Annotated in this window: 56 protein-coding genes, 1 pseudogene and 1 riboswitch (1 of these 58 only partly in view); of the genes and pseudogenes, 34 read left to right on the top strand and 23 right to left on the bottom strand. The window is 68.9% G+C overall.

The window, feature by feature from the left end; genetic code table 11:
* Nucleotides 1–91: 91 nt before the first annotated feature.
* Nucleotides 92–1,291 carry an MFS transporter gene (locus K3U96_RS12890; protein WP_220693247.1) on the top strand — a complete coding sequence of 400 codons (1,200 nt, stop codon included), beginning with the start codon at nt 92–94 and terminating at the stop codon, nt 1,289–1,291.
* Here K3U96_RS12890 and K3U96_RS12885 read toward each other — a convergent pair.
* Nucleotides 1,263–1,583, bottom strand: a complete 321-nt coding sequence (locus K3U96_RS12885) for a DMT family transporter (protein WP_220693246.1) — start codon at nt 1,581–1,583, stop codon at nt 1,263–1,265. The genes K3U96_RS12890 and K3U96_RS12885 overlap by 29 nt on opposite strands.
* Nucleotides 1,583–1,924 carry a DMT family transporter gene (locus K3U96_RS12880; protein WP_220693245.1) on the bottom strand — a complete coding sequence of 114 codons (342 nt, stop codon included), beginning with the start codon at nt 1,922–1,924 and terminating at the stop codon, nt 1,583–1,585. The genes K3U96_RS12885 and K3U96_RS12880 overlap by 1 nt, the downstream gene beginning before the upstream one ends.
* A gap of 150 nt (nt 1,925–2,074) precedes the next feature.
* On the opposite strand from K3U96_RS12880, the gene K3U96_RS12875 reads away from it, so the two are divergent.
* From K3U96_RS12875 to K3U96_RS12845, 7 genes and pseudogenes are all read left to right on the top strand, one after another.
* Nucleotides 2,075–3,631: a carboxylesterase/lipase family protein gene (locus K3U96_RS12875; protein WP_220693244.1), complete on the top strand. Its 1,557-nt coding sequence runs from the start codon at nt 2,075–2,077 to the stop codon at nt 3,629–3,631.
* A 75-nt stretch (nt 3,632–3,706) separates the two neighbouring features.
* Nucleotides 3,707–4,597: a sterol desaturase family protein gene (locus K3U96_RS12870; RefSeq protein WP_275085556.1), complete on the top strand. Its 891-nt coding sequence runs from the start codon at nt 3,707–3,709 to the stop codon at nt 4,595–4,597.
* 189 nt (nt 4,598–4,786) lie between these two features.
* Nucleotides 4,787–5,488, top strand: coding sequence for an Rv1815 family serine proteinase (locus K3U96_RS12865; protein ID WP_220693242.1), 702 nt, complete (start codon nt 4,787–4,789; stop codon nt 5,486–5,488).
* 24 nt (nt 5,489–5,512) lie between these two features.
* Nucleotides 5,513–5,713, top strand: a pseudogene (locus tag K3U96_RS12860) (ArsR/SmtB family transcription factor); the annotation flags it as partial.
* Nucleotides 5,710–6,348 carry an SRPBCC family protein gene (locus K3U96_RS12855; RefSeq protein WP_220693241.1) on the top strand — a complete coding sequence of 213 codons (639 nt, stop codon included), beginning with the start codon at nt 5,710–5,712 and terminating at the stop codon, nt 6,346–6,348. The pseudogene K3U96_RS12860 and the gene K3U96_RS12855, both read left to right, overlap by 4 nt.
* Nucleotides 6,349–6,398: 50 nt before the next feature.
* Nucleotides 6,399–6,869, top strand: coding sequence for a VOC family protein (locus K3U96_RS12850; RefSeq protein ID WP_069406904.1), 471 nt, complete (start codon nt 6,399–6,401; stop codon nt 6,867–6,869).
* A complete protein-coding gene (locus K3U96_RS12845) occupies nt 6,866–8,419 on the top strand; it encodes an FAD-binding protein (protein ID WP_220693240.1) in 1,554 nt (517 codons plus the stop codon). The genes K3U96_RS12850 and K3U96_RS12845 overlap by 4 nt, the downstream gene beginning before the upstream one ends.
* Here the strand turns inward: K3U96_RS12845 and K3U96_RS12840 are convergent.
* A complete protein-coding gene (locus K3U96_RS12840) occupies nt 8,416–10,338 on the bottom strand; it encodes an ABC transporter ATP-binding protein/permease (RefSeq protein WP_220693239.1) in 1,923 nt (640 codons plus the stop codon). The two genes, K3U96_RS12845 and K3U96_RS12840, sit on opposite strands and share 4 nt — an antisense overlap.
* Before the next feature lie 103 nt (nt 10,339–10,441).
* On the opposite strand from K3U96_RS12840, the gene K3U96_RS12835 reads away from it, so the two are divergent.
* The 13 genes from K3U96_RS12835 (at nt 10,442) to K3U96_RS12775 (ending at nt 24,565) form a co-directional block, all read left to right on the top strand.
* Nucleotides 10,442–12,079, top strand: coding sequence for an acetolactate synthase (locus K3U96_RS12835; protein WP_220693238.1), 1,638 nt, complete (start codon nt 10,442–10,444; stop codon nt 12,077–12,079).
* 110 nt (nt 12,080–12,189) lie between these two features.
* Nucleotides 12,190–14,526, top strand: coding sequence for an accessory Sec system translocase SecA2 (gene secA2, locus K3U96_RS12830; RefSeq protein ID WP_220693237.1), 2,337 nt, complete (start codon nt 12,190–12,192; stop codon nt 14,524–14,526).
* A 9-nt stretch (nt 14,527–14,535) separates the two neighbouring features.
* Nucleotides 14,536–15,168, top strand: coding sequence for a CDP-alcohol phosphatidyltransferase family protein (locus K3U96_RS12825; RefSeq protein ID WP_220693236.1), 633 nt, complete (start codon nt 14,536–14,538; stop codon nt 15,166–15,168).
* Nucleotides 15,165–16,079 (top strand): DUF881 domain-containing protein, encoded by a 915-nt coding sequence (locus K3U96_RS12820; RefSeq protein ID WP_220693235.1) that lies wholly within the window; start codon nt 15,165–15,167, stop codon nt 16,077–16,079. The genes K3U96_RS12825 and K3U96_RS12820 overlap by 4 nt, the downstream gene beginning before the upstream one ends.
* Nucleotides 16,080–16,085: 6 nt before the next feature.
* Nucleotides 16,086–16,418: a small basic family protein gene (locus K3U96_RS12815; RefSeq protein ID WP_069404734.1), complete on the top strand. Its 333-nt coding sequence runs from the start codon at nt 16,086–16,088 to the stop codon at nt 16,416–16,418.
* A 3-nt stretch (nt 16,419–16,421) separates the two neighbouring features.
* A complete protein-coding gene (locus tag K3U96_RS12810) occupies nt 16,422–17,252 on the top strand; it encodes a DUF881 domain-containing protein (RefSeq protein WP_220693234.1) in 831 nt (276 codons plus the stop codon).
* 34 nt (nt 17,253–17,286) lie between these two features.
* Nucleotides 17,287–17,682 (top strand): glycine cleavage system protein GcvH, encoded by a 396-nt coding sequence (gene gcvH / locus K3U96_RS12805; RefSeq protein WP_220693233.1) that lies wholly within the window; start codon nt 17,287–17,289, stop codon nt 17,680–17,682.
* 154 nt (nt 17,683–17,836) lie between these two features.
* Complete coding sequence (gene garA, locus K3U96_RS12800; protein WP_069404737.1) at nt 17,837–18,316, top strand: glycogen accumulation regulator GarA; 480 nt, start codon at nt 17,837–17,839, stop codon at nt 18,314–18,316.
* Nucleotides 18,317–19,075, top strand: a complete 759-nt coding sequence (gene ftsR, locus K3U96_RS12795; protein ID WP_110917284.1) for a transcriptional regulator FtsR — start codon at nt 18,317–18,319, stop codon at nt 19,073–19,075.
* 48 nt (nt 19,076–19,123) lie between these two features.
* Nucleotides 19,124–19,618, top strand: a complete 495-nt coding sequence (locus K3U96_RS12790; RefSeq protein WP_069404738.1) for a bifunctional nuclease family protein — start codon at nt 19,124–19,126, stop codon at nt 19,616–19,618.
* Between the two features lie 214 nt (nt 19,619–19,832).
* Nucleotides 19,833–20,459 carry a MerR family transcriptional regulator gene (locus K3U96_RS12785; protein ID WP_069404761.1) on the top strand — a complete coding sequence of 209 codons (627 nt, stop codon included), beginning with the start codon at nt 19,833–19,835 and terminating at the stop codon, nt 20,457–20,459.
* 28 nt (nt 20,460–20,487) lie between these two features.
* Nucleotides 20,488–20,586: riboswitch (glycine riboswitch) on the top strand.
* 163 nt (nt 20,587–20,749) lie between these two features.
* A complete protein-coding gene (gcvP, locus tag K3U96_RS12780; RefSeq protein ID WP_220693232.1) occupies nt 20,750–23,596 on the top strand; it encodes an aminomethyl-transferring glycine dehydrogenase in 2,847 nt (948 codons plus the stop codon).
* Nucleotides 23,597–23,692: 96 nt separating this feature from the next.
* Nucleotides 23,693–24,565 (top strand): alpha/beta fold hydrolase, encoded by an 873-nt coding sequence (locus K3U96_RS12775; RefSeq protein ID WP_220693231.1) that lies wholly within the window; start codon nt 23,693–23,695, stop codon nt 24,563–24,565.
* On the opposite strand, the gene K3U96_RS12770 is transcribed toward K3U96_RS12775, so the two are convergent.
* The 9 genes from K3U96_RS12770 to K3U96_RS12730 all read right to left on the bottom strand — a co-directional run bounded on the left by K3U96_RS12770 (nt 24,562) and on the right by K3U96_RS12730 (nt 36,954).
* Nucleotides 24,562–26,655, bottom strand: a complete 2,094-nt coding sequence (locus K3U96_RS12770) for a vWA domain-containing protein (protein WP_220693230.1) — start codon at nt 26,653–26,655, stop codon at nt 24,562–24,564. The genes K3U96_RS12775 and K3U96_RS12770 overlap by 4 nt on opposite strands.
* Complete coding sequence (locus tag K3U96_RS12765; RefSeq protein ID WP_220693229.1) at nt 26,642–28,843, bottom strand: malate synthase G; 2,202 nt, start codon at nt 28,841–28,843, stop codon at nt 26,642–26,644. Before K3U96_RS12765 ends, K3U96_RS12770 begins: the two co-directional genes overlap by 14 nt.
* Before the next feature lie 49 nt (nt 28,844–28,892).
* The gene (locus K3U96_RS12760) at nt 28,893–29,858 is read right to left on the bottom strand and encodes a 3-methyladenine DNA glycosylase (protein ID WP_230982510.1); all 966 of its coding nucleotides are present in this window, start codon (nt 29,856–29,858) and stop codon (nt 28,893–28,895) included.
* 73 nt (nt 29,859–29,931) lie between these two features.
* On the bottom strand, nt 29,932–30,984 hold the full coding sequence (locus K3U96_RS12755) for a hemolysin family protein (RefSeq protein ID WP_220693228.1): 1,053 nt from the start codon (nt 30,982–30,984) through the stop codon (nt 29,932–29,934).
* A complete protein-coding gene (locus K3U96_RS12750; RefSeq protein ID WP_069406964.1) occupies nt 30,984–32,342 on the bottom strand; it encodes a hemolysin family protein in 1,359 nt (452 codons plus the stop codon). Before K3U96_RS12750 ends, K3U96_RS12755 begins: the two co-directional genes overlap by 1 nt.
* A gap of 193 nt (nt 32,343–32,535) precedes the next feature.
* The gene (locus tag K3U96_RS12745; protein WP_069406963.1) at nt 32,536–33,972 is read right to left on the bottom strand and encodes a GuaB1 family IMP dehydrogenase-related protein; all 1,437 of its coding nucleotides are present in this window, start codon (nt 33,970–33,972) and stop codon (nt 32,536–32,538) included.
* Between the two features lie 53 nt (nt 33,973–34,025).
* A complete protein-coding gene (gnd, locus tag K3U96_RS12740) occupies nt 34,026–35,504 on the bottom strand; it encodes an NADP-dependent phosphogluconate dehydrogenase (protein ID WP_220693227.1) in 1,479 nt (492 codons plus the stop codon).
* Between the two features lie 74 nt (nt 35,505–35,578).
* Nucleotides 35,579–36,523 carry a M56 family metallopeptidase gene (locus K3U96_RS12735; protein ID WP_069406961.1) on the bottom strand — a complete coding sequence of 315 codons (945 nt, stop codon included), beginning with the start codon at nt 36,521–36,523 and terminating at the stop codon, nt 35,579–35,581.
* A gap of 14 nt (nt 36,524–36,537) precedes the next feature.
* A complete protein-coding gene (locus K3U96_RS12730) occupies nt 36,538–36,954 on the bottom strand; it encodes a BlaI/MecI/CopY family transcriptional regulator (protein ID WP_069406960.1) in 417 nt (138 codons plus the stop codon).
* 220 nt (nt 36,955–37,174) lie between these two features.
* On the opposite strand from K3U96_RS12730, the gene K3U96_RS12725 reads away from it, so the two are divergent.
* The 8 genes from K3U96_RS12725 to K3U96_RS12690 all read left to right on the top strand — a co-directional run bounded on the left by K3U96_RS12725 (nt 37,175) and on the right by K3U96_RS12690 (nt 42,918).
* A complete protein-coding gene (locus tag K3U96_RS12725) occupies nt 37,175–37,954 on the top strand; it encodes an iron reductase (RefSeq protein ID WP_220693226.1) in 780 nt (259 codons plus the stop codon).
* 206 nt (nt 37,955–38,160) lie between these two features.
* Nucleotides 38,161–38,562: a PaaI family thioesterase gene (locus K3U96_RS12720; RefSeq protein ID WP_069406817.1), complete on the top strand. Its 402-nt coding sequence runs from the start codon at nt 38,161–38,163 to the stop codon at nt 38,560–38,562.
* A gap of 54 nt (nt 38,563–38,616) precedes the next feature.
* A complete protein-coding gene (locus K3U96_RS12715; RefSeq protein WP_069406816.1) occupies nt 38,617–38,919 on the top strand; it encodes an urease subunit gamma in 303 nt (100 codons plus the stop codon).
* Nucleotides 38,920–38,927: 8 nt separating this feature from the next.
* On the top strand, nt 38,928–39,242 hold the full coding sequence (locus tag K3U96_RS12710) for an urease subunit beta (protein WP_069406819.1): 315 nt from the start codon (nt 38,928–38,930) through the stop codon (nt 39,240–39,242).
* Nucleotides 39,239–40,960, top strand: coding sequence for an urease subunit alpha (locus tag K3U96_RS12705; RefSeq protein WP_069406815.1), 1,722 nt, complete (start codon nt 39,239–39,241; stop codon nt 40,958–40,960). Before K3U96_RS12710 ends, K3U96_RS12705 begins: the two co-directional genes overlap by 4 nt.
* Nucleotides 40,960–41,595, top strand: coding sequence for an urease accessory protein UreF (locus K3U96_RS12700; RefSeq protein ID WP_220693225.1), 636 nt, complete (start codon nt 40,960–40,962; stop codon nt 41,593–41,595). The genes K3U96_RS12705 and K3U96_RS12700 overlap by 1 nt, the downstream gene beginning before the upstream one ends.
* A gap of 10 nt (nt 41,596–41,605) precedes the next feature.
* A complete protein-coding gene (gene ureG, locus K3U96_RS12695) occupies nt 41,606–42,292 on the top strand; it encodes an urease accessory protein UreG (protein WP_069406813.1) in 687 nt (228 codons plus the stop codon).
* Complete coding sequence (locus tag K3U96_RS12690; RefSeq protein WP_069406812.1) at nt 42,292–42,918, top strand: urease accessory protein UreD; 627 nt, start codon at nt 42,292–42,294, stop codon at nt 42,916–42,918. Before ureG ends, K3U96_RS12690 begins: the two co-directional genes overlap by 1 nt.
* Here K3U96_RS12690 and urtE read toward each other — a convergent pair.
* The 8 genes from urtE to K3U96_RS12650 form a co-directional block, all read right to left on the bottom strand.
* A complete protein-coding gene (gene urtE / locus K3U96_RS12685) occupies nt 42,915–43,607 on the bottom strand; it encodes an urea ABC transporter ATP-binding subunit UrtE (protein WP_220693224.1) in 693 nt (230 codons plus the stop codon). The two genes, K3U96_RS12690 and urtE, sit on opposite strands and share 4 nt — an antisense overlap.
* Complete coding sequence (gene urtD / locus K3U96_RS12680; RefSeq protein WP_069406810.1) at nt 43,607–44,413, bottom strand: urea ABC transporter ATP-binding protein UrtD; 807 nt, start codon at nt 44,411–44,413, stop codon at nt 43,607–43,609. Before urtD ends, urtE begins: the two co-directional genes overlap by 1 nt.
* Nucleotides 44,410–45,534 carry an urea ABC transporter permease subunit UrtC gene (gene urtC, locus K3U96_RS12675; RefSeq protein WP_220693223.1) on the bottom strand — a complete coding sequence of 375 codons (1,125 nt, stop codon included), beginning with the start codon at nt 45,532–45,534 and terminating at the stop codon, nt 44,410–44,412. The genes urtD and urtC overlap by 4 nt, the downstream gene beginning before the upstream one ends.
* On the bottom strand, nt 45,531–46,415 hold the full coding sequence (gene urtB, locus K3U96_RS12670; protein WP_069406808.1) for an urea ABC transporter permease subunit UrtB: 885 nt from the start codon (nt 46,413–46,415) through the stop codon (nt 45,531–45,533). The genes urtC and urtB overlap by 4 nt, the downstream gene beginning before the upstream one ends.
* A 7-nt stretch (nt 46,416–46,422) precedes the next feature.
* Nucleotides 46,423–47,673, bottom strand: a complete 1,251-nt coding sequence (urtA, locus tag K3U96_RS12665; protein WP_220693222.1) for an urea ABC transporter substrate-binding protein — start codon at nt 47,671–47,673, stop codon at nt 46,423–46,425.
* A gap of 184 nt (nt 47,674–47,857) precedes the next feature.
* Nucleotides 47,858–49,231 (bottom strand): type II NADH:quinone oxidoreductase Ndh, encoded by a 1,374-nt coding sequence (locus tag K3U96_RS12660; protein WP_220693221.1) that lies wholly within the window; start codon nt 49,229–49,231, stop codon nt 47,858–47,860.
* A gap of 113 nt (nt 49,232–49,344) precedes the next feature.
* Nucleotides 49,345–50,274 (bottom strand): LLM class F420-dependent oxidoreductase, encoded by a 930-nt coding sequence (locus K3U96_RS12655; protein WP_069406805.1) that lies wholly within the window; start codon nt 50,272–50,274, stop codon nt 49,345–49,347.
* 29 nt (nt 50,275–50,303) lie between these two features.
* Nucleotides 50,304–50,975: an SDR family oxidoreductase gene (locus K3U96_RS12650; RefSeq protein WP_220693220.1), complete on the bottom strand. Its 672-nt coding sequence runs from the start codon at nt 50,973–50,975 to the stop codon at nt 50,304–50,306.
* A 167-nt stretch (nt 50,976–51,142) separates the two neighbouring features.
* Here K3U96_RS12650 and K3U96_RS12645 point away from each other — a divergent pair, with 167 nt between their 5' ends.
* The 3 genes from K3U96_RS12645 to K3U96_RS12635 all read left to right on the top strand — a co-directional run bounded on the left by K3U96_RS12645 (nt 51,143) and on the right by K3U96_RS12635 (nt 54,331).
* Nucleotides 51,143–51,937 (top strand): ABC transporter permease, encoded by a 795-nt coding sequence (locus tag K3U96_RS12645; protein WP_220693219.1) that lies wholly within the window; start codon nt 51,143–51,145, stop codon nt 51,935–51,937.
* A gap of 6 nt (nt 51,938–51,943) precedes the next feature.
* Nucleotides 51,944–52,996, top strand: a complete 1,053-nt coding sequence (locus tag K3U96_RS12640; protein ID WP_069406802.1) for a sulfate/molybdate ABC transporter ATP-binding protein — start codon at nt 51,944–51,946, stop codon at nt 52,994–52,996.
* A 210-nt stretch (nt 52,997–53,206) separates the two neighbouring features.
* Nucleotides 53,207–54,331: an alanine and proline-rich secreted protein Apa gene (locus K3U96_RS12635; RefSeq protein ID WP_220693218.1), complete on the top strand. Its 1,125-nt coding sequence runs from the start codon at nt 53,207–53,209 to the stop codon at nt 54,329–54,331.
* 28 nt (nt 54,332–54,359) lie between these two features.
* Here the strand turns inward: K3U96_RS12635 and K3U96_RS12630 are convergent, their stop codons facing one another.
* Entirely contained in the window at nt 54,360–54,605 is a 246-nt protein-coding gene (locus K3U96_RS12630) for a CDGP domain-containing protein (protein WP_069405870.1), read from the bottom strand.
* Nucleotides 54,606–54,756: 151 nt separating this feature from the next.
* On the opposite strand from K3U96_RS12630, the gene K3U96_RS12625 reads away from it, so the two are divergent.
* The gene (locus K3U96_RS12625; protein ID WP_220693511.1) at nt 54,757–55,758 is read left to right on the top strand and encodes a zinc-binding alcohol dehydrogenase family protein; all 1,002 of its coding nucleotides are present in this window, start codon (nt 54,757–54,759) and stop codon (nt 55,756–55,758) included.
* Here the strand turns inward: K3U96_RS12625 and K3U96_RS12620 are convergent.
* The gene (locus tag K3U96_RS12620) at nt 55,755–56,222 is read right to left on the bottom strand and encodes a hypothetical protein (RefSeq protein WP_230982444.1); all 468 of its coding nucleotides are present in this window, start codon (nt 56,220–56,222) and stop codon (nt 55,755–55,757) included. The two genes, K3U96_RS12625 and K3U96_RS12620, sit on opposite strands and share 4 nt — an antisense overlap.
* Before the next feature lie 110 nt (nt 56,223–56,332).
* Between K3U96_RS12620 and K3U96_RS12615 the strand changes: the two genes are divergently transcribed.
* Nucleotides 56,333–56,968, top strand: a complete 636-nt coding sequence (locus tag K3U96_RS12615; protein WP_220693217.1) for a CGNR zinc finger domain-containing protein — start codon at nt 56,333–56,335, stop codon at nt 56,966–56,968.
* On the opposite strand, the gene K3U96_RS12610 is transcribed toward K3U96_RS12615, so the two are convergent.
* Nucleotides 56,912–57,014: the 3' portion of a CPBP family intramembrane glutamic endopeptidase gene (locus K3U96_RS12610; protein WP_230982443.1), read on the bottom strand. The gene runs 671 nt beyond the window's last position; only the last 103 of its 774 coding nucleotides appear in the window; its start codon lies off the right edge, out of view; it ends in the stop codon at nt 56,912–56,914. The genes K3U96_RS12615 and K3U96_RS12610 overlap by 57 nt on opposite strands.

Here is a 57,014-nt window from a genome sequence, read left to right as displayed (position 1 = left end):
TCACCACCCGGGTGTACCCACGCAAACCTGGGCACATGCGCCCGATCTGTGAGGAAAGTCCGCGGCCCGCGAGATCGGTAGGGTGCCGGGCATGGCGCCCGATCCGGTGCAGGCGGCCGCGGCGCAGAACCGGCGAGCGCGCACCGCCGTCGCGGTGCTGTTCTTGACCAACGGCGCGGTCTTCGCCAACCTGCTGCCGCGGCTACCGGAGATCAAGGCCGACCTGGCGCTGTCCAACGCGGTCTACGGCGCGGCGATCGCCGCGTTCTCCGCGGGTGCGCTGGCGGCGGGCCTGACCGCGGCGACGCTGATCCGGCGGTTCCGATCGTCACGGGTGGCGGCGCTCGGCACCGTCGGGATCGCCGCGTTCGTGCTACTGGCCGGTGTGGCGCCGTCGGCGGCGGTGCTGGCGGGTGCGCTGTTCGTCGCGGGCGCGTGCGACGCAGTGACCGACGTCGCGCAGAACGCGCACGGGTTGCGGGTGCAACGCAGCTATGGCCGGTCGATCATCAACTCGTTTCACGCGGTCTGGGCGGCCGGCGCGATCCTGGGCGGCCTGATGGGTGCGGCCGCCATCGCGCTGAACGTCTCGCGGGCGGTGCAGCTGGGCGTGGCGGCGGTGGTGCTGGGCGCGGTCGCCGCCGCCGCCTACCCGTACCTGCTGCCCGGCCCCGACCACGACGGCCCCGACGGGTCGGCGCGGACCGGCGGCGGGACAGGCGCGGGCACGGCGGTGTATGCGACGCTGCTTGCCCTGGTCGTCATCGCGGTGGCAGGCGCGGCGGTCGAGGACGCCGGAAGTTCCTGGGCCACACTGTATCTGCGCGACGGCCTGGGCGCACCGGGCGCGCTGGCGGCGTTCGGATACGTGGCGTTGGTGGGCGCGATGTTCGTCGGACGGCTGATCGGGGACCGGCTGGTCGACAGGTTCGGCGAGGGCGCGGTGGTCCGTGCCGGCGGGTTCCTCGCCGCGGCGGGGATGGGCGCGGCGTTGGCGTTTCCGTCCGTTCCGGGCACCATCGCCGGGTTCGCGGCCGCCGGTTTCGGCGTGGCCACGCTGATCCCGTCGGCGATGCACGGCGCCGACCAACTGCCCGGGCTGCGGCCCGGGACCGGGCTGACGGTGGTGACCTGGCTGATGCGGATCGGCTTTTTGGGCGCGCCGCTTCTGGTCGGGCTGGTCGCCGACGCCACCAGCCTGCGGCTGGGGTTGCTCAGCGTGCCGGTCGCCGGGGTGGTGGTGATGCTGCTGGCCGGTGCGCTCAGCGCGCCACGGCCAACTCGATCGTGAGCACACCGGCGATGATGAACGCGATACCCCACAGCATCATCGAGGTCAGCGGATCGCGGAACAGGCCGCGGGCCAGCAGCGCCACCAACGCCACACCGCACGCGGTCCACACCCCGTAGGCCACGCCCACGGGCATGCCCAGCCCCAGCGTCACCCACAGCAGATAGAACGACACCAGGTAGCCGGCGATCACCGGCGCGATCCACCTCCGCTTGCGGAGACCCTCGGAGGCGCGCAGCGACAGCGTCGCGAACACCTCGACGACGATCGCGCCCGCCAGCGCCACCCACATCACGAGACGTCGGCCGCCGGGGCGCGCTGTGACCCGAGCTCGACCAGCAGCACCCCGGTGATGATCAACGCGATGCCTGCGACGATCGGCCATGTGAACGGATCGCGGAAGAACACGGCCGCCAGTATCGCGGTGCCCGCGGTGCCCAGCGCGCCCCAGATGCCGTAGGCCACTCCGACCGCCATGCCGGCGCGCAGCACCATGGCCAACAGCATGAACGACCCGACATATCCGGTGACCACGACCGCCCACCATGCCGAATGGTCTTGGGAGGCGCGCAAGGACAACGTCGCGGTGATTTCCGTCAGAATGGCCGAGCCGAGCAGCACCCAGTTGCGCACGCGACAAAACTAGCCGACCTGCGTCGAAACTCACCTTTGGGCGCCAAAAGACGACTCGGATTCCGCCAAAAGGTCGACCTCGGCGCCTGCTACCCGCGGGTAACCTGATGTCGTTGCGGTTCAACCAGATCAACCGATGAAGGGGTTCACATGACGGCCGACGCGGGGCGCGGCACCGATCACGCGCTCGTCGTCGACACCGCCTGCGGGCCCGTGCGCGGTATCGACGACGGCACCGTCAAGTTCTGGAAGGGCGTCCGGTACGCGGCCGCGCCCGTCGGCGAGCTGCGCTGGCGGGCGCCCGAACCGCCGCCGCGGTGGACCGAGCCGCTCGACGCGACCAGGGTCGGCCCGGTCTGCCCGCAGCCCACCGACCCGAAGATCCCGATCGACCTGGGCGCACCGCAGGGCGACGACTGCCTGACGCTGAACGTCTGGGCGTCTTCGGACACCGCTGCCGGCGCCGCCAAACCCGTCATGGTGTGGATCCACGGCGGCGCGTACATCCTGGGCTCCTCGGCCCAGCCGCTGTACCACGGTCGAGCGCTGGCCAGCGCGGGCGAGGCGATCATCGTCACCGTCAACTACCGGCTCGGGGCGCTGGGATTCCTGGACCTGTCGTCGTTGGGCGACCAGTTCGCCACCAACATCGGCATCCGCGACGTGCTGTTCGCGCTGCAGTGGGTCCGCGACAACATCGCGGCGTTCGGGGGAGATCCCGGCCGTGTCACGGTGTTCGGCGAATCCGCGGGCGGGGGAATCGTGACCACGCTGCTGGCCAGCCCGCCGGCCGCCGGCCTGTTCGGCGCCGCGATCGCCCAGAGCTCACCGGCGACCTCGGTCTATGACCGCGAACGCGGCAGTCGCGTCGCCGAGCAGTTCCTCGACGCGCTCGGCATGCGCACCGACGAGGCGTACGGGTTGGCGTCGGTGCCGATCGCCGCCGTCAACGCCGCGGCCAAGCGGGTGTTCGACGCGGTCCCGGCCAGCACGCCGGGCACGCTGGCGTTCGCGCCGATCATCGACGGCGACGTCGTGCCCGCGCATCCGGTCAAGCTGGCCCGCGAGGGCCGCACCCACCCGGTTCCGCTGCTCATCGGGACCAACAGACACGAGGCAGCGCTGTTCCGCTGGATGAAGTCACCGCTCATGCCGATCACCCCGCAGGCGATCCGCGACATGTTCGCCACGATCGCCGCCGAACAGCCCGCCCTGCAGTTACCCAGCGAGGCGCAGATCCGGGCGACCTACCGCGGCCGCCCCAAGATCATCGGGATGCGGGTGGCCCGCGACATCGGGTTCCGCATGCCGTCGATCTGGTTCGCAGAAGGCCACCGCGACGTCGCGCCGGTGTACCTGTACCGGTTCGACTTCGCCACCCCGATGCTGCGGCTGCTGCGGCTGGGTGCCGCGCACGCCACCGAGCTGCCCTACGTGTGGGGCAACCTCGTCGCGGGCCCCAAGGACCCCACGTTCAAGCTGGGCGGGTTGAAGGCGGGCAGGGTCGTGTCGGCGCGGATGCGCACCCGCTGGCTGAACTTCGCCGTCGACGCCGCCCCGGCGGGCCGGCCCGGCGACCCGCAGTGGCGGCCGTACCGCGCCGACGAACGCTCCACCCTGGTCATCGACGCCGAGGACCGGCTGGTCGAGGACCTGGACGCCGACGTGCGCACGGCCTGGGGCGATCAGGTGCTCAGCTTCCGCTAGGCCGTAGACTTTGGCCGGGAGGTACTGACTGACGTGGACTGGAGTCGGACTTTCGCGGACGTGCTGCCGCCCCTGATGCACGACCCCGTGATGTACGCGGTGCCCTTCTTCTTATTGCTGCTGGTCATCGAATGGGCGGCGGCGCGCACACTCGCGCACGACGAGCAGCGGGCCCCGGCCGGTGCCTATTCCAGGCCCGACGCCTGGGCCAGCATCTCGATGGGCCTGGTGTCGATCGGCACCAGCGGGGTGCTCAACTTCGTCGCGCTGCTGGCCTACGCCGCCCTCTACGCCTATGTGGCGCCGTGGCAGTTGCCGGCGAACGCCTGGTACACGTGGGTGATCGCGATCGTCGGTGTCGACCTGATGTATTACCTCTACCACCGGATCGCGCACCGGGTGCGGCTGATCTGGGCGACCCACCAGGCCCACCACTCCAGCCAGTACTTCAACTTCGCGACCGCGCTGCGGCAGAAGTGGAACATCAGCGGCGACGTGTTCCTGCGCGCGGTGCTGCCGCTGTTGGGCGTGCCGCCGTGGATCGTGTTCGCCAGCTTCTCGATCAACCTGATCTACCAGTTCTGGATCCACACCGAGCGCATCGGAAAGCTCTGGGCGCCCGTCGAGTTCATCTTCAACACCCCGTCGCATCACCGGGTGCACCACGGCATGGACCAGCAGTACCTGGACAAGAACTACGGCGGCATCTTCATCGTGTGGGACCGGCTCTTCGGCACGTTCCAGCCAGAGACCGCGCGGCCGCACTATGGCCTGACCAAGCAGGTCGACACCTACAACATCTGGAAATTGCAGACCTACGAGTACGTGGCGATCCTGCGCGACGTGCGCGGGGCCACCAGGTGGCGCGACAAGTTCGGGTACGCGTTCGGCCCGCCCGGTTGGGCCCCGGCCCGGGTCGCCGACGCTGGCCGGGTCCGGGATTCGGCCGCAGAACTGCCCGCCTGAGCCAACTTTTTTCGATTGTTTTCATCGGGACCGTAACGTTCCCGTGATCTTGAGCGATGGCCAGGTGTAGGTGCCACCGCGTGCGGTCCCTGCTGGTCGGGCGGATTATCAGTTCTCTCGCTCGGGTATAGCAGACCGCATCATAGCGGTACCGTTGTCACCCTGTTACTCGAGAGGATCGGTGCGGAAATGCCCCGACGATGGTTTCACGCGATGGCAGCGTTGGCCGCCCCGATCATCGCGCTCGCGATCCCCACAGCACCCGTGAGCGCCAACCCCGGCGTGCCGGTGTATCCCGGGATGGAGATCCGACAAGACAATACCGTCTGCACGCTGGGTTTCGTGGATCTGCAGGCGCGTGTCGCGTTCACCGCCGGGCACTGCCGCGGCGGTGGACAGGTCAGTGATCGCAACGGCAACTTCGTCGGCACCCAGGTGCAGTTCCGCGACAACACCCCCAACGGGGCCACCGTCGACGGCACCCACCAGATCGCCGACTGGCAGATCATCGGCCTGGCCCCCGACGCGGCGGTCAACAACGTGCTGCCCAGCGGGCGGGTGCTGGTGACCGATCCCGCCGTGGTCCCCGCACCCGGCCTGCCGGTCTGCCACTTCGGCGTCGTCACCGGGGAAAGCTGCGGAACCATCGAATCGGTCAACAACGGATGGTTCACCATGACCAACGGTGTCGTCAGCGGTAAAGGCGACTCGGGCGGTCCCGTCTACGTGCTCACCCCCGACGGTCGGGCCGCGATCATCGGGATGTTCAACAGCACCTGGGGGCAATACCCCGCAGCGGTGTCGTGGAACGTGACCAGCCAGCAGGCCCGCGAAGGGGTCATCTCGGCCGCGTCGAGCAACGTCGACGCCATGCCTGCCGCGCTGCCGTAGCAATAATTCAGTATTGACTTATAGCACCTGAAAGTGCTGCGCGACAACGGGTTCACGTCAGTGCGCCCGGACGGTCAGCGGCGACTGTACGCCGTTGACGGGGCGGCGTTGCGTGAGGTCGACGAATGGCTGGACGGGTTCCGGCGGTTCTGGGCCCCGCGTCTTGACGCGTTGGCCACCGAGATCGCGCGCGGCAAACGACAACGGCGAAAGAAGGCACCATGATCGATGTAGACGTCGACTACCAGATCAACGCGGTCACGCGGACATTCGGGACAAGGACCATCGAGAGCGGGCAGGCCTACGTCGCCACCATCAGCCAGTCCTATGACACCGCCGCCGAAGACCTCTGGGATGCGGTCACCAGCATCGAACGCATTCCGCGGTGGCTGATGCCGATCTCCGGAGACCTGAAACTCGGCGGCTCCTACCAGTTGGAGGGCCAAGCCGGAGGCACGATCCTGACGTGCGATCCGCCGAGGAACTTCACCGCCACCTGGGAGTACGACGGCGCCACCAGCTGGATCGACGTCTCCGTGCGCAGCGAGGGCCCGGACCGGGCGCGGTTGGTCATCGAGCACATCGCCCACGTCGACGACGACATGTCGCGCATGTTCGGACCCGGCGCCGTCGGCATGGGGTGGGATTCCATGGTGCTCGGGCTGGCGATCCATCTGCGCACGGGGGAGTCCGTCGACCCAGCCGCCGGACAGCAGTGGCTGGGCACCGACGACGGCCGGCGCTTCCTGGCGCTGTCCAGCGAGCACTGGTACCTCGCCAACGTGGCCCAGGGTGAGGACCCGGTGGCCGCGCGGGAGATGGCCGACCGCTGCCTGGAGGCCTACCTCGGCGAGGGCTGAACTAGAACACGTTCTAGCCATTGGGGCAGGGCGGGGATATCCTCGACGCGATGCCTGCCCAGACACCTGTCCAGATTGCTTGGGTGACCCGGGACCTCGACGCCACCGAGACGGTCCTGACCACGCTGCTCGGCGCCAAGAAGTGGATCCGCATGCCCGAGGTGCACTTCGGCCCCGACGCCTGCACCTTCCGCGGCCGACCCGCAGATTTCGTCGCCGCGATCTCGCTGAGCTACGCCGGTGACACGCAGCTGGAAATCATCGCGCCGCTGACCGGTGACAGCATCTACACCGAGTTCCTCGACCGCGCCGGGCCCGGGCTGCATCACGTCTGCGTGGAGGTCGACGACGTCGACGCAGCGCTCGCCGAACGGGGAGCCGAGGCGGTGCAGCGCGGCGTGATGCCGGGCGGGATGGAGTTCGCCTACATCGAAGCCCCCGGGGTGCCCTACCTCGAGATCGCCTATGTGCCCGAGGAGATCAGGGCATTCTTCGACTACATCAAACAGGAGCAACAGTGAGCGGACTGGACATCCCCGACACCGTCGACGCGGCCGAAGTGTCGGCGTGGTCCGACGAGGTCGACGTCGTCGTCATCGGTTTCGGCATCGCCGGCGGCTGTGCGGCGGTCAGTGCGGCCGCCGCGGGCGCGTCGGTGCTGGTGCTGGAACGCGCGGCCGCCGCGGGCGGCACCAGCTCGATGGCCGGCGGTCATTTCTATCTCGGCGGCGGCACCGCCGTACAGCAGGCCACCGGCCACGACGACAGCGCCGAGGAGATGTACAAGTACCTCGTCGCGATGTCGCGTGAGCCCGAACACGACAAGATCCGCGCGTACTGCGAAGGCTCCGTCGAGCACTTCGACTGGTTGGAGGACTTGGGTTTTCAGTTCGAGCGCAGCTTCTACCCCGGCAAGGTGGTCGTCCCGCCGGGCACCGAAGGCCTGTCCTACACCGGTAACGAGAAGGTGTGGCCGTTCTGCGAACAGGCCAAGCCGGCGCCGCGCGGTCATTCGGTGCCGGTACCCGGCGAGCTCGGCGGCGCCGCCATGGTCATCGACCTGCTACTCAAGCGCGCCACCGACCTGGGCGTGCATATCCGCTACGAGACCGGCGTGACCAACCTCGTCGTCGACGACGGCGCGGTGGTGGGGGTGCGCTGGAAGCATTTCGCAGACACCGGCGCGGTCAAGGCCAGGTCGGTGATCATCGCGGCGGGCGGGTTCGCGATGAACCCCGAGATGGTCGCCGAATACACCCCGGCGCTGGGGCAGCAGCGCCGCACCAAACATCACGGCGTGGTGGAGCCCTACATCCTGGGCAACCCGAACGACGACGGCCTGGGCATCCGGATGGGCGTATCGGCCGGCGGGGTCGCCAGAAACCTCGATCAGCTGTTCATCACCGCGGCGGCCTATCCGCCGGAAATCCTGCTCACCGGCGTCATCGTCAACAAGGACGGCAACCGGTTCGTCGCCGAGGACTCCTACCACTCGCGCACGTCGGCGTACGTGCTGGAGCAACCGGAGCAGCGGGCGTACCTGGTGGTGGACGAGGCGCACATGGAGATGCCCGAGATGCCGCTGATCAAGTTCATCGACGGCTGGGAGACGATCGCGGAAATGGAAGCCGCCCTTGGTATTCCGCAGGGCAACCTGGCGGCCACCCTCGAGCGGTACAACGCCAACGCCGCGCGCGGTGAGGACCCCGACTTCCACAAGCAGCCCGAATACCTTGCCGCCCAGGACAACGGCCCGTGGGCGGCGTTCGACCTGTCCCTCGGCGTCGCGATGTACTCGGGGTTCACCATGGGTGGTCTTGCGGTGTCCATCGATGGTGAGGTGCTGCGCGAGGACGGCAGTACGGTGCCCGGCCTGTACGCGGCGGGCGCATGCGCGTCCAACATCGCCCAGGACGGCAAGGGTTACGCCAGCGGAACGCAACTGGGCGAGGGCTCGTTCTTCGGGCGGCGGGCGGGTGGACACGCCGCGGGCTTGGCGGGTGGACACGCCGCGCGGCGGGCGGGTGGACACGCCGCGCGGCGGGCGGGTGGACACGCCGCCCGCGGCTAGACGCGGGCCGGCTCGTCGCCCTGCAGGCGGCCCAGCCGCCACTCGCCGTCACCGAGCAACTCGAGTTCGTGGGTATGGTGCTGTTCCACGGTGGTGCGGTGGCTGACGCTGACCAGGATGGTGTCGGGCAGTTCGGTGCGCACCAGATCGTAGAGCAGGAACTCCAGCCCCTCGTCGAGTGCGGACGTGGACTCGTCCAGGAAGACCGCTTTGGGTTTGGTCAGCAGGATCCGGGCGAACGCGATCCGCTGCTGCTCACCCGGTGAGAGCACCTTGGCCCAGTCCTCGACCTCGTCGAGGCGGTCCACCAGATGCGGAAGCGCCACCTTGGCCAGCATCTCGCGCAATGTCTGGTCGTCGATGCTGCCCACTTCGTTTGGGTAGCTCACCACGGTGCGCAGATCACCGAGCGGCACGTAGGGCAGTTGGGACAGGAACATCGTCTCGTTGGGACCACATGGCCGCGTCAACGCCCCGGAGGTGAACGGCCACAGCTGGGCCAGGCTGCGCAGCAACGTGGTCTTCCCGCTGCCGGACGGACCGGTGATCACCAACGTGTCGCCGACCTCCAGGCGCATGTCGAGCGGTTTGACCAGTTGTCGGCCGTCGGGCGTGCGGACCTCGACGTCGGCCAGTTCCACGGTGCCGTCGACGCAGGCCTTCGTGGTCAGCTCCGCCAGCGCCCGGCCCTCCTCGTTGGCGAGCACCAGGCCGTGCAGGCGGATGATCGCGGCCCGGTAGCCGGCGAACTGGTCGTAGGCGTTGCGGAAGAACGACAGCCCCTGCTCGATGTTGCCAAACGCCGCGGCGGTCTGTGTCATCGCGCCGAGCGTGATCTCCCCGGACAAGAAGCGAGGGAATTGCAGCAGATACGGCGGCACCACGATGATCTGATCCATCGAGAGGTTCCACCCGTAAAAGCCCATCATCCGGTTGATGTAGCGCTTGTAGTTGGACACCACGGGAGCGAACAGCCGCCGCAACCCGGCGCGTTCGGCGATCTCGCCGCGGTAGAAAGCGACCGCCTCGGCCGCGTCGCGCAACCTGACCAGGGCGTAGCGGAAGGCGGCGTTGTACTTCTCGTTGCGGAACGACAACCAGATGATGGGTCTGCCGATCCAGAACGCGAAGATCGACGCCAACACCACGTAGACCAGCAGGATCCAAAACATCGCCTTGGGCAGCGCGATCCCGACCACCGGCAGCGTGAGCGTCCCGGACAGGCTCCACAGGATCGCGGTGAACGAGATCATCGAGGCCAGCGCGTTGACCGCGCCGAACAGCAGGGTGGACGTGGAGATGTTGTTGGGCGTGTTCGGCAGCCCGCCCACCCCGGCGGTGAAGATGTCGATGTCCTGCTGAATCCGCTGGTCGGGGTTGTCGATCGTCTCGTCGATGAAGCGACCGCGGTAGTAGGCCTTGTCGTCGAGCCAGTCGTCGGTGAGACGATCGGTGAGCCATATCCGCCAGGCCAGCATGAACCGCTGGGTCATGAACAGGTCGAGCATGATGCGCGCGACGTGCAGGACCGCCAGCAGCGCGAAGACCATCATCGACATCCAGAAGCCGGCCTCGCCGGACTGCCTGACGGCGGCATTGTCGCTGCCGAGACCCGACGCCACCACCTGGAAGCTGGTCATCATGTCGCTGCCCTGGAACGTGAACAGCACCGACAGCCGCACGCCGACGATTACCGACAGCAGCAGCGCCGCCAGCCAGAGCCAGACCTTCACGCTTTCCGGGCCCTTGAAGTAGCCGCCGGTGATGCGCCAGAACTGACGTCCCCAGGTGGTGAACCGGGCGATCAGCACCATGATGGCCAGCGTGGCGATCGCCGCGATCACCCAGCCGCGCGCGACCCAGACCAGCGACGTCCACAGCTCGTGTCCCCAGTCCAGCGTCGGGACAAAACTTTCCATTCGGGCAAGGTACCTCCCCGCACCGCTGTCAGCGCTGCACAGAGCTCAACTGCTGGTGAGCGCGTCGAGCCGGCTGCCGTCGGGCCGTGATTAAGCTGCCGGTATGAGCACCGGAACGGCAGATTCCGTGAACGCGGGCCACCTGATCGCCCGGCGGTTGCGGGCAAGCGGGATCGACACGATCTTCACGCTCTCCGGTGGGCACCTGTTCTCGATCTACGACGGCTGCCGAGCCGAGAACATCCGGTTGGTCGACACCCGGCACGAGCAGACCGCGGCATTTGCCGCCGAAGGCTGGTCCAAGGTGACCCGCGTGCCCGGCGTCGCGGCGTTGACCGCCGGACCCGGCGTCACCAACGGCATGAGCGCGATGGCCGCCGCCCAGCAGAACCAGTCGCCGCTGGTGGTGCTTGGCGGGCGGGCACCCGCGCTGCGGTGGGGGCAGGGTTCGCTGCAGGAGATCGACCACGTCCCGTTCGTGGCGCCGCTGACCCGGTTCGCGGCGACCGCGGAGTCTCCCGACGCCGTCGGGCCGCTGATCGACGAGGCGCTGCGCGCGGCCGTCGGCGCCCCTTCGGGGGTGGCGTTCGTCGATTTCCCGATGGACCACGTGTTCAGCGAGGCCCGCGACGACGGCGGACCAGGCGCGCTGGCCGACCCACCCGCAGCGGGAGATCCAGACGGAGACGCCGTGGACACCGCCGTCCGGTTGCTGTCCGGTGCGCAGCGGCCGGTGATCATGGCGGGCACCAACGTCTGGTGGGGGCACGCCGAAACCGCGCTGCTCAACCTGGCCGAGGCGCTGGGAATTCCGGTGCTGACGAACGGCATGGCGCGCGGCACCGTGCCAGCCGATCACCCGCTGGCGTTCTCCAGGGCCCGGTCAAAAGCGTTGGGGGAGGCCGACGTTGCGCTGGTGATCGGGGTGCCGCTGGACTTCCGGCTCGGGTTCGGCGCGGTGTTCGGCGGCGAAACCAAACTCATCGTCGCCGACCGCGTCGCACCGGAGCGGCCGCATCCGCGCGAGGTTGCCGCGGGCCTGTACGGCGATCTTCCCAAGATCCTGACCGCGTTGTCGGCGGCCACCCCGCCCGGCCACGCCGCCTGGATCGAACAGTTGCGCGCGGTGGAGATCGCCGCCCGCCGGGGCGAGGCCGCCGAACTCACCGACGACCGGGCGCCGCTGCATCCGATGCGGGTGTACGCCGAGCTGAGCGCGCTGCTGGATCGTGACGCGATCGTCGTGATCGATGCGGGCGATTTCGGGTCGTATGCCGGCCGCGTCATCGACAGCTACGTGCCGGGGGCCTGGTTGGACAGCGGGCCGTTCGGCTGTCTGGGCTCCGGCCCGGGTTATGCGCTGGCCGCCAAGCTGGCCCGCCCCGACCGGCAGGTGGTGTTGCTGCAGGGCGACGGCGCGTTCGGGTTCTCCGGCATGGAATGGGACACGCTGGTCCGGCACGGGGTGCAGGTGGTCTCGGTGATCGGCAACAACGGCATCTGGGCGCTCGAGAAGCATCCGATGGAGATGCTGTACGGATACTCGGTGGTGGCCGATCTGCGCCCGGGCACCCGCTACGACGAGGTCGTCGCGGCGCTGGGCGGGCACGGTGAGCTGGTGGCGACCCCCGCCGAGCTGCGTCCCGCCCTGCAGCGCGCGTTCTCGGCCGGGGTGCCCGCGGTGGTCAACACGCTGACCGATCCGACGGTGGCCTATCCGCGCCGCTCGAACCTGGCCTGAGCCGCCTCCCTTCGCCGCGAGCGTGCGCGAACTCCGCATCCGACGCGGCGTTTCGCCCTCAGACACGCACGCTCGCCGGGAGCGGAAGGGGGGACGCGTACCGTATTTGTGTGGCTAAGACCAAGACCCGCACCCCAGGTCGTGTCAGCAATCGGTTCTGGAAACTGCTCGGCGCCAGCACCGATCGGGACCAGGCGCAGTCGATGACGCAGGTGCGCCAGTCCGCGGACTTCGACGACCGCGCCGCCGAACTCGACGACGAGCAACTGCGCAAGGCCGCCAAGCTGCTGAACCTCGAGGACCTGGCCGACGCCACCGACATCCCGCAGTTTCTGGCCATCACCCGGGAGGCCGCCGAACGCACCACGTCGCTGCGCCCGTTCGACGTCCAGCTGCTCGGGGCGCTGCGGATGTTGGCAGGCGACGTGGTGGAGATGGCCACCGGTGAGGGCAAGACGCTGTCGGGGGCGATCGCCGCGGCCGGCTACGCGCTGGGCGGCAGGCACGTGCACGTCATCACGATCAACGACTACCTCGCGCGTCGCGACGCCGAATGGATGGCGCCGCTGCTGGAGGCGCTCGGCTTGACGGTCGGCTGGATCACCGAGAAATCCACCGCCGAAGAGCGCCGCGCGGCCTACCGGTGCGACGTCACCTACGCCTCGGTCAACGAGATCGGCTTCGATGTGCTGCGCGACCAACTGGTCACCGATGTCGCAGACCTGGTGTCGCCGAACCCCGATGTGGCGCTCATCGACGAGGCCGACTCGGTGTTGGTCGACGAGGCGCTGGTGCCGCTGGTGCTGGCGGGCACCTCGCACCGGGAGACCCCCAAGGTCGAAATCATCCGGCTGGTCGGCGAACTCACCGGCGGCGTCGACTACGACACCGACGACGACAACCGCAACGTGCACCTCACCGAAGAGGGTGCCAGGAAACTGGAGGCCAAACTCGGCGGCATCGATCTGTACTCCGAGGAGCATGTCGGCAGCACGCTCACCGAGGTCAACGTGGCGCTGCACGCCCACGTGCTGCTGCAGCGCGACGTGCACTACATCGTCCGCGACGACGCGGTGCACCTGATCAACGCCTCACGCGGTCGCATCGCGCAGCTGCAGCGCTGGCCCGACGGCCTTCAGGCCGCCGTCGAGGCCAAGGAGGGCATCGAGACCACCGAGACCGGCGAGGTACTCGACACCATCACGGTGCAGGCGCTGATCAACCGGTATCCCACGGTGTGCGGCATGACCGGCACCGCGCTGGCCGCAGGCGAGCAGCTGCGCCAGTTCTACAAGCTCGCGGTCTCGCCGATCGCGCCGAACATGCCCAACATCCGCGAGGACGAGCCCGACCGGGTGTACGCCACCGAGGCCGCCAAGAACGACGCCATCGTCGAGCACATCAAGGAAGTGCACAAGACGCGCCAGCCCGTCCTGGTCGGCACCCACGACGTCGCCGAATCCGAGGACCTGCACCAACGCCTGGTCAAGGCCGGGGTCGCGGCCGTCGTCCTGAACGCGAAGAACGACGCCGAGGAGGCCGCGGTGATCGCCGAGGCCGGCAAGCTCGGCAGTGTCACGGTGTCCACCCAGATGGCCGGGCGCGGCACCGACATCCGGCTCGGCGGGTCCGACGCCGACGATCACTCGGTCAAGAAGAAGGAAGTCGCCGATCTGGGCGGGCTGCACGTCGTCGGCACCGGCAGGCACCACACCGAGCGGCTCGACAACCAGTTGCGCGGCCGCGCCGGGCGCCAGGGCGATCCCGGATCGTCGGTGTTCTTCGCCAGCTGGGAAGACGCCGTCGTCGTGGCCCACCTCGAGCCGAACAAGCTCCCGATGGACACCGACGACACCGGCCGCATCGTCAGCCCCAAGGCCGCCTCGCTGCTGGACAACGCGCAACGCATCGCCGAGGGCCGGATGCTCGACATCCACGCCAACAACTGGCGCTACAACCAGCTGATCGCCCAGCAGCGGGCCATCATCGTCGAACGCCGGGATACGTTGCTGCGCACCGCGGTTGCCCGCGAAGAGCTCGAGGAGCGGTCGCCGAAACGCTACGCGGAGCTGGTCGAGGACCTCGGCGAGGAGAAGCTGGAGAAGATCTGCCGGCTGATCATGCTGTACCACCTGGACCGCGGCTGGGCCGATCACCTGGCCTACCTGTCCGATGTCCGCGAGAGCATCCATCTGCGCGCGCTGGGCAACCAGACCCCGATCGACGAGTTTCACCGGATGGCCGTCGACGCGTTCGCCTCGCTGGCCGCCGACGCGATCGAGGCGGCTCAGCAGACCTTCGAGACCGCGCCGTCCATCGAGGACGAACCCGGCGTGGACCTGTCCAAACTGGCCCGGCCGACCTCGACGTGGACGTACATGGTTCACGACAATCCGCTTGCCGACGACTCGCTCTCCGCGCTGAGCCTGCCGGGGGTGTTCCGCTAGGTTTAGCCCATGACCGAGGCGCATGGCCGGGCGCCTTCGCCGCCGGAACAGAGGGGTCGCGCCCGCGACCGGGTGTTGACCGTCCCCAACGTGCTGAGCGTGCTGCGCCTGGCGTTGGTGCCGGTGTTCCTCTGGCTGCTGCTGGTCGCCGACGCCAACGGGTGGGCGGTGGCTGTGTTGATGTTCAGCGGCTTCTCCGACTGGGCCGACGGGAAGATCGCCCGCCTCGTCGACAACCAGTCCTCGCGGCTGGGGGAGCTGCTCGATCCGGCCGTCGACCGGATATACATGCTGGTGGTCCCGGTGGCGATGGCGGTCCACGGTTCGTTGCCGTGGTGGATCGTGGCCACGCTGATCGGGCGCGACGCCGTGCTGGCCGCGACGCTTCCGCTGCTGCGCAGCCGCGGGCTGACCGCGCTGCCGGTGACCTACCTCGGTAAGGCGGCGACGTTCGCGTTGATGTCGGGTCTGCCGCTGATCCTGCTCGGCCAGTGGGACGCGCTGTGGAGCCGGGTGGTGCTGGCCTGCGGATGGGCGTTTTTGATCTGGGGTCTGGCGATGTATCTGTGGTCGGCGGTGCTGTACCTGATCCAGGTGACGATGGTGATGCGACGGCTGCCGAAGAGCCGGGGACCCCGATGACGCAGAGCTTCCGCAAAACCCTCGGCGGCTACGACCCGAACGCCGGGCGCAGCGCCCACGCCGCCGACAAGCCGACGCTGATCCCGGTGCCCTCGCTCCTGCGGTCATTGCTGACCGAGCACCTCGACCCCGGGTACGCGGCGGCCGCCGAGGCCAAGGCCGCGGGCAAGCGCCGCCCGCGGTGGCAGACCTGGGCGTGGCAGTGCTGCGGTGCGCTGCTGATCGCCGTCGTGTTCGCCACCGCGCTGGCCCAAGCCCGCAGCACCGCCACCGGCGTCCGGGAAACCCAGCACGCGCTGGCGGGCAGCGTCCGGTCAGCGGAGGCCTCGACCGTGGACCTCACGGCTCGCCGCGACGCGTTGGCCACGCAGGTCGACACCCGGCGGCGCAGCCGCCTCGAAGGCGACGAGCGTGGCCAGCAGCTGTTGGGTCGCCTGGACCAGGCGGACTTCGCCGCGGCCGCCACACCGGTGATCGGGCCGGGGCTGACGATCACCGTCACCGATCCCGGCGTCTCGCAGAACCTCAGCGACGTGTCCAAGCAGCGTCTGCCCGGCAGCAGGCAGGTGATCCTGGACCGCGACCTGCAACTGGTGGTCAACGGGCTGTGGGCCAGCGGTGCGGAGGCGGTGTCGGTGGGCGGAGTGCGGATCGGGCCGAACGTGACCGTGCGGCAGGCCGGGGGCGGCATCCTGGTGGACAATCAGCCGATCACCAGCCCGTACGTCATTCTCGCCATCGGACCGCCGAACCTGATGAAGGACATCTTCGAGCGCAGCTCGGGCCTGCAACGCCTGCGGCTGCTGGAGATCTCCTACGGTGTCGGGGTGCAGGTCAGCGCCTCCGACACCGTCACGCTGCCCGCCGGTTCGGTTCGGGAAGTCAACTTCGCCAAGCAGATTGGTCAGTAACCACGCATGATCGGAATCGCCGCACTCGTCATCGGCATCGTGCTCGGGTTGGTGTTTCAGCCCGACGTACCCGAGTTCGTCCAGCCGTACCTGCCGATCGCCGTGGTCGCCGCGCTGGACGCGGTGTTCGGCGGGCTGCGCGCCTATCTGGAGCGCATCTTCGACGCGAAGGTGTTCGTGGTGTCCTTCGTGTTCAACGTGCTGGTCGCCGCGCTCATCGTCTACCTCGGAGACCAGCTCGGCGTCGGCACCCAGCTGTCCACGGCGATCATCGTGGTGCTGGGAATCCGCATCTTCGGCAACGCAGCCGCCTTGCGGCGCAGACTGTTCGGCGCATAGTCGATGACCGAGAACCCGCCCCAGCACCCGTCGGAGCCCGCCCGCCCCGACGACGCAGCGGCGCGGCGCGGCGGCAAACACGAGATGCCGCCGGACGTGGCCGCCCCGCAGATCGGCGACCTGCAGGGCGGCGCGCGATCACGCCGCTCCCAGCTGGTGTTCGGCGCGTTGGGGGTGGTGTTGTGCGTGCTCCTGGGCATCGCGATCGTCACCCAGGTGCGGCAGACCGAATCCGGTGACTCCCTGGAGAGCGCGCGGCCGGCCGACCTGCTGGTGCTGCTGGACTCGCTGCAGCAACGTGAGGCCGCGTTGAGCACCGAAGTCGCCGACCTGCAGCGCACCCTGGACCAACTCGAGGCGTCCGGCACCAGCGACCAGGCGGCCATCGAGAACGCCCAGGCCCGGCTCGCCGCGCTGTCGATCATGATCGGCGCGGTGCCGGCCACCGGGCCCGGCGTGACGTTGACCATCACCGACACCACACCCGGCGTGCCGGCCGAGACGCTGCTCGACGTGATCAACGAACTGCGCAACGCCGGCGCAGAGGCCATGGAGGTTCGCGGCGACCAAGGCGCGGTGCGCGTCGGCGTGGACACCTGGGTGGCCGGGGCGCCCGGGGCGCTCGTCATCGACAACGTGACACTGCATCCGCCCTATAACGTTGTCGCGATTGGTGATCCGCCGACGTTGGCCGCGGCGATGAACATCCCCGGCGGCGCAAAGGACAGCATCGAACGCGTCGGGGGCACGATGACGGTGCAGCAGTCCGACCGGGTGGACGTCACCACCTTGCGGCAACCGAAACCCCGCCAATACGCTCAGCCGGTTAAATGAGGCCAAGGGCAGTGAGTGAAAAATTAGGAGCGCCGTGAGCGATATCCCAGCCGACCTGAAGTACACCGACGAACACGAGTGGGTGCAGCGCACCGGGGACGACACCGTGCGTGTCGGCATCACCGACTACGCGCAGTCCGCGCTGGGCGACGTGGTGTTCGTGCAGCTGCCCGACGTCGGCACCGACGTCACGGCGGGCGAATCCTTCGGCGAGGTGGAGTCGACCAAGTCGGTCTCGGACCTCTACGCTCCGGTCTCTGCGAAAGTTCTTGCGGTCAACGGGGATCTGGAAGGCAATCCGCAGCTGGTCAACTCCGACCCCTACGGTGAGGGTTGGCTGGTCGACCTGCAGGTGGAGGCCTCCGCTCTCGAGGACGCCCTGGGCGGGCTGCTCGACGCGGACGGCTACCGCGCCACAGTGACCGAATGACGGTTGTTAGGGTTTCCCCACCGGACGTCCGCGCTGAAGGCGGATCCGGCGGTGGTGGGCACAATGACGTCTACTGCGCGGTACGGTCGACACCAGACGCATTACGGCTGGGGCTCGGCCCTGTATCGCCACAGCAGCCAGTGAGGAGCAGCGGGTGACGGATAAGGACAAGAACTCTGGGCCTGACCAGACGTCTGACGAAGTCACCGTGGAAACCACCTCGGTTTTCCGCGCGGACTTCCTCAACGAGCTGGACGCGCCCGCGGCGGCTGGCGCCGAGGGAGCGGTATCCGGAGTTGAAGGTCTTCCGGTCGGCTCGGCGTTGCTCGTCGTCAAGCGCGGGCCCAACGCCGGTTCGCGGTTCCTGCTCGACCAACCGACGACCTCGGCCGGGCGCCACCCCGACAGCGACATCTTCCTCGACGACGTCACGGTGAGCCGCAGGCACGCCGAGTTCCGGCTGGAGAGCGGGGAGTTCCAGGTCGTCGACGTCGGCAGCCTCAACGGCACCTACGTCAACCGGGAACCGGTGGACTCCGCCGTGCTGGCCAACGGTGACGAGGTCCAGATCGGCAAGTTCCGGCTGGTCTTCCTCACCGGCCCGAAGAGCGACGACAGCGGCCCAGGCACCTAAGTGACGGCGCCCGACACTCCCGCGCTCACTGGGATGTCAATCGGAGCGGTCCTCGATCTGCTGCGACCGGACTTCCCGGACGTGACGATTTCCAAGATCCGGTTCTTGGAAGCCGAAGGACTGGTCACCCCTGAGCGCACCGCGTCGGGTTATCGGCGGTTCACCGCCTACGACTGCGCTCGGCTGCGGTTCATCCTGACCGCCCAGCGTGACCAGTACCTGCCGTTGAAGGTCATCAAGGCCCAGCTCGACGCGCAGCCGGACGGGGAGCTGCCACCGCAGAGCGGATCCGCTTACGGCGTACCGCGTTTGGTGCCGGTGTCCGGTGACGAGTCGACCGACATCTCGGCCGCGCACGTCAGCACCGCGGCCTCGGTGGCCCCGACGCAGGTCCGGCTGTCGCGCGAGGATTTGTTGTCGCGCTCGGGCGTCGACGACGAGCTGTTGAGCGCCCTGGTGAAGGCGGGCGTCATCACCACCGGGCCCGCGGGGTTTTTCGACGAACACTCGGTGGTGATCGCCCAGTGCGCCCGCGCGTTGGCCGAGTACGGGGTGGAGCCGCGGCATCTGCGGGCGTTCCGTTCGGCGGCTGACCGCCAGTCCGACCTGATCGCGCAGATCGCCGGACCGGTGGTCAAGGCGGGTAAGGCTGGGGCGCGGGAGCGTGGCGACGACCTCGCGCGCGAGGTGGCCGCGTTGGCGATCATGCTGCACACCTCGCTGATCAAGTCCGCTGTGCGCGACGTTCTTGATCGCTGAGGATTAGACTCGTTTTGTACGGCTTCTTGGTGCGGAGGGCAGACACAGATGGGTGAGGTGCGTGTGGTCGGCATTCGCGTGGAGCAGCCGCAGAACCAGCCGGTTTTACTGCTCCGCGAATCGAACGGTGACCGCTATCTGCCGATTTGGATCGGCCAGTCCGAAGCCGCGGCGATCGCACTCGAACAGCAGGGTGTGGAGCCCGCCCGGCCGCTGACGCACGATCTGATCCGAGATCTCATTGGTGCGCTTGGCCATTCGCTCAAAGAGGTGCGGATCGTCGATCTGCAGGAGGGCACGTTCTACGCCGACCTGATCTTCGACCGGGACATCAAGGTGTCGGCGCGGCCGTCTGACTCGGTGGCGATCGCGTTGCGCGTCGGCGTGCCGATCTACGTCGAGGAGGCCGTCCTTGCCGAGGCGGGCCTGCTGATACCCGACGAGAACGACGACGAGGCCACCGGCGCGGTGCGCGAGGACGAGGTCGAGAAGTTCAAGGAATTCCTCGACAGCGTGTCACCCGATGATTTCAAGGCAACATAGGAGCGCTTCATCACGGAAACGTCTCGTCGCGCTCGACACGCGGCGGGGGTTTCCACCAAGCGGGAACCGGGCAGCCATACTTTGACGTGCCGGTCCACTGATGGACAGTCGCGGGCCCGGCGGGAAGCGTATGCTCGACACACTCGGGCTCGGCGAACGTGTGCCCCACGCGGGTACGGCAGACGCGGGTTCGATCGGCGAGAGGATTTCGGAAGTGGGAGACACGCCACGTCAAGAGCAGCTGGACCTCGGCTCTGGTAGCGGCCCCGCGGATTCGGAAGCGACGGCGGCACCCAGCGAACCCGTGCAGGCGGGCCTGTTCCCGGACGACTCCGTGCCCGACGAGCTGGTCGGCTACCGCGGCCCCAGCGCCTGCCAGATCGCCGGGATCACCTACCGTCAGCTGGACTACTGGGCGCGCACGTCGCTGGTCGTGCCGTCGATCCGCAGCGCGGCCGGTTCAGGCAGCCAGCGGCTGTACTCGTTCAAGGACATCCTGGTCCTCAAGATCGTCAAGCGCCTGCTGGACACCGGGATCTCGCTGCACAACATCCGCGTCGCCGTCGACCACCTGCGTCAGCGCGGCGTTCGTGATCTGGCCAACATCACGCTGTTCTCCGACGGCACTACGGTTTACGAGTGCACGTCGGCCGAGGAAGTGGTCGACCTGTTGCAGGGCGGCCAGGGCGTGTTCGGGATCGCCGTCTCCGGGGCGATGCGCGAGTTGACCGGCGCCATCGCGGATTTTCCTGGGGAGCGCGCCGACGGCGGCGAGTCCATCGCCGCGCCCGAGGACGAGTTGGCGTCGCGGCGTAAACACCGCGACCGCAAGATCGGCTGAGTTCGGCGCGGTAAACTCGTTCACGCATCGCCCTTGTGCGGGAGAGTTCCGTGACAACCAGCCACGGACGCCGAAGGAGCAATACCTCTCCGTCAACCTCTCAGGCACCCAGGACCGCACGAGATCCCGATGCCTCTGGAAAGCGGTGAGCCCTGCTCACCCGCCCATGGGGAAAGGCGTTTCTCGATCCGTCGGGAGGCGCCGAATCTCTCAGGCGCCCGGACCGGGTCGACGACAGAGGGAGAGGAACCCAGCGGTTCTCAACCTTCATGTGTCTGGAGTACTCGCCAGTGTTCGATCATCACCAGCCCAACTTCGCCGACCGCCACATCGGACCGGACTCCGCCGAAGTCGCGACCATGCTCGAGACCATCGGCGTGGCCTCCCTCGACGAACTGGCCGACAAGGCGGTCCCCGCTGGAATTCTCGACGCGGTCGCCTCTGACGGGGTGGCGCCGGGCCTCGATCAGCTGCTGGCCCCGGCCACCGAGGAGGAGGCGCTGGCCGAGCTACGCGCGATGGCCGATGCCAACACCGTCGCGGTGTCGATGATCGGGCAGGGCTACTACGACACGCTGACCCCGCCGGTGTTGCGCCGCAACATCATTGAGAACCCGGCCTGGTACACCGCCTACACGCCCTATCAGCCCGAGATCAGCCAGGGCCGGCTGGAGGCGCTGCTGAACTTCCAGACCATGGTCACCGACCTGACCGGCCTGGAGGTGGCCAACGCGTCGATGCTCGACGAGGGCACCGCCGCCGCAGAGGCGATGACGTTGATGCACCGGGCGGTCAAGGGTCCGTCGAACCGGCTGGCCGTGGACGTCGACGTGTTCGCCCAGACCGCCGCCGTGCTGGCCACCCGCGCCGAGCCGCTCGGCATCGAGCTTGTCAGCGCCGACCTGCGCGGGGGACTGCCCGACGGCGACTTCTTCGGGGTGATCGCGCAGCTGCCCGGCGCCAGCGGGGCCGTGGTCGACTGGAGTGAGCTGGTGACGCAGGCCCACGAGCGTGGCGCGCTGGTCGCGATCGGTGCCGACCTGCTGGCGCTGACGCTGATCACGCCGCCCGGCGAGCTGGGCGCCGACGTCGCCTTCGGCAGCACGCAGCGGTTCGGGGTGCCGATGGGCTTCGGCGGCCCGCACGCCGGCTACCTCGCGGTGCGCAACAAGCACGCCCGCCAGCTGCCCGGCCGGCTGGTCGGGGTGTCCGTCGACGCGGACGGGGCACCGGCCTACCGGCTGGCGCTGCAGACCCGCGAACAGCACATCCGCCGCGACAAGGCGACCAGCAACATCTGCACCGCGCAGGTGCTGTTGGCGGTGCTGGCCGCGATGTACGCCAGCTATCACGGCGCCGACGGGCTGACCGGGATCGCCCGCCGGGTGCATGGCCGGGCACGCGTGCTGGCCGCCGGGTTGACCGCGGCCGGTGTGGAGGTGGTGCACGACGCGTTCTTCGACACGGTGTTGGCCCGGGTGCCCGGGCGTGCCGGCGAGATCCACGACAAGGCCAAGGCCCGCGGCATCAACGTGTGGCGCGTCGATGACGATCACGTGTCGGTGGCCTGCGACGAGGCCACCACCGCCGCGCATGTGGATGCGGTGTTGTCGGCGTTCTCGGCGACACCGGCCGACTCGGCGTTCGACGGTCCGAGCGTCGCGACGCGTACATCGACGTTTCTCACCCATCCCGCGTTCACCCGGTACCGCACCGAAACCGAGATGATGCGCTACCTGCGGTCGCTGTCGGACAAGGACATCGCCTTGGACCGCAGCATGATTCCGCTCGGCTCGTGCACCATGAAGCTCAACGCGGCCGCGGAGATGGAGCCGATCACCTGGCCGGAGTTCGCCCGCCAGCATCCGTTCGCGCCGGCCGCCGACACGCCCGGGCTGCGCAAGCTGATCGCCGATCTGGAGACGTGGCTGACGGACATCACCGGCTATGACGCGGTGTCGCTGCAGCCCAACGCCGGCTCGCAGGGCGAGTACGCCGGGCTGCTGGCGATTCAGGCCTACCATGCCGAACGCGGCCAGACCGACCGCGACGTCTGCCTGATCCCGTCGAGCGCGCACGGCACCAACGCCGCATCGGCGGCGCTGGCGGGTATGCGGGTCGTGGTGGTGGCGTGCCGGGAGAACGGCGACGTCGACCTCGACGACCTGCGCGCCAAGGTGGCCGAGCACGCAGACCGGTTGTCGGCGTTGATGATCACGTATCCGTCGACGCACGGGGTGTACGAACACGACATCACCGACATCTGCGCGGCCGTGCACGACGCGGGCGGTCAGGTGTACGTCGACGGCGCCAACCTCAACGCGCTGGTCGGGTTGGCCCGGCCCGGCCGGTTCGGCGGCGACGTCAGCCACCTCAACCTGCACAAGACGTTCTGCATCCCGCACGGTGGTGGCGGCCCCGGCGTCGGCCCGGTCGCGGTGCGCTCACACCTGGCCAAGTACCTGCCCGGGCATCCGCTGGCCGACGAGTTGCCCGACGCGCACACGGTGTCGGCGGCGCCGTACGGATCGGCGTCGATCCTGCCCATCACCTGGGCCTACATCCGGATGATGGGCGCGACCGGGTTGCGCGCGGCGTCGCTGACGGCGATCGCCTCGGCGAACTACATCGCCCGCCGCCTCGACGAGTACTACCCGGTGCTCTACACCGGGAAGAACGGCATGGTCGCCCACGAGTGCATCCTGGACCTGCGCGCGATCACCAAGCAGACCGGGGTCACCGTCGACGATGTGGCAAAACGGTTGGCCGACTACGGTTTCCACGCACCCACGATGAGTTTCCCGGTGGCGGGCACGCTGATGGTCGAGCCGACTGAGAGCGAGAGCCTGGCCGAGGTCGACGCGTTCTGCGAGGCGATGATCGCCATCCGCGCCGAGATCGACAACGTCGGCAACGGCACCTGGCCGGTGGACGACAACCCGTTGCGCGGCGCACCGCACACCGCGGAGTGTCTGCTGGTCGACGACTGGCAGCATCCCTACAGCCGCGAGCAGGCGGCCTATCCGCTGGGCACGAACTTCCGGCCCAAGGTGTGGCCGACGGTGCGGCGCATCGACGGCGCGTACGGGGACCGCAACCTGATGTGCTCATGCCCGCCCGTCGAGGCGTTCGCCTGAACTAACTGCCCGCCGAACGTGGGTTACCCGCACGCCTGAGGCATAAAAGCGTGCCGGTAACCCACGTTCGGCGACCTGGCGACTAGGGTCGGCGAGGTGCTTCCCCCTGATGTGACCGCGTGGCGCGACGGTGGCCGCTGGCTGACCACGCCCGCAGGCCGGGTCTTCGTGCGCTCTGCAAAAGGCGACGGCCCGACCGTGCTGATGCTGCACGGCTACCCGTCGAGCAGCTACGACTACCGGCAGGTGGTTACCCATCTCGACGGCCGGGCCTGGTTGACCCTGGATTTCCTGGGTTTCGGCCTTTCGGACAAACCGCGTCCGCACCGCTACAGCCTGCTGGAACAGGCCGATATCGTGCAGGCGGTGGTGGCCGACGCAGGCGCGGGACCGGTGGTGCTGATCGCCCACGACATGGGCACCTCGGTGACGACCGAACTGCTGGCCCGAGATCTGGAGGGCCGCTTACCCTTTGAGCTGCAGCGGGTGGTGCTGAGCAACGGCAGCGTGATCCTGGACCGGGCCAGCCTGCGGCCGAGCCAGAAGGTGCTGCGCGGTCCGCTGGGCCCGCTGATGGCCCGACTGGTCACCCGCCGCGGGTTCGTCCGCGGGTTCGGCAGGTTGTTCAGCCACGCGCATCCGCTCTCGGCGGCGGAGGCCGACGCGCAGTGGGCGCTGTTGGCCCACAACGACGGTTCGCACATCGCGCACCTGCTGATCTCCTACCTCGACGAGCGGGTGCGCTACGCCGACCGCTGGCACGGCGCGGTGCGCGACTGGCCCAGGAAGCTGAGCTTTCTGTGGGCGCTCGACGATATCGTCGCGACCACCAACGTGCTCGACGGGCTGCGCGAATTGCGGCCCGCCGCAGACGTCGTCGAGCTGCCCGGCGTCGGGCACTACCCGCAGGTCGAGGTGCCCGAGGTATTCGCCAGGTCGGCGCTGAGCCTGTTGTCCGCGCCGACCTAGCCGACCATGCTCGCGATCGCGGCGGTCAACTCCGGCGCGGTTGAACTCTCCAGGTTCTGATACTGGCCACCGGTGATCTGCGCGACCGCCGCCCAGGTTTCGCGGTCCGAGTCGGCACCGAAATCGATGACGTTGACGGCGACCGGGCGCGCCTGGTCGAACGCCCCGCGGATGTACTGCTGCAACCCCTGCCCGTCCAGCGTGCGGTCGGTGTGCGGACCGGTCGTGATGACCAGAACCGAGTTGGCTTGTCCCTCACGGTAATTAGCCATCGCATCGGTGTAGACCAGGCGCAGCGTGGTGAACGACACCGCACCGCCGCCCGATGCGGTTTGCGCACCGAGCGCCGCGGTCAACGCCGCCGAGCGCGGCTGTCCGTTGACCGGGTCGGGCAGCGGGCCGGTGCTCACCTCGGAGCGGCCCGCGGTGCCGTCGAAGGTCCACAGCCCCACCGCCGAGGTCGCGGGCAGCGCCTGCAGGCGGGCCTGCAGCGCGGCCGCCACGTTGGCCAGTCGCGATCTGCCGCCTTCGTCGGCCGGCATCGACTGGTCGAGCATGATCGTCACGGCGGGGTTGGCCGCAGGTGCGGTCAACGCGCTGGCCAGGGTGGCGCGCACCGCGTTGTCGCCCACCGACAGCGGTTCGGCGACCGGCGCGAAGTCCAGGACGTCGCTCTGGGGGGCGGTACCGCCCTCGGTGCGGAACCCGGCCTTGGCGAACTCCGCGAGCTGGTCGGGTTTACGCATGAACCGGGCGAATTCGCTGGCCGCCCTGAGCTGTTCCTGGCTCAGCCAGTCACCCGACAACAGCACGGTCGGATAGTCGGCCATGGCAGGCGGACCCGCAGGCAACCACGACGCCACCGCCTGGGCCGCATCCGGCATATCCGAGGTGCGCTGGTAGAGCTGTTGCTCGGTGGTGACGACGGCGTGCACCGGGGCCGACGCGGGATCGGGGGCGTTCAGCAGGGCGTCCATCGCGGTCGACGCCTTGTTGTCGGCCAACTTCGGTTGGCCGGCCAGCAGGGTGTTCACCGCGCCGACGCCCGCGCTCGGCGGCGCGCCGGCCGGGGCCGCCGCCGCCGCGACCGCCTCGGCGGCCAGGTAGGACGCGTCGCTGTCGCCTTGGAGCGGCAGCGCCAGCCGCAGCGATCCCCACGCGGGCATGTTCAGCGCTTCCAGCGAGGTCGGGTTGGTCTGCAGACCCGGCAGGGTGGCCCAGTTCTGCTGGGCCAGCGCCGGTTTGAGCTGCGGACGGACCGCAAGCAGCACCGGGGAGTTCACCAGCGAGCGGCTGTCGCTGACGGTCTGCGCACCGGCGCCGACCTCCAGCCGCGCCTCGGCGACCGAGCTGGCGGGCACCCACAGGGCCGGACGCTCGCCGAGTACGGCGGGCCAGGTGCCGGTGAAGCCGTTGACGACCTGATCGGAGCCTGCGGATGTGACGCCGACCTTCACGCACCGGTCACCCACCGGCGACGCGGTTTCGTTGTAATTGTCGGCCAGGGTCCGGATCTGTTCGGAAATGGACGGATCGGCGACGACAGCCACGGCCAGCTCACCGTCCACGCACCGGGCGGCGGCCACGTCGCTGCGACTCGACAGCGCGTCACCGAAGAACCGCCACAGGATGACCGCGCCCACCAGTACCACCACGGACACCAGCGCGACGATCACCCCGACGCTGACCCCGCGACGTCCCGCGGTTACCGCGCGGTGGCTACCGGTCCATTCGCCGCCCTCCCACTCACCGCTGTGTTGCGGTCCCAATCGGCCGGGACCGCGCGGCGGGGGAGGCGTCCCGGCGGCGCCGGCGTCCGGTTCGGGTGCACCGGGGTCGGCGTCGTAGAAGCCCGGCCGGTCGTAGTCGGCCTGCGGTTCGCTCTCGTACGGCGGCTCACCGTATTGCGGGGTGCGGTAGGTGGCGTCGCCGTACTCGGGGGTCCGATATTCGGACGCGCCGAAGCCGGGGCCGGGCTCGTCCCGGTCGAAACCGAAACGCTCGGTTTGAGATTCCGAAGACTCGTCAGGTTCAGAAGCCAGGTCTTCGTCTGGCGAGTCCTCGGGATCCGGAAGGCTATGCCTGCCCACTTGCGGCCTTGTACTCGCGGCGCCGGCGATGCAGGATCGGCTCGGTGTAGCCGTTCGGTTGCTCAGCGCCGGACAGGATCAGCTCCTGGGCGGCCTGGAACGCGATGCTGCCTTCGGGATCCGGCGCCATCGGGCGGAACTCCGGATCCTGCTCGTTCTGCTTGTCGACAACAGCGGCCATACGTCGCAGGCTGGCCTTCACGTCCTCTTCGGTGATGACGCCGTGGCGCAACCAGTTCGCCAGCAGCTGGCTCGAAATGCGCAGCGTCGCACGGTCTTCCATCAACGCGATGTTGTGGATGTCGGGCACCTTCGAGCAGCCAACGCCCGCGTCGATCCAGCGCACCACGTAGCCGAGGATCGACTGGCAGTTGTTGTCGACCTCCTCGCGGATCTCCTCGGGCGCCCACGCCAGCTCTTTGGCCAGCGGGACGGTCAGCAGTTCGTCGACGCTGGTGCGTGTCTTGCCCTCGAGTTCCTTCTGCACCGCGTACACGTCGACCTCGTGGTAGTGCATGGCGTGCAGGGTCGCGGCGGTCGGTGACGGCACCCACGCGGTGGTGGCGCCGGCCTTGGGCTGGCCGATCTTCTGCTCGACCATGTCGGCCATCAGGTCGGTCATCGCCCACATGCCCTTGCCGATCTGCGCGCGCCCGGAGAACCCGGTCGCCAGTCCGACGTCGACGTTCTGATCCTCGTAGGCCGCGATCCACGTGGTGTTCTTCATCGCGCCCTTGCGGATCATCGGCCCGGCCTCCAGCGACGTGTGGATCTCGTCGCCGGTGCGGTCCAGGAAGCCGGTGTTGATGAACACGACCCGGTCGGCCGCGGCCCTGACGCAGGCCTTGAGGTTGACGGTGGTGCGCCGCTCCTCGTCCATGATGCCGACCTTGAGGGTGTTGGCAGGCAGGCCGAGCACGTCTTCGACCCGGCCGAACAACTCGCAGGTGAACGCCACCTCGTCGGGGCCGTGCATCTTGGGCTTCACGATGTAGATCGACCCGGTGCGGCTGTTGACCAGCGGCCCGTTCTGGCCGCCGGACTTGAGCCCGTGGATGGCGGTCAGGCTGGTGAACAACGCGTCCTGGATACCTTCGGGCACCTCCGCGCCGTCGGCACCGTTGTCGTCGAACACGATGGCGTCGTTGGTCATCAGGTGGCCGACGTTGCGCACGAACAGCAGGCTCCGCCCCGGCAGCGTCAGCTCGCCACCTTCGGGGGTGGTGTAGGTGCGGTCTTCGTTGAGCACCCGGGTGAAGGTCTTGCCGTCCTTGGCGACCTCCTCGCTCAGGTCGCCCCTGTTCAGGCCGAGCCAGTTGCGGTAGCCGAGCACCTTGTCGTCGGCGTCCACGGCGGCCACGGAGTCCTCGAAGTCCATGATCGTGGTGATCGCCGACTCCAGCACGACGTCCTTGATGCCGGCCTTGTCCGTCGAACCGATCGGGGAGTCCGGGTCGATGAGGACCTCGGCGTGCAGGCCGTGGTTCTTGAGCAGCAGGGTCTTGGGTGAGTCGGCGTCGCCGGTGTAGCCGACGAACTGCTCGGGGTTGGCCAGCCCGGTCGACAGCCCGTCGCCCAGCGTGGCCAGCAGCGCACCGTCGTCGACCTTGAAGCCGGTGACCTCGCTCCAGTCGCTGGTGGCCAGCGGGGCAGCACCGTTGAGGAAGCGCCGCGCGTAGGCGATGACCTTGTCGCCGCGCACCGGGTTGTAGCTGGTGCCCTTCTCGGCGCCGTCGTCCTCGGGAATCACATCGGTGCCGTACAGCGCGTCGTACAGCGACCCCCAGCGGGCGTTGGCGGCGTTGAGCGCGAACCGGGCGTTGAGGATCGGCACCACCAGCTGCGGGCCCGCGGTGGTGGTGATCTCGTCGTCGACGCCGGTGGTGGTGATGCTGAAGTCGTCGGGTTCGGGCACCAGGTAACCGATCTCGATGAGGAAGTCCTTGTAGGCCTCGGCATCGATCGGCTCGATCACCCGCTGGCGGTGCCACTTGTCGATCCGGGCCTGCAGGTCAGCGCGGCGGGCCAGCAGCTCCTGGTTCTTGGGCGTCAGGTCGGCGACGACCTTGTCCACGCCCGACCAGAAGGTGTCGGGGTCGATATCGGTGCCCGGCAGCGCCTCGTCGTTGATGAAGTCGTACAACACCTGGGCGACGCGCAGGTTTCCCACCGTCACACGATCGGTCATCTTTCCTCCCTAGAGCTGTCGGTCCAGCTTACCCACCGGTAGCTGGGGTTTATTCGCCAGCGCCAGCGCCACCCCATTCGCGGCCCGCCGCGGGATCCCATTCGCGGCCCGCCGCGGGATCCCATTCGCGGCCCGCCGCCGGATCCCATTCGCGGCCCGCCGCGGAAAGTAAGCGGTCGCACCGATCGGCAAGCGCCGCGCGCAGCGGCGCAGCCCGGTCAGCAATGTGCTGCTGGATTCGTACGTAATCGGCCCGACCGGCCGGTGTCTCGATCTCGATCGGCGCGAATCCGTATTCGCGGAGATCATAGGGGCTGGCGCGCATGTCCAGTTCACGGGCATCGGCCGCCAGCTCCAGACAGTCCATCACGAGCTCGGAGTTCACCAGCGGCCCCAGCTTGAACGACCACTTGTAGCAATCCATCGCCGCGTGCAGGCAACCTGGTTGTTCGGCGCTGATCTGGCCATCGCGGGTGAGGTGTTCGGCGTTGCGTCTGGCGGCCGGTTCGGTGAAGAAGCGGTACGCATCGAAGTGGCTGCACCGCAACGGCATCGACTCCACCACGGCGTTCGTGCCCGCCGCGCCCAGTCGCAGCGGCACATGGGCGTGGCGCACCGTCGGTGCGCGGTACACCATGGCCCACTCGTGCAGCCCGAAGCAGTTCAGTCGCGCCGGGCGCGCGGCGGTGGCGCGCAGCAACCGTGCGATGAACCCGATGGTGTCGACGCGGGCCGCCAGGTAGGTGCGGGTGACCGCGACGCCACCCTCGGTCCGGTCGTATCCGGTGCGGCCCAGATAGCGCTGCGCGGCGGCACCGGTCAGCGTGACACCGAACCCGGGATGCCAGGTCCGCAACTGCCGCGGCCGCAAACTGTAGTAGTTGAACAGGAAGTCCCACACGGGGTGGGGTTCGGTGGCGCAGGGCCGGTGTGTGCGTAGGAAGTCCTCCACCCGTCGCCGGTGGCGGCGTTCCCGGGCCGTCCAGTCGGCCTCGTCGAGCGTGACATCAGACACCGTCGCGCGGAGCGTGACATCAGACACCGTCGCGCGGAGCGTGACATCAGACACCGTCGCGCGGAGCGTGACATCAGACACGGTGTGTCCCGTCGCGCACGGTGCCCACCAGGTCCTCGACCAGGTCTTCGAGCGCCACCATCGCCGACACGGTGCCGTCGCGCTCGGTGACCAGGGCGAGGTGGGCGTTGCGGCGCCGCATCCGGGACAGCGCGTCGGGCAGGGGCAGCGTCGCGGGCACTTGGGGCAGCGGCCGCACCATCGCGGAGTCCAGCACCGCGTCGGGGTCGTTGACCAGCGACAGCACGTCCTTGATGTGCAGGTAGCCGAGATAGTTTCCGTCCATGTCGGTGATCGGGAACCGCGAGTAGCCGGTCTCGGCCAACGCGTCCTCGATGGCGCCGACGGTGGGTCCGGCGCCCTCGCGGGCCACCGGCACCGCCCGGATTTCGCGCAGCGGGACGGCGACGTCGTTGACCACCCGGTTGCGGATCTGCAGGGCGCGGGTGAGCCGGCTGTGCTCTTCGGGATCCAGCAGGCCCTCGGACACCGACTCGGCGATCATCTCCGACAGTTCCACCGTCGAGACGGTGACGTCGAGTTCGTCCTTGGGCTCCACGCGAAACGCGCGCAACGTCACGTTGGCGCACCAGTTGTAGAACGCGATCAGCGGTTTGGCCATCCGGATCCAGACCAGGTAGGTGGGGATCAGCAGCATCGCGGACGTCTCCGGGCCGGCGATCGCGATGTTCTTCGGCACCATCTCGCCCAGCAGCACGTGCAGGGTGACCACGACGGCCAGCGCCACGAAGAACGACACCGTGTGCAGCACCGTGTCGGGGATGCCGATCAGGTCGAACGGCTTTTCCAGCAGGTGCGCGACGGCCGGCTCGCCGACGCGGCCGAGCAGGATCGAGCAGATCGTGATGCCCAGCTGCGACCCGGCCAGCATCAGCGACAGGTTTTCGCCGGCCCGGATCACGGTGACCGCGCTCTTCTTGCCGTTCTCGGCGAGCGCTTCGAGCCGGTCGCGACGCGCGGAGATCAGCGCGAACTCCGAGGCGACGAAGAACGCGTTCGCGCCAAGCAGCACCACCGTGAGGATCACCCCGAGGAAGTCGCCCATCAGCGCTCCCCGCTGTCGCCGCGACGGCCGAGTTCGGTGAGCTCGAGCAGGTCGATGCGCCGACCGTCCATCCGCACGACGGTGGCCAGCCACCACACCGGATCCTCGACGACGCCGTCGGGATCGAAGGCGGTCAGCTCGACGGACTCACCTTCTTCGGGGATGTGCCCGAGCCGCTCGAGCACCAGCCCGCCGATCGTCTCGTAGTCGCCCTCGGGGGCGCGGAAGTTCGTCGCACCGGCCACCTCGTCGATGCGCAACAGGCCCGACACCCGCCAGCCGCGGCCGGCGGGCACCACGTTGGGTGCTTCGACGTCGTGCTCGTCGCGGACGTCGCCGACGATCTCTTCGATGAGGTCCTCGACGGTGACCAGCCCTGCGGTGCCGCCGTATTCGTCGACCACCAACGCGGTCTGCAGCCCGTTCGCGCGGATCTGGGTCATCACCGCGTCACCGTCGAGCGTCGACGGCACCTTGGCCACCGGCAGCGCCAACGACGCCAGCCGGGTGCTGGCGCGTTTGTCCATCGGCACCTCGAACACCTGCTTGACGTGGGCGATGCCGATAGTCTCGTCGAGGTCGCCGCGGATGATCGGGAACCGTGAGAAGCCGGTCTTGATGGCGACGTCCACCAGGTCGCTGACCGTGTCCTCGGCGTCGAGCGCTTCGATCTTGGACCGCGGCGTCATGAGCTCCTCGGCGCTGCGTTCACCGAACCGCAGCGAGCGGTCCACCAGCAGCGCGGTGACCGGGTCCAGCGCGCCGCTGCGCGCCGAATTACGCACCAACGACACCAGTTCGCGCGCCGAACGCGCCGAGCGCAGCTCTTCGGCCGGTTCGATGCCGAGCCTGCGCAGAATCCAGTTGGCGGTGCCGTTGGTGAGCCGGATCAGCGGGGTGAACAGCGCCGAGAACAACAGCTGCGGGCCCGCCGACCACCGCGCGGTGGCCACCGGCCGGGCCACCGCCAGGTTCTTGGGCACCAGCTCGCCGAACACCATGGACAGCGACGTGGCGATGACGACCGCGAAGAACAGCGCGACGCCGGTGGACAAGCGCGCGGGCACCCCCACCGCGTCCAGCCCGGGCTTGATCAGCCGGCCGACGACCGGTTCGGCCAGGTAGCCGGTGGCCAGCGTGGTGATCGAGATGCCGACCTGGGCGCCGGACAGTTGAAACGACAGCGTGCGGTGCGCGCGGCGGACCATCTGGTCGCGGCGGTTGCCCGAGCGCGCGTTGGCTTCGACGGTGCTGCGTTCCAGCGCGGTCAGCGAGAACTCGGCGGCGACGAACACCGCGGTTCCCGCGGTCAGCAGGATGATCGCTGCTATCGACAACAGCGACATCGCGAGGCTCATGGTCGCCTCGCCGCGGGGACGCCGGGCCTGGTGCCCGGCTGGCTAGAAGAGGGCTCGGCGTCGGAAGGCTCGTGGCCGGGCCGCTCGGCCGACAAACCCACGGCCTCGACGGGTGCCTGCGGCACGGGTTCCCTTTCGAGTAGACGAGTGCGGAAAGACCTCATGGTAGCGGGTGGTTTCCCGCCCGGCGGAGTCACCAACCGGTGGGCAGCGGATGCCCCTCGGCGAACCCGGCCGCCGACTGCACACCCAGCACCACCTTCTCGTGCAGTTCGGCCAGATTGCCCGCGCCGACGTAGGTGCAGGTGCTGCGCACGCCCGAGGTGATGTGGTCGAGAAGGTCCTCGACGCCGCCGCGTGAGGGGTCCAGCCCCATCCGGGATGTGGAGATGCCCTCCTCGAACAGCGCCTTGCGGGCTTGGTCGAAGGGGCTGTCGGCGGAGGCGCGGGCCGCGACGGCCCGCTTGGAGGCCATCCCGTAGCTCTCCTTGTACGGCTGGTCGTCGCGGTCGCGCATCAAGTCTCCCGGCGACTCGTAGGTGCCGGCGAACCAGGAGCCGATCATCACGTTGGACGCCCCGGCGGCCAGCGCGAGCGCGACGTCGCGGGGGTGCCGAACCCCGCCGTCGGCCCAGACGTGCGCGCCGAGTTGCCGTGCGGCTGCGGCACATTCGACGACAGCGGAGAACTGCGGCCGGCCGACCCCGGTCATCATCCGGGTGGTGCACATCGCCCCGGGCCCGACGCCGACCTTCACGATCGACGCCCCGGCGTCGATCAGGTCGCGGGTGCCCTCCGCGGAGACCACGTTGCCCGCGGCCACCGGCAGCCCCAGATCCAGCGATGTCACCGCCTCGATCGCGTCGAGCATCTTGGTCTGGTGCCCGTGGGCGGTGTCGATCACCAGCAGGTCGGCGCCGGCCTCGGCCAGGCTGCGGGCCTTGGCGCCGACGTCGCCGTTGATGCCGACCGCGGCGGCGATCCGCAATCGCCCCTCGCCGTCCACCGCGGGGGTGTAGATGCCGGCGCGGATCGCGGCGGTGCGGGTCAGCACCCCGGCCAGGGTGCCGTCGGCGTCGGTCATCACCGCCACGTCGACGGGTGCGTGTTCGAGCAGGTCGAAGACCTTGCGGGGGTCGGTGCCCACCGGCGCGGTGACGAAGTCGGAGATCGCGACGTCGCGCACCCGGGTGAACCGGTCCACCCCGACGCAGTTGCTCTCGGTCACCAGGCCGATGGGCCGGCCCTCGAACACGACGACGGCGGCGCCGTGCGCGCGCTTGTGGATCAGCGCGGTGGCATCCGACACCGAGTCGTCGGGGGAGAGCACCACCGGGGTATCCACCACCAGGTCGCGGGTCTTGACGAAGTCGACGGTGCCCTTCACCACGTCCATCGGCAGGTCCTGCGGCAGCACCACCAGTCCGCCGCGGCGGGCCACCGTCTCGGCCATCCGCCGTCCGGCCACCGCGGTCATGTTGGCGACCACCACCGGGATCGTCGTGCCCGACCCGTCGTAGGTGGACAGGTCGACGTCCATCCGCGACTGGATCTGCGAGCGGCCCGGGACGATGAAGACATCGTCATAGGTCAGGTCATAGGCGGGCCGGTGGCCGTCAAGAAAACGCATTGCCGCTCAAGTCTAGTGGGCTCGCGTGGGCTCACCAGCTCGGCAAAAGCGGATCAGGCCTCGACCTCGCTGCGGTCACCGCTCCACAGGGTGTGGAACTTTTGGTCGCGGTCGGCGTCGACGCGCGCGTAGGTGTGGGCGCCGAAGTAGTCGCGCAGACCCTGGATCAGCGCGGCGGGCAGCCGCTCGGTGCGCAGCGCGTCGTAGTAGGACAGCGCCGAGGAGAACCCGGGGATCGGGATACCGAGTTGGGTGGCGGTGACGACGACGCGGCGCCAGCTGTCGATCGCCGCCTCGACCGCGCTGCGGAAGTACGGCGCCGCGATCAGCGTGGCCAGGTCGGGTTCGGTGTCGTAGGCGTCCTTGATCCGGTCGAGGAACTTGGCGCGGATGATGCAGCCGCCGCGCCAGATGGTGGCCAGATCGCCGGGGGTGATATTCCAGCCGTACTCGGCGCTGCCCGCCTGGATCTGGTTGAACCCCTGCGCGTACGCGACGATCTTCGACGCGTACAGCGCCTGGCGCACGTCCTCGGTGAATTTCGCTGCGTCGCTGGGGTTTTCACCTAGGCCACCGGAGGCCAGACCAGTGGTGGCGCGGCGCTGGGCGACCGAACCGGAAAGGGCGCGGGCGAACACCGCCTCGGCGATGCCGGTCACTGGGACGCCCAGGTCCAGCGCGGACTTGACCGTCCAGCGGCCGGTGCCCTTCTGCTCGGCCTCATCGACGATGATGTCGACCAGCGGTTTGCCGGTCTTGGAGTCGACCTGGCGCAGCACCTTGGCGGTGATCTCGACCAGGAAGCTGTCCAGGTCACCGGCGTTCCACTCGTCGAACACGTCGGCGATCTCACCCGCGGATTTGCCAAGCCCGTCGCGCAACAGTTGGTAGGCCTCGCCGATGAGCTGCATGTCGGAGTATTCGATGCCGTTGTGCACCATCTTCACGAAATGCCCGGCCCCGTCGGGTCCGATGTGGGTGCAGCACGGCACGCCGTCGACGTGTGCGGAGATCTCCTCGAGCAGCGGGCCCAGCGACTTGTAGGACTCGGCGGGGCCGCCCGGCATGATCGAGGGCCCGTTGAGCGCGCCTTCCTCACCGCCGGAGATGCCCGCACCGACGAAGTGCAGGCCGCGCTCGCGCATCGCCTTCTCGCGCCGGATGGTGTCGGTGTAGAGCGCGTTGCCGCCGTCGATGATGATGTCGCCCTGTTCCATCGCGTCGGCGAGCTCGTTGATCACGGCGTCGGTCGCGTCGCCGGCCTTGACCATGATCAGCACCCGGCGCGGTTTCTCCAGCGCATCAAGGAATTCGGCGATGGTCTCGCTGCGGACGAAGTTGCCTTCGGAGCCGTGTTCGGCCAGCAACGCATCGGTCTTGGCGACGGAGCGGTTGTGCAGCGCGACCGTATAGCCGTGCCGCGCGAAGTTACGCGCGATGTTCGACCCCATCACCGCCAGGCCGGTGACCCCGATCGCGGCGGTGCCCGTCGTGGCAGAAGGGGCGGGAGCGGACGCGTCCGACGAGCTCATTCAGGCAGCCTTTCGTTGTTTTGTTATGTCTAACCGATGAACGCTTGGCCGGGCGGAAACCTATCCCTAAGCCGCTATGCGGTGAAGAGCCGGTGGAGTTCGGTGAGCCAGGGCAGCGCCACCGCGTAGGTCGGCAGCACCAGCACCGCCGCCGCGGCCAGGTACGCCGTCACGCCCAACGCGACACTGTTGCCGCGTCCGCCCAGTCGGCGCACCCGCATCAGCGTCGTCGGCCCACCCGCGGCCAACGCGCCGGCCGGCGTGTGTCCGCCCGCGCAGGCCACCAGCGCGCGGGCCAGGGGAGTGCGGCCCGCGGTGCGCAGCGCCGCGTCGTCGGCCAGCATCTCGATCAGCAGCCGGACGGCGCCCAGCGCGCTGGCGCTGCGGACGAACCGCGGGAACGCGGCGTGCACCGCGGTGAACATCTCCAGCACGAGGTCATGGCGGGCCCGCAGGTGCGCGCGTTCATGCGACAAGATGGCGGCAACCTCGTTGTCCGCCAACGTCGTCAGCGTGCCCTCGCTGACGACCACCCGGCTGCGCACGCCCGGCAGGCAGTAGGCCAGCGGTTGATCCACGTCCAGAATTCGCAGCCCGTAGCCGGCAGTGGGATGGTGGCGGCACTTCTGCGACTTGCCGACCAGATCGACGACCATGCGGTGGTGTGCCCGGCGGCGGCGGGTGGCGATGGCCACCTGCAGTACGGCGACGGCCAGCCGCGCGCCGATCACCAAGGTCAGCGCGAAGACCACCACGTAGGCGGTCCACAACGGCCAGCCCAGCACGGTGATCTCGCTGATGATGTTCGCGGTCGGCCTGCCGTCGGGGCCCGGTTCGAAGAGCCTGCTGGCGATGGCGATGCCCGCGGAGAACGCCGACAGCACTGCGGCGAGCGCGATCGCCTGCCACAACACGATGGCGGCCCGCGGCGCGCGCGTCGGCCAGGACGCCCGGGCCAGCAAGGCGGGCACTGGTCCGGACAGGACCAGCGCCATGACGGTGAAGGCCAGCGCGGACACGCTGTCAGTCTCTCTCAGTCGGTGCCGGAATAGCCAGTGCGCGGCGGCACGGCGTCTTTGCTTTCCAGGTCGGCAAGGGCGCGGCGCAACGCCGCGGCCTCGTCGACGCCGACGCGTTCGACGAAGTGCACGAGCGCGGCCTCGCGGCTGCCGGAGTCGGCGGCCTGGTCGAGCGCGTCGACCATCAGCCCGGCGACCAGTTCGTCGCGTCCGTGCGTGGGTGCGTAGCGGTGGGCGCGGTCATCGCGGTGCTGCACGACGAGGTTCTTCTTGGCCAACCGCTGCAGCACGGTCATGATCGTGGTGTAGGCCAGGTCGCGGCGCGCCGACAATGCCTCGTGGACTTGGCGCACGGTCTGGGGCTGCGGTTCGTTCCAGAGGTGATCCATCACCTCACGTTCGAGTTCCCCTAGACGCGTCAACTTGGCCATCCGATTGTTCTCTCCTCGAGACTGTAGATCCAGCTTACTACGGGCTTACTACGGTGCGTCGTACCTCCTGCGGCGGATCGGATATTCGCGTCCGCGATCGCCATTTCCGACGGTGCTCACCACCGCTTCTCCCGGTCTTGTGAGTCGAGTCACACGGTGTGGCCGCCGTCATGCGCATGACTATAGTAAGCCTAACCTAAGTCATGATCGGGAGGTGCGCATGACAGTTGCGGTCGACGATCCGCTCATCGCCAGCATGGCGATCAGGCGGCCGCTGCCCCTGCACGAATCGAGCCAACGGCTGCGTGAGCTCTATCCCGAATGTCCGCGGGTCTACGGGGTGGCCGTGATGGGTGACCTTTCCCGCCGGCGGTGGTGGCCACTGACCGAGGCGCTGACCACCGACCGCCTGCAGGCCATGTTCGATCTCGCGGCCGAGGAAACCGACAGCCCCACCGCGGTGGCCCAGCAGTTGGCGGCCACGCTTGCCCATGTCGTGGTCGGACGGGTCATCCCGCTGCTGGTGCTGGAGGCGCGGGCCTGGGACACCGGCCTGGAGAACCTGTGGGTGCACGTCGATTCCGAAGGTGCGATCGACTGGGTCGGCGTGGTGGACCCGACGTTGCGGGCGGTGCCCGAGGATCCGTTCTTCGACGGCCGCGGGGCAGTGCGGTTGGCGAACCCGGCGCGGGACGGGATCGTGGCGTTGCCCAGCGAAGCCGCGCTGACGACGTGGATCGCCCACCGCAGCCACCGGGCGCTCGCCCCGCTGTTCACCAAACTCGCCGCCGTGAGTGGCGGCGCGATGTCGGTGGCGTCGATGTGGCACGTCGTGGGAACGGCCGTGGTGAGTGCGGCGACCCAGGTGCCCCTGCTGGCCGGCTCCAGTGAGCTCGTCAGCATGCAGCGCAGCCAGGCCGTGCTCGACGCGTTCGTCGGCTTCGGGCTGCCGGTACGCGGAACATCCCGAATTGCCGCCGGGAAAGTGTTGCTTAATTAGGCAAGCCTTGCCTATCCTGATGTCAGGTTCAAACGTGTACCACCGGACCGCACCGGAGTCCTGAGGGCTGCAGAGACTCCCGGTCCACACGAAGGACGGGCCCCACACCGCTGGTGTGGGGCCCGTCCGATTTTCTGCACGGGATCCGCCAACGTCGGCCGACCCCTGTCGGCAGGGCGGCGACCCGGCCGTGTAGACACGTTCGCGTGAGCATCGATTTGGCCGATCTCGGCAAGGGATTCGACAACGAACTGGGTGTGACGTACGTCGAACTGGGTCCCGACGGCGGAACGGCCCGGCTGACCATCGACGACCGGCTGCTGCAGCCGTGGGGCATCGTGCACGGCGGGGTGTACTGCTCGATCATCGAGAGCCTCGCCAGCGTGTCGGCCCAGCTCTGGCTCGCCGAGAACGGCGGCGGCAACGTGGTCGGCGTCAACAACAACACCGACTTCCTGCGCGCGATCTCCTCAGGGACGGTGACGGCGGTGTCCAGCCCCATCCACCGCGGGCGGCGCCAACAGCTCTGGCAGATCACCATCACCGACGAGCGCGACCGTGTCGTGGCCCGCGGCCAGGTGCGGCTGCAGAACCTGCCCGCCGAGTAACACGCACACCGCTCGCGCTGCTGCATCGGGCGCGTCATGGCAATATCGCCGACTATGCGCTTAACGCCGCATGAACAGGACCTGCTGCTGCTGTCCTATGCCGCCGAGCTGGCGCGGCGTCGACGGGCCCGCGGCCTGCGGCTCAACCACCCCGAAGCGGTCGCCGTGATCACCGACCACATCCTCGAGGGTGCCCGCGACGGGCGCACAGTCGCGGAGTTGATGGTCAGCGGCCGCGACGTCCTGGGCCGAGCCGACGTCATGGAAGGGGTGCCCGAGATGCTCGACGACGTCCAGGTGGAGGCGACGTTTCCAGACGGCACCAAGCTGGTGACCGTCCATCACCCGATCTCATGAGCGATCCGATGGTGCCCGGCGAGATCCGGTTCGGCATCGGTGACATCGAGATCAACGCCGGCGCAGCACGTCTGGAGATGGAGGTGGTCAACACCGGCGACCGTCCCGTCCAGGTCGGCAGCCATGTGCATCTGCCGCAGGCCAACGCGGCACTGCAATTCGACCGCGACGCTGCACACGGCAGACGCCTCGATATTGCCGCGGGCACCGCGGTGCGCTTTGAACCCGGTGTCGTCCAGCGGGTTTCGTTGGTGCCGCTGAGCGGATCGCGGGAAGTGCACGGGCTGACGCTGACGCCTCCCGGCCGGCTGGACGCGTCATGACCCGGCTGTCGCGGGAGCACTATGCCGCGCTGTTCGGCCCCACCACCGGCGACCGGATCCGGCTGGCCGACACCGATCTGTTCGTCGAGATCACCGAGGACCGCAGCGGAGGACCCGAGCGGGCCGGCGACGAAGCGGTGTTCGGCGGCGGCAAGGTGCTGCGCGAGTCGATGGGACAGTCCCGGGCCACCAGGGCCGACGGCACACCCGACACCGTCATCACCGGCGCAGTGATCATCGACTACTGGGGAATCATCAAGGCCGACATCGGTATCCGGGACGGACGCATCGTCGCGATCGGTAAGGCCGGCAACCCCGACATCATGGCGGGCGTGCATCCGGCCCTGGTGGTCGGGCCGGCGACGGAGATCATCGCGGGCAACGGCCGCATCGTCACCGCGGGCGGCATCGACTGCCACGTGCACCTGATCTGCCCGCAGCTGATGGCCGAGGCGCTGGGCGCCGGGATCACCACCGTGATCGCCGGCGGCACCGGACCCGCCGAAGGCAGCAAGGCCACCACCGTCACCCCCGGGGCCTGGCATCTGGGCCGGATGCTGGAGTCGCTCGACGGGTGGCCGATGAACATCGCCCTGCTCGGCAAGGGCAACACCGTCAGCGCCGAGGCGATGTGGGAGCAGTTGCGCGGCGGTGCTTCAGGTTTCAAGCTGCACGAGGACTGGGGTTCCACGCCTGCGGCCATCGACGCGTGCCTCACCGTCGCCGACGCGGCCGGGGTGCAGGTGGCCCTGCATTCCGACACGCTCAACGAGGCCGGTTTCGTCGAGGACACGATCGGCGCGATCGCCGGCCGGTCGATCCACGCCTATCACACCGAAGGCGCGGGCGGCGGGCACGCGCCCGACATCATCACGGTGGCCGCACAGCCGCACGTGCTGCCGAGTTCGACCAACCCGACCCGGCCGCACACCGTCAACACCCTCGACGAGCACCTGGACATGCTGATGGTGTGCCATCACCTCAACCCCGCCCTCCCAGAGGATCTGGCGTTCGCCGAGAGCCGCATCCGGCCGTCGACGATGGCCGCCGAGGATCTGCTGCACGACATCGGCGCGATCTCCATGATCGGCAGCGACTCGCAGGCGATGGGGCGCATCGGTGAGGTCGTCATCCGCACCCTGCAGACCGCGCACGTGATGAAACGCCGCCGCGGCGCGCTGCCGGGCGACGGCGCGGCCGATAACAACCGGGTGCGCCGCTACGTCGCCAAGTACACGATCTGCCCGGCCGTCGCGCACGGACTCGACGACGAGGTCGGCTCAATCGAGGTCGGTAAGCTCGCCGACCTGGTGCTGTGGGAGCCCGCGTTCTTCGGGGTGCGCCCGCACGCCGTGGTCAAGGGCGGCATGATCGCCTGGGCGGCAATGGGAGACGCGAACGCCTCCATTCCCACCCCACAGCCGGTGCTGCCGCGGCCGATGTTCGGCGCGGCGCCGGTGGCCGCGGCGGCCACCTCGGTGCACTTCGTGTCCGCGCAGGCGATCGAGGCCGGGTTGGCCGACCGGCTCGCGGTCCACCGCCGCCTGGTCGCGGTCAAGAACGTCCGCGCGGTCGGCAAAGCCGATCTTCCGCTCAACGACGCACAGCCGGACATCGAGGTCGACCCGGACACGTTCACCGTGCGCATCGACGGCGACGTGTGGCACCAAGACCCGCCCCAGCACCTGCCGATGGCGCAGAGGTACTTCCTGTTCTGATGACGAATCTCGCGACGCTGCTGACGTTGTCGGACTCGCGGTTGCCCACCGGCGGCCACGTGCATTCCGGCGGCGTCGAACAGGCGGTCGCCGAGGGGCTGATCCGCGACCTGCCGACCCTGCGGGCGTTTCTGCGCAGGCGGATCCGCACCAACGGTCTGATGGCCGCCTCGATCGCGGCGGCCGTATGCGACGGCACCCTGGACACATCGCAGGCCGACCGCGAAACCGACGCCCGCACACCGGCTCCCGCGGCACGACAGGCGTCCCGCACCCAGGGCCGCGGGCTGGTCCGGTTGGCGCGGCGGGTATGGCCCGACGTCGAATGGCACCGGCTTGGCACCACCCCGCATCTGCCGGTCGCCGCGGGCACGGTGGGCGCGGCCAGCGGAACGACGCCCGAACACACCGCGCTGTCGGTGATCTACACGACGATGACCGGATCGGCGACGGCCGCTCAGCGGCTGTTGGCGCTCGATCCCGGTGACGTCGCGGCCGTCACGTTCGAGCTGGCACCGCTGTGCGACCAACTCGCCGCCGAGGCCGGCAAGGAGCTGGCCGAGCTGTCCGATCCGCTGCTCGACGTGCTGGCCCAACGGCACAGCCAACGCGAACGTCCCCTGTTCGCCTCGTGAAAGGCACGCCATGCCACCGCATTTCCTCGATGGTCAACCCCACGGCCATGTCGACCGGCCCAAGCGCGCACGCCGGCCGGGCGAGCCGTTACGCGTCGGGGTCGGCGGACCCGTCGGCTCGGGTAAGACCGCGCTCGTGGCGGCGCTGTGTCGCCAGCTGCGCGACCAGCTGTCGCTGGCGGTGCTGACCAACGACATCTACACCACCGAGGACGCCGACTTCCTGCGCCGCCATGCCGTGCTGCCCGACGCGCGGATCGCCGCGGTGCAGACCGGCGGGTGCCCGCACACCGCCATCCGCGACGACATCACCGCGAACCTCGACGCCATCGACGACCTGATCGCAGCGAACTGCGGACCGGCTGAGCGGCTGGACCTGATCCTGGTGGAGTCCGGCGGCGACAACCTCACCGCCACCTTCTCCTCCGGTCTGGTCGACGTGCAGATCTTCGTCATCGACGTCGCCGGCGGTGACAAGGTGCCGCGCAAGGGCGGTCCTGGCGTGACGTACTCGGACCTGTTGGTGATTAACAAGATCGACCTGGCACCGCTGGTCGGTGCCGACCTCGACGTGATGCGCCGGGACGCAGCCGCGGTGCGCGGTGAGCGCCCCAGCGTGTTGATCTCGCTGACCGAGGACCCGGCGGCGACCCCGGTGCTGGCGTGGGTGCGCGAGCAGCTGCAGGTGCCGGTCTAGTGCGCTCCGGCGTCGTCATCGTCGCCGCGCCCGGCCGCCGGCCGCGCATCGAGTGCACCGGGGGTCTGGCCGCGCGCCACACCGAGGCCGACACCGTGCACCTGGTGTCGGCCGCGGCCACCCCGCTGGGCGGTGACGCACTCGATATCCGCGTCGTCGTCGAGGCGGGCGCGCGGCTGCGGGTGCGCAGCGCGGCCGCGACGGTGACGCTGCCGGGTCCCGCGACGGTCGAGTCGCACGCGGTCTGGCACCTCGAGGTGGCTGGCGACCTCGACCTGGACCCGGAACCCACCGTCGTCGCCGCGGCGTCACATCACATCAGCGCCACCCGGCTGACGTTGACCGGGTCGGGCCGCGTCCGGCTACGCGAACGCGTCCAGATCGGCAGATTCGGTGAACGCCAGGGATTTTGGTCAGGGTCCTTGCACGCCGACGTCGACGGCTCGCCGTTGCTGCGTCATCGCGTCGAGCTCGGCAACGGCTCGGTGACCGACGACGACCTCGGTGCACCGCTCGCGGGTGTAAGTGAACTGCATTATCCGCACGGCGTCGCCGACACCGCGGGGCTGCCGCTGACCCTTGCCGGCGGCGGCTGCCTGTCGACCTGGCAGGGGGAGCGGCTTTAGATCGCCATCGCGGCGCGCACGTCGGTCTCCGAAGCCGAGCCGCCGGCGCCGCTGGAGGTGAGCCGCCCGGCCTGCAGGATGTAGTAGCGCTGCGAGGACTGCAACGCGAACCCGATGTGCTGTTCGACGAGCAAGACACCGAGGTTTCCCCGGCCGGTCAGATCGGTGATGGCGGACTCGATCTCGGCCACCACCGAGGGCTGGATGCCCTCGGTCGGCTCGTCGAGGATCAGGCATCTGGGGCTGGTGATCAGCGCGCGTGCGATCGCGAGTTGTTGACGTTGCCCTCCTGAGAGCAGGCCGGCCTTGCGGGTCAGCAGTTCTGTGAGGGCGGGAAACAGGTCGAGTTGCTCGTCGATGAGTTGCCTGCCGTTCTTGCGCCCGTCGGCCACCACCTGGAGGTTCTCCATGGTGGTCAGGTGTCCGAAGGACTGTTGGCCCTGCGGTACGTAGGCAAGCCCGCGCGCCACCCGGGCGCTCGGCCGCAGCCGGGTGATGTCCTCGCCGTCGAAAAGCACCTTGCCCGCAGTGCATTTGAGCAGTCCGACCGCGGCCCGAAGCAGCGTGGTCTTACCGGCCCCGTTGTGTCCCATGACCGCGGCCACACCCTCGCGGGGCACCTCGATGCTGACACCGTGGATGACTTCGGAGCGGCCGTAGCCGCTGCGGATGTCGACGAGGTGCAGCATCAGCGGTTCTCCTCGACGAGTGGTGCCCCCGCGGCGGCGGTGCCCAGGTACACCTCCTGCACCTTCGGGTTGGCCTGAACGTCGGCGACCGTCCCGTCGGCGATCACCTGGCCGCGGGCCAGCACGGTCACCGACGTGGCGAAGGCCCGCATGAAGTCCATGTCGTGTTCGACGACGACGACGGTGCGCTGGGCTCCGATGCGCCGCAACAGGTTCCCGGTTTCCTCGCGTTCCTCATGGCTCATGCCCGCGACGGGCTCGTCGAGCAACAGCACGTCGGCGTTCTGCACGAGCAGCATGCCGATCTCCAGCCACTGCTTCTGGCCGTGGGCCAGCACCCCGGCGGGCCGGTCGGCATGACCGGTCAGCCCGATCGTCTCGAGCGCCTCCTCGATGGCGGGCAGCACCCCCTTGCGGCGGCGCAGCAGCGTCCACGCCGAGCGGCCCGCGCCCGCCGCGATGTCCAGGTTCTGCAACACGGTGAGCTGCTCGAACACGCTGGCGGTCTGAAACGTGCGGCCCACTCCCAGCCGGGCGATCTGGTGCACCTTCTTACCGAGCAACTCGACGCCGGACTTGTTGACCGATCCGGTGGCGCTGACCAACCCGGTGACGGCGTCGATGACGGTGGTCTTGCCCGCCCCGTTCGGCCCGATGAGAAAGCGCAGGTCACCCTGGAACAGGGTGAGGTCGACGTCGCTGACCGCCGTGAACCCGTCGAAATCGACGGTGAGGCCCCGGATCTCGAGATACTCGGTGCCCATGCCTGCGTTGCCGCCCGCGACCGGTCGGGTTTGGGTCCTCATGTCGATGCGCCCACCTTCTGGCTGTCGGGTTCTGGATCGGGTTGGGCCACCGGTTGGGGTCCCGGCGGCGGTTGGGTCCGGCGTGACCGCCGACGCGTGAACACCGTGCCCAGGCCGGCCAGACCGGCGGGCAGAAACCCGACCACCACGATGAACAACAGGCCCTGGGCGTATATCCACTCCGACGGGAAGCGTTCGGAGAACACGGTTTGCGCCCACGCGACGCCGATGGCACCGAGTACCGGGCCCAGCAGCGTGGTGCGCCCGCCGATCGCCACGCCGATGAGGAACGCGATCGAGGGCAGGATGCCGACCTGTGAGGGGGCGATGAAGCCGACGATCGGCGCGAACAGTGCGCCGGCGATGCTGGCGAACAGCGCCGCGACGGTGTATGCGACGACCTTGATGTTGGCCGGGTCGTAGCCCAGGAAGCGCACCCGCTCCTCACCGTCGCGCACGGCCACCAGCAGCTCGCCGTAGCGGCTCACCATGAGCTGGCGCGCCGCGGCGACGACGATCAGCAGCACGGCGGCGGCGATGAAGTACAGCATCCGCCGGTTCACCGGGTCGTTCAGCGCGAAACCGAAGAAGGTACGAAACCTGTTGAGCCCGTTGCTGCCGCCCAGGCTGGTCTGCCCGACGAGCAGGATCGCCATGGCCGCCGCCAACGCCTGCGACAGGATCGCGAAGTAGGCGCCCTTGACCCGGCGTTTGAACACGCCGAGGCCCAGCGCCGCGGCGATCGCGGTGGGCGCCAGCACGATCGCGGCGAGCGTGAAGACGGGGGAGGCGAACGGCGCCCAGTACCCGGGCAGTTCACGCACCCCGGCGATCTGCATGAAATCCGGCACGTCGTCGCCACGCAATTGCGCATCGGCGATCTTGAGGTGCATACCCATCAGGTAGCCGCCGAGGCCGAAGAACACGCCCTGGCCCAACACCAGCATGCCGCCACGGCCCCAGGCCAGCCCGATGCCGACGGCCACGATCGCAAAGCACAGGAACTTGGCCAGCAGGCTGAGCCGGAAATCCGACAGCAGCGCGGGTGCGACCGCGAACAGCAGCACGGCCGCGACGCCGAAACCGGCCCAGGTCTGCCAGCGGCCCAGCAGGGTTTTCACGCGAGGCTCCTTGTCCGGACGGTGAACAGGCCCTGCGGGCGGACCTGCAGGAAGATGACGATGATCACGAACAAGATGACCTTGGCCAACGACGCGGTGGTGTTGTACTCGATGAACGAGTTGGCAAAGCCCAGCGCGAACGCCGCGATCACCGTGCCCTTGAGCTGGCCGAGCCCGCCGACCACGACCACCAGGAACGCGTCGATCAGGTAGCTCTGCCCGATGGTGGGGCTGGTCGAACCGATCAGCGTCAACGCCACCCCGGCCACGGCCGCCAAACCCGAGCCGACGAAAAACGTGGTGACGTCGGTCCTGCGCGACGAGATCCCGCTGGTCTCTGCGAGGTCGCGGTTCGCCACCACCGCCCGGATGCGCCGTCCCATCGGGCTGAACTTCAACACGGTGGCCAGCGCGGTGACACAGACGACGGCAAGCACCAGGATGAAGATCCGCGTTCTGGGCACCACCGCGCCGAAGATCTCCACCCCGCCCGACAGCCACGCCGGGGCGATCACGTTGACGGCGGGCGCGCCGAAGATGTCGCGCGCCACCTGTTGCAGCACCAGCCCGACACCGAACGTCACCAGCAGCGTGTCCAGCGGGCGGTGATACATCCGCCGGATCAGCGTGGCCTCCAGCAGCGCGCCGAGCGCCCCCCCGATGACAAACCCGGTCACCAGCGAGATCAACAGCGATGCACCGGCATTGGTGACGATCGTCTGCACCACGTAGGCGGTGTAGCAGCCGGCCATGATGAATTCGCCGTGCGCCATGTTGATGACGCCCATCTGCCCGAACGTCAGCGACAGTCCCAAAGCGGCCAGCAACAGGATCGAGCCGAGGCTCAATCCCGTTGCCAACTGCCCGATCAGGACATCCATGCCCGGCTCAGCTGGACAGGCCGGCCGCCCACGGATAGCTCTTCAGATACGGGTCCGGCTCGATCGGGCCGGGGGATTGCCAGATTGTGTAGATCAGCCCGTCGGGCCGGATCTCCCCGATGCGGGCGGTCTTGGTGATGTGGTGGTTCTCCCCGTCGATCGTGACCGGGCCCTCCGGCGCGTCGAACGTCACGCCGCCCGCATTGTCCTGAATAGCCTTGACGTCGAACGACTTCGCCTTTTCGGCGGTGTTCTTCCACAGGTAAACCGAGACGTAGGCGGCCTCCATCGGATCCGACGTGGGCTTGTCGGCGCCGTATTTGTCCTTGTACGCCTTGACGAATGCGTTGTTGACCGGATTGTCGATGGTCTGGTAGTAGTCCCAGGCGGTCAGCTGACCGGTGATGTTCTGCACCCCGATTCCGCCGATCTCCTCCTCGGCGATCGAGACGGACACCACGGGCATCTCCTGCGGCGTCAGGCCGACGTTGCGGTACTCCCGGAAGAACGCCACGTTGGAGTCACCGTTGAGGGTGTTGAACACCGCGTCGGCGTCGGCGCTGCGGACCTTGTTGACGATGGTGGAGAAGTCCGTCGAGCCCAGCGGCGTGTAGTCCTCGCCCTTGATCTCGATGCCGTTGGCCTCGGCATAGGCCTTGATGATGCGGTTGGCGGTCTGCGGGAACACGTAGTCGCTGCCGACCAGGTACAGCGACGTGACGCCCTTCTCCTTGAGGTAGTCGAGCGCCGGGACGATCTGCTGGTTGGTGGTGGCGCCGGTGTAGAAGATGTTCTTCGACGACTCCAGCCCCTCGTACTGCACCGGGTAGTACAGCAGCGAGTTCGCGCTCTCGAAGACCGGCAGCATGGCCTTGCGCGACGACGACGTCCAGCCGCCGAAGACCGCGGCCACACAGTCGCTGCTGATCAGCTTCTCGGCTTTCTCGGCGAACACGGTCGGTTCGGATGCGCCGTCCTCACCTACGAGTTCGATCTGCTTACCCATCACCCCGCCGGCGGCGTTGATCTCCTCGACGGCCAGATCGATGGCGTTGCGCACGGTCACCTCGGAAATGGCCATGGTGCCCGAAAGCGAGTTCAGCGCTCCTACTTTGACACTGGGCCCCGAGGTGTCGACGCACGACTCGGCGCCGGCCGATCCGGATTCACCTGCCTTGCTTCCGCAGCCGGTCAGTACCAGGCCCGTCGCGGCGGCGATGCTTCCGGCCACCAGCGCTGAGCGTCGTAGAAGTCGCATGAACAGCCTTTCCCTTTATCTCCCGCAGACACCGTGCGGTTGTCGATTCGGGACGTTAGAGCGGCTGTGTTTCTGCCAAATGTCTATATGTGACGAACAAATTAACCTGTCGCCGGCCCAGGCCGAGTTCGCGCGAATTCACGCGCGCGAGTACCGCGCCGGCACAACGCCATTGAGCGGTGCGCTAGACCGCGGCTTTCTGGTTGTCCTGCACCGACGCCGCGATCTCCTCGAGTTCCTCGATCCGGGTGCGGGCATAGGCCTGCTGCTCGGTGATGGTGAGGTTGCCGCGCTGGGTCGACAGGAACGTCACGGTCCAGGACACCAGCGTGGTGAGCTTGCGGCGGAAGCCGACCAGATAGATCAGGTGCAGCACCAGCCAGGCCAGCCAGGCGATGAACCCGCCGAACTCCAGCGGGCCGATCTTGGCGACCGCGGAGAACCGCGACACCGTGGCCATCGAGCCCTTGTCGAAGTACTGGAACGGCTCACGCTGCGCCGAGTCGGCGCCCTTGAGTTCGGCCTTGATCGCTTCCGCGGCGTACCTGCCGCCCTGAATGGCCCCCTGCGCCTGACCCGGCACGCCTTCGACGTACGCCATGTCACCGACCACGAACACGTTCGGATGTCCGGGAATGGACAGGTCGGGCAACACCACCACGCGTCCGGCCCGGTCGATCTCCACGCCGGACTGTTCGGCGAGGTCGCGGCCCAGCGGGCTGGCCGACACACCGGCCGACCACACCTTGGTCGCCGATTCGATGCGCCGGATGGTGCCGTCGGCGTCCTTGACGGTGATGCCGTTGCGGTCGACGTCGGTGACCATCGCGGAAAGTTGGATGTCGACGCCCATTTTCTCCAACCGGGCCTTGGCCTTGTTGCCCAGCTTCTCGCCCATCGGGGGCAGCACCGCAGGCGCAGCGTCGAGCAGAATCACCCGCGCAGTGGTCGAATCAATATGGCGGAACGCACCTTTGAGCGTGTGATCGGCCAATTCGGCGATCTGCCCTGCCATTTCGACGCCGGTTGGTCCCGCGCCGACCACGGTGAAGGTCAGCAGCTTCTCACGGCGGGCGGGATCGCTGGACCGTTCGGCCTGTTCGAACGCGCTGAGGATGCGGGCCCGCAACTCGAGGGCGTCGTCGATGGACTTCATCCCCGGCGCCCATTCGGCGAAGTGGTCGTTGCCGAAGTAGGACTGCCCGGCGCCTGCGGCGACGATCAGGGAGTCGTACGGCGTGACGTAGGTGTGGCCGAGCAGCTCCGACCTCACGGTCTGGTTGGCGAGGTCGATGTGGGTGACGTCGCCGAGCAGCACCTGGCAGTTCTTCTGCTTGCGCAGGATCATCCGGGTCGGCGGCGCGATCTCACCCGACGGGATGATGCCCGTCGCGACCTGGTACAGCAGCGGCTGGAACAGGTGATGGGTGGTCTTGGCGATCAGCTTGACGTCGACATCGGCCCGCTTGAACCTTTTGGCAGCGGTCAACCCGCCGAACCCTGATCCGATGATGACGACTTTGTGCCGATCAGATGCAGTGGCTCCGGGATGGCTCATAACAGGGCTCCTCGACGGTGCTTCACGTGCAGTTCTACCCACCACGGTAGCGGTCTGAACCTCAGATCGACGATTCCGTACGGTGTGGCATTTCCCACGTCAGGCGCTCAACATTAGCCGCCGAGAAGGGGCTTGAGAAGCTCGCCGACCGCGGTGACGCCGCCCGGCTGATATCCGTTGAGGCTTGTCACCGGGCTCAGGATCACACCGTCGACACCGGCGTCGAGAACTTTGTCCTTGAGCTGCTCGACGATCTGCTCGGGACTGCCGTATACGGCCTTCTGCTTGAAATCGTCGGGAATCACGTCGGCCGTGGCGTTTTCGTCGATGATCGCGACGACGAGCATGCTGGTTTCCAGTGTGGCCGGGTCACGGTCGATCTCGGCGCATCGCTCCTTGATCACCTGCAGCTTGCGGGGCAGCTCGTCGAACCCGGCGATGATGTTGAGGTGGTCGAAGTGCCGCACGGCAAGGGGAATCGTCTTCTTCTCGCCGCTGCCGCCGATCATCAGCGGGATGTGGTCGCGCAGCCGCGGTTCGGCCATCGCCTCCTGGGTCTGGTAGTACTTGCCCGAAACCGTGGGCCGCTCGCCGCGCAGCATCGGCAGGATGATCTGCAGCGCCTCGTCGAGCTTGTTGAACCGGTCGGTGAAGGTGCCGAATTCATAGCCCAGGCTGTCGTGTTCGAGCTCGTACCAGCCGGTGCCGATGCCCAGCACCGCACGGCCCTGGCTGATCACGTCGAGCGTGCTGATGATCTTGGCCAGCAGCGTCGGGTTGCGATAGGTGTTGCCGGTGACCAGCGTGCCCAGTTGAACCCGCTCGGTGGCCGTGGCCAACCCGCCCAGCGCGGTGTAGGCCTCGAGCATCGGCGCGTCCGGGGTGCCCAGCCCGGGCAGTTGGTAGAAGTGGTCCATCAGGAAGACCGAGTCGTACCCGGCCGCCTCGGCTTCCTGCGCCTGGGCGATCACCGTCGGGAAGATCTCCGCAATACCGGTGCCGTAGGAAAAGTTGGGGATCTGGAGTGCGAGTCGAATGGTCACGCAGTATTCCTACCGTGGCACCGGCCGATTCATTCCCTTCCGACCGCGGCACCCTGGCTGACGTGCAGGGTCTGTCCGGTGATGTGGCGCGCCGCGGGTGTGGTGAGGAACAGCGCCAGCCGAGTGGTCTCTTCGGTCGCCGTCGGCGTGGTGCGCGACAGCCCGGCGTAGCCCGGTTCGGCGCTGCGGCCGGCGGCGATCGCGTTCACCGTGATCCCACGGGTGCCGAAATAGCCCGTCTGTCCGGCCGTCCAGTCCGCCACCGCGGCTTTGATGGCCGCCTCGGCGCTGCCGTCACCCGGATGCGCCGGTATCACCGTGACGATGGACCCGCCTGAGCGCAGATGGTCGCCGAGGACCTGCACGGTCAGCACCGCCGAGAGGACGGTGGAGTCGAGCGCGTGCCGCCACGCCGCGGCGTGATCGGACAGCGAGTAGGTGCGCGGATCGCCCACGTCCCAGCGCGGGGCGGGCACGTTGACGATCGTGTCCAGGTGGTGGGGGAACTGTCCCCGGGAGTCTTCCAGGCTGGCCGGATCGGTGTTGTCGACCACGATCGCGTCGACATCGAGTTCTTTGGCGGCAACCTCCAGGTCGGCGCGGCGCGCGCCGGCGATCACGACCCGATGTCCGGCGTCGCGGAAGCCTTCCGCGATCGTGCGACCCAGATCGGTGTCACCCCCGGTGACCAGGACCTCCATCGCAAGGACCTCCTCTGTGATATCGCTGAATCCCAGCGAACGCCGCCAATGTTACTGGACAGTAGCTAAAGGACGAAACAGGCGCGCGGACGGTTGGCCACGGCGTGCCGCATCAATGCGGATGAGGTGTCTTAAGGTTTGGCTGTGACGCGCGAAGCGGCCCCGGTTTGAGCACGTCAGCGGCTCTGCCGCGGTGGCTCTACGTGCCCGCCGCGGTCGGCGCGCTGTTCGTCGCGGTGCCGTTGGTCGCGGTGGCGGTCAAAGTCGACTGGGCGAATTTCGGGTCGCTGATCAGCAGCGACTCGTCGGTGACGGCGTTGCTGCTCAGCCTGAGAACCGCAACGGCCAGCACCGTCCTGTGCCTGGTGTTCGGCGTCCCGATGGCGCTGGTGCTGGCCCGCAGCGACAGCGCGCTGGTCCGCATCGTGCGCCCGCTGGTGCTGTTACCGCTGGTGCTGCCGCCGGTGGTCGGGGGTATCGCGCTGCTGTACGCGTTCGGCAGGCTCGGTCTGCTCGGCAGGTACCTCGATGCGGCCGGTATCGACATCGCGTTCACGACGACCGCCGTCGTGCTCGCCCAGACGTTCGTGTCGCTGCCGTTTCTGGTGCTGGCGTTGGAGGGCACCGCGCGCACGTTCGGCACCGAGTACGAGGTGGTGGCTGCGACGCTCGGCGCCGGGCCGACCACGGTGTGGTGGCGGGTGTCGTTGCCGCTGCTGGCGCCGGGCCTGGTGTCGGGGGCGGTGCTGGCGTTCGCGCGCGCGCTCGGTGAGTTCGGCGCCACCTTGACCTTCGCGGGTTCGCGGCAGGGCGTGACGCGCACGCTGCCGCTGGAGATCTATCTGCAGCGGGAGAGCGACGCCGACGCGGCGGTGGCGCTGTCACTGCTGCTGGTCGCCGTGGCCGCTGTCGTGGTGGTCGGACTGGGCAGCAGACGGCTGCGGGGTACCAGTGCCTGGTAGTCCACCGTGACCGGGATCAGCGTGCGGGCCGTCGTCGAAAACCGCGGTCTGGACGTCGAATTCGACGTTGCGGCGGGCGAGGTGCTGGCGGTGCTCGGCCCGAACGGCGCGGGTAAGTCGACGTCACTGCATGTGATGGCCGGGCTGGTGCGTCCCGACGACGGTGTGGTGCGAGTGGGGGAGCGGGTGCTCACCGACACCCGGGCCGGGGTGCACGTCGCGACCCACGACCGGCGGGTCGGCCTGCTGATGCAGGACCCGTTGCTGTTTCCGCACCTGAGCGTCGCGGCCAACGTCGCCTTCGCGCCGCGCAGCCGGCGACCCGCCCACTGGCTGAGCGAGGTCGACGCCGCGGACCTGGCCGAGCGGATGCCGCGTCAACTCTCGGGCGGGCAAGCGCAGCGGGTGGCGCTGGCGCGCGCGCTGGCCGCCGAACCCGAGGTGCTGCTGTTGGACGAGCCGCTGGCCGGGCTGGACGTCGCCGCCGCGACCGCCGTGCGCAAGGTGCTGCGCAAAGTGCTGGGCCGCGACGGGCGCTCGGCCGTGCTGATCACCCACGACATCCTCGACGTGCTGACGCTGGCCGACCGGGTGATGGTGCTGGAGTCCGGCCGAATCGCCGAAACCGGCTCGGCCGCAGCGATATTGGCCACGCCGCGCAGCAGGTTCGGCGCCCGGTTCGCCGGGGTGAATCTGGTCAACGGTCTGGTGGGCGCCGACGGCGCGCTGACGGCGCAAACGGGCACATCCTGGTACGGCACCCTGGAAGCCGACCTGGCCGCGGGCGATCCCGCGGTGGCGCTGTTCTACCCCGCCGCCGTCGCGGTGTATCGCGACCGACCTCACGGCAGCCCGCGCAACACCATCGAGGTGACCGTCGCCGAACTCGACAGCCGCGGCCCGGCGATCCGGGTGCGCGCCGAGGACCAACCCGACGGTGCGCCGGGGCTGGCCGCCGACATCACCACGGAGTCCGCGGCGGAGCTGCGTTTGGTGCCGGGGGACCGGATCTACTTCGCGGTGAAAGCCCAGGAGGTGGCGATCCATCCCAGCCCGTAACGCCGCCGGATGCCGCCGCGAAGACCCGGGTGAGGCGCCGACGCAGCGCCGACGACGCACCCCGGCGCAACGCGCGGGGACCTCTTGGTGTCAGCAACCGGACATTGACTCGGCTCTCTGGCAGTTCTGCGCTCACAGCAAGCGCGAAATTAAGCACAATAAGAGCAACTCACACTTGCGTCACGGCGGTAACACGGTAGTTTCTTCCCCATGGACCAGCCGGACGCGTTTGTTCAACACCGTAAGGGCATCTCAAGGACGCTGGCGACCGCCGTGTTGACCGGTGCCACCGCGGTGGCGCTCGCGCTGCCCTCGGTGGCGCAGGCGCAGCCCGAGCCCACCCCGCCGCCTCCGCCACCTCCGAGCGGTAACACGTTTCTGGAGGGGCCGCCTCCGCCGCCGCCACCGGCTGCGCCCGCGCCCCCTGCCGATCCGAACGCGCCTCCGCCGGCACCCGGCGTCGCACCGGCACCTCCGCCGCCACCCCCGGCCGACCCCAACGCGCCACCGCCACCCCCGGCCGACCCCAACGCGCCACCGCCACCCCCGGCCGATCCCAACGCGCCTCCGCCGCCACCGCCTGCCGATGCCGGCCGCGTCGATAACGCCGCAGGCGGGCTGAGCTTCGTCGTCCCCGGCGGATGGCAGGTCTCGGACTCGACCCAGCTGTCATACGGGCAGGCGTTGCTGACGAAGATCACCCCGGAAGGCGCCGAACCGCCCAACGACACCAGCATCCTGCTCGGGCGTCTGGACCTGAAGCTGTTCGCCGGCGCAGAGACCGACAACTCGAAGGCCGCGCAGCGCCTGGCTTCGGACATGGGTGAGTTCTTTATGCCGTTCCCGGGCACCCGCATCAACCAGGAGACAGTGGACCTGGATGCCGACGGGATGCCCGGCGTCGCCTCCTTTTACGAGGTGAAGTTCACCGACACCAACAAGCCCAACGGCCAGATCTGGGCCGGCGTGGTCGGCGAGGCCACCGAACCGGGGACACCGCGCGGCCAGCGCACCCCGGATCGCTGGTTCGTCGTCTGGTTGGGCACCGCGAACAACCCGGTGCCAAAGGATCAGGCCGTCGCGTTGGCCAACTCGATCCGGCCCTTCACCGCACCTACGCCCGCGGCCCCTGCGGACCCGAACGCGCCACTGCCGCCACCGGATCCGAACGCGCCGCCGCCGCCGGCCGATCCGAACGCGCCGCCGCCGCCGCCGGCCGATCCGAACGCGCCGCCGCCACCACCGGCCGATCCGAACGCGGCGCCGCGGCCCGCTGTCGGCCAGCCTGTCCCGGTGGCACCGGAAAGCGCGCCGGGGATGCTGCCGCCCGCGTAATGCGGGTCAGCAACCCGACGTTGGGTCCTTAGGGCCCGACCCACGGCGGCTGGGCGTTGGCGACGTTCACGATGATGCAGTTCGTGCCGCCGAAGCCGAGGGCGCCTGCGGTCTGACACCGCTCGAAGTTGCCGTCGGGTGCGATCGGCCCGTCGCAGATCGTGCCGCCGCCCCACGGCGTCCAGCCCCCTTGGCAGCCGGCGTTGGCCGGTGCAGCGAGGGCGATGCTGCCCGCTGCGAGCGCGCCGATTCCCAGTGCTGCAAGTGCTTTCATCGGATCCCCTTCCCTACGCGTCCCGACCCCGTTATGTCCAGGTTACGCAACCGTTATGACATGCGAATGAGGATTTTCCCGACATCGGCGCCCCGACAGTGACCCAAGTCGCCGGGGCGGATGCGACGATGACGTGGTGAGTGACTCCACCATGACGGCGTGGCGGCTCACGGCGCCGGGTCCCATCGACACCGCCCCGGTGGAGCGCGTCACGGTGCAGATACCGCATCCGGGGCCCGGTGAACTGTTGGTCGCGGTGCACGCCTGCGGGGTGTGCCGCACCGACCTTCACGTCGCCGAGGGCGACCTGCCGGTGCATCGGCGCGGGGTGATCCCCGGTCACGAAGTGGTGGGGGAGGTCGTCGGCATCGGCCCGGACACCGCCGACGAGTTCGCCGTCGGCGACCGGGTCGGGGTGGCATGGCTGCGGCACACCTGTGGGCGGTGTCGGTACTGCGTGCGCGGCGACGAGAACCTCTGCCCGGACTCGCGCTACACCGGATGGGACGCCGACGGCGGTTATGCCGAATTCACCACGGTGCCAGCCGCTTTCGCCCATCACCTACCGTCGGGATACTCCGACGCCGAGTTGGCGCCGCTGCTGTGCGCGGGCATCATCGGCTATCGCGCACTGGCGCGCGCGCAGGTGCCCGCAGGCGGACGGTTGGGTATCTACGGGTTCGGCGGCAGCGCCCACCTCACCGCACAGGTGGCGCTGGCCAAGGGCATCGAGGTGCACGTCATGACCCGGGGGGCGCGGGCACGGGAGCTCGCGCTGGCGCTGGGCGCGGCATCAGCGCAGGGTGCCGCGGACAGACCGCCGGTGCCGCTCGACTCGGCGATCCTGTTCGCCCCGGTCGGTGAGCTGGTGCTGCCCGCGCTCGAGGCGCTGGACCGGGGCGGCACGCTGTCCATCGCCGGGATCCACTTGTCCGACATTCCCACGCTGAACTATCAGCGCCACCTGTTCCAGGAACGCCAGCTGCGGTCGGTGACGTCGAACACCCGCGCCGACGCCCGCGAATTCCTCGCCTTCGCGGGCGAACATCGCATCGACGTCACGACGCCGCGGTACCCGCTCGGCCGGGCCGACGACGCGCTCGGCGACCTGGCCGCAGGCCGCGTGTCGGGCGCGGCGGTGCTGATCGTCTAGAGCTCCGCCAGGGCGGCGCCGAGCCGGCCCGTCAGATCGCCGCGGCCGAACCGGTACATCGGCCCGGACCCGTCGGCCAGCAGCGCGCGCAGCCGCGCCACCCCGCGCGCACCGACCGGTTGCGCGGAGTCCAGTCGCCGCGCAACCGTGTCGATCAGCCCTTCTGCCGCAACGATGTTGGGCACATGCATCGGTATCCGCGACGACATCAGCGGCCCGCGGGAACGCGCGTCGCGAACGGCTGCCCGCAACGACCGCGCGACCGCGGTGCGTTCGGCCCGCGACGTCAGCCGCGCGTAGTGCACGCCGAGCGCGCTGCCTTCCGGCGCGCTCACGCCCACCGCGATCAGCCGGTCGAATCTGGCGGCCCGCAGCCGGGCCGTCAGGCGCGCGGCCAGCGGTGCGCGCCCGGTCGTGGACCGGCGCGCTCCCCTCGTCGACGTCGACGTCCAGTTGTCGATCATCAGTTCCTCTCGATTCCGGCATCCCCGACGAGATGACTATCAAACACGTTATGCCGGTCATGCATGACTAGTCAACGTCATTTACCGGTCACCGCCCGTATAGTGGGGGAATGCCCGCAACCCGCACGCGTTGGCTCGGTGACCACGAGTCCAAACCGGCACCCGCACCGCTGTGCCGGGTGCAGTCGCTGGTCAACACCTTCGAGCTGCCGTCGGGGCCCGACCGCCTCGTCGACCCCGCCGATGCGCGACCGTGGTTGATCGACCAGGGCCTGCTGGGGGCCGGCGCCGATCTGAGCGTCGCCGACCTGGAGTTGCTTCGCGGCGTGCGGGAAGCGCTGCGCGCCCAGCTGGTGCGCAACGCCGGTGGCCCCGCCCCGGACGAGGCCGCGTTGACGCCGCTGCGGACCGTCGCAGCCCGCGGCAGCGCGCGGGCCCAGGTCGGCGACGACGGTGACATCCGGCTGGCAGTGCCGGGGGACTCACCGGCCGAACGGCTCGTCGAACTGCTGCTGGTGATCCGCGACGCCCAGCGCGACGGCACCTGGGCGCTGCTCAAGGCGTGCGCCAACGATGAATGCCAGTGGGCGTTCTACGACAAGTCCCGCAACCACGGCGGTACCTGGTGCAGCATGTCGACCTGCGGCAACAAGCTCAAGAACCGGCAGTTCCGCGCGCGCAGGCGCGGGTCAGGTGGACAGGTGCCAGACCATGGCGGCGGCCAGCGCGCCGAGCCCGTTGAGTGACCAGTGCAAGGCGATCGGGGCGATCAGGCTGCCGCTGCGGCGACGC

The organism is Mycolicibacterium holsaticum DSM 44478 = JCM 12374, from assembly GCF_019645835.1.
GTDB classification, from domain to species: Bacteria; Actinomycetota; Actinomycetes; order Mycobacteriales; family Mycobacteriaceae; genus Mycobacterium; species Mycobacterium holsaticum.
The sequence above is the reverse complement of the archived record's forward strand: the minus strand, read 5'-3'. Positions and strand labels throughout refer to the sequence as shown.

Bases quoted from the DNA above. Each gene is read 5' to 3' on its own strand.
- K3U96_RS12700 (WP_220693225.1), top strand. From the start codon at position 40,960: ATGACGAATCTCGCGACGCTGCTGACGTTGTCGGACTCGCGGTTGCCC.
- ureG (WP_069406813.1), top strand. From the start codon at position 41,606: ATGCCACCGCATTTCCTCGATGGTCAACCCCACGGCCATGTCGACCGG.
- K3U96_RS12885 (WP_220693246.1), bottom strand. From the start codon at position 1,583: ATGTGGGTGGCGCTGGCGGGCGCGATCGTCGTCGAGGTGTTCGCGACG.
- K3U96_RS12875 (WP_220693244.1), top strand. From the start codon at position 2,075: ATGACGGCCGACGCGGGGCGCGGCACCGATCACGCGCTCGTCGTCGAC.
- K3U96_RS12855 (WP_220693241.1), top strand. From the start codon at position 5,710: ATGATCGATGTAGACGTCGACTACCAGATCAACGCGGTCACGCGGACA.
- K3U96_RS12635 (WP_220693218.1), top strand. From the start codon at position 53,207: ATGGACCAGCCGGACGCGTTTGTTCAACACCGTAAGGGCATCTCAAGG.
- urtB (WP_069406808.1), bottom strand. From the start codon at position 46,415: ATGGATGTCCTGATCGGGCAGTTGGCAACGGGATTGAGCCTCGGCTCG.
- K3U96_RS12870 (WP_275085556.1), top strand. From the start codon at position 3,707: ATGCACGACCCCGTGATGTACGCGGTGCCCTTCTTCTTATTGCTGCTG.
- K3U96_RS12705 (WP_069406815.1), top strand. From the start codon at position 39,239: ATGACCCGGCTGTCGCGGGAGCACTATGCCGCGCTGTTCGGCCCCACC.
- K3U96_RS12725 (WP_220693226.1), top strand. From the start codon at position 37,175: ATGACAGTTGCGGTCGACGATCCGCTCATCGCCAGCATGGCGATCAGG.
- K3U96_RS12865 (WP_220693242.1), top strand. From the start codon at position 4,787: ATGCCCCGACGATGGTTTCACGCGATGGCAGCGTTGGCCGCCCCGATC.
- urtA (WP_220693222.1), bottom strand. From the start codon at position 47,673: ATGCGACTTCTACGACGCTCAGCGCTGGTGGCCGGAAGCATCGCCGCC.
- K3U96_RS12620 (WP_230982444.1), bottom strand. From the start codon at position 56,222: ATGATCGACAACTGGACGTCGACGTCGACGAGGGGAGCGCGCCGGTCC.
- gnd (WP_220693227.1), bottom strand. From the start codon at position 35,504: ATGAGCTCGTCGGACGCGTCCGCTCCCGCCCCTTCTGCCACGACGGGC.
- K3U96_RS12660 (WP_220693221.1), bottom strand. From the start codon at position 49,231: ATGAGCCATCCCGGAGCCACTGCATCTGATCGGCACAAAGTCGTCATC.
- K3U96_RS12765 (WP_220693229.1), bottom strand. From the start codon at position 28,843: ATGACCGATCGTGTGACGGTGGGAAACCTGCGCGTCGCCCAGGTGTTG.
- K3U96_RS12810 (WP_220693234.1), top strand. From the start codon at position 16,422: ATGACCGAGAACCCGCCCCAGCACCCGTCGGAGCCCGCCCGCCCCGAC.
- K3U96_RS12715 (WP_069406816.1), top strand. From the start codon at position 38,617: ATGCGCTTAACGCCGCATGAACAGGACCTGCTGCTGCTGTCCTATGCC.
- urtD (WP_069406810.1), bottom strand. From the start codon at position 44,413: ATGAGGACCCAAACCCGACCGGTCGCGGGCGGCAACGCAGGCATGGGC.
- K3U96_RS12745 (WP_069406963.1), bottom strand. From the start codon at position 33,972: ATGCGTTTTCTTGACGGCCACCGGCCCGCCTATGACCTGACCTATGAC.
- K3U96_RS12825 (WP_220693236.1), top strand. From the start codon at position 14,536: ATGACCGAGGCGCATGGCCGGGCGCCTTCGCCGCCGGAACAGAGGGGT.
- K3U96_RS12625 (WP_220693511.1), top strand. From the start codon at position 54,757: ATGACGGCGTGGCGGCTCACGGCGCCGGGTCCCATCGACACCGCCCCG.
- K3U96_RS12840 (WP_220693239.1), bottom strand. From the start codon at position 10,338: ATGGAAAGTTTTGTCCCGACGCTGGACTGGGGACACGAGCTGTGGACG.
- K3U96_RS12650 (WP_220693220.1), bottom strand. From the start codon at position 50,975: ATGGAGGTCCTGGTCACCGGGGGTGACACCGATCTGGGTCGCACGATC.
- K3U96_RS12630 (WP_069405870.1), bottom strand. From the start codon at position 54,605: ATGAAAGCACTTGCAGCACTGGGAATCGGCGCGCTCGCAGCGGGCAGC.
- K3U96_RS12850 (WP_069406904.1), top strand. From the start codon at position 6,399: ATGCCTGCCCAGACACCTGTCCAGATTGCTTGGGTGACCCGGGACCTC.
- K3U96_RS12615 (WP_220693217.1), top strand. From the start codon at position 56,333: ATGCCCGCAACCCGCACGCGTTGGCTCGGTGACCACGAGTCCAAACCG.
- K3U96_RS12755 (WP_220693228.1), bottom strand. From the start codon at position 30,984: ATGGGCGACTTCCTCGGGGTGATCCTCACGGTGGTGCTGCTTGGCGCG.
- K3U96_RS12815 (WP_069404734.1), top strand. From the start codon at position 16,086: ATGATCGGAATCGCCGCACTCGTCATCGGCATCGTGCTCGGGTTGGTG.
- urtE (WP_220693224.1), bottom strand. From the start codon at position 43,607: ATGCTGCACCTCGTCGACATCCGCAGCGGCTACGGCCGCTCCGAAGTC.
- K3U96_RS12890 (WP_220693247.1), top strand. From the start codon at position 92: ATGGCGCCCGATCCGGTGCAGGCGGCCGCGGCGCAGAACCGGCGAGCG.
- K3U96_RS12730 (WP_069406960.1), bottom strand. From the start codon at position 36,954: ATGGCCAAGTTGACGCGTCTAGGGGAACTCGAACGTGAGGTGATGGAT.
- K3U96_RS12835 (WP_220693238.1), top strand. From the start codon at position 10,442: ATGAGCACCGGAACGGCAGATTCCGTGAACGCGGGCCACCTGATCGCC.
- K3U96_RS12790 (WP_069404738.1), top strand. From the start codon at position 19,124: ATGGGTGAGGTGCGTGTGGTCGGCATTCGCGTGGAGCAGCCGCAGAAC.
- K3U96_RS12750 (WP_069406964.1), bottom strand. From the start codon at position 32,342: ATGAGCCTCGCGATGTCGCTGTTGTCGATAGCAGCGATCATCCTGCTG.
- K3U96_RS12820 (WP_220693235.1), top strand. From the start codon at position 15,165: ATGACGCAGAGCTTCCGCAAAACCCTCGGCGGCTACGACCCGAACGCC.
- K3U96_RS12710 (WP_069406819.1), top strand. From the start codon at position 38,928: ATGGTGCCCGGCGAGATCCGGTTCGGCATCGGTGACATCGAGATCAAC.